Source organism: Crocosphaera sp. XPORK-15E, assembly GCF_034931425.1.
Classification (GTDB): Bacteria; Cyanobacteriota; Cyanobacteriia; order Cyanobacteriales; family Microcystaceae; genus UHCC-0190.
In genome coordinates this window covers 111,260-168,930 of the sequence record NZ_JAYGHQ010000009.1, presented here as the reverse complement: position 1 = coordinate 168,930, position 57,671 = coordinate 111,260, and the positions used below count along the sequence as shown (strand labels likewise).

45 protein-coding genes, 1 tRNA gene and 3 pseudogenes (2 of these 49 running past the window's edge) are annotated in these 57,671 nt (G+C 40.2%); 23 read left to right on the top strand and 26 right to left on the bottom strand.

All coding sequences use genetic code 11. The features are described from left to right. Together VB691_RS11445 and VB691_RS11440 are read left to right on the top strand one after the other, a co-directional pair. A protein-coding gene (locus VB691_RS11445) for an MFS transporter (protein WP_323291619.1) crosses the window boundary here: on the top strand, positions 1 to 990 show its 3' portion. It extends 594 nt beyond the left edge of the window; 990 of the gene's 1,584 nt are visible here — the last part of the coding sequence; the start codon falls outside the window, past its left edge; its stop codon occupies positions 988 to 990. A gap of 40 nt (positions 991 to 1,030) precedes the next feature. After that, a pseudogene (locus tag VB691_RS11440) lies at positions 1,031 to 1,504 on the top strand (Rpn family recombination-promoting nuclease/putative transposase); the annotation flags it as partial. 41 nt (positions 1,505 to 1,545) lie between these two features. Here the strand turns inward: VB691_RS11440 and VB691_RS11435 are convergent. Continuing rightward, positions 1,546 to 3,822 (bottom strand): NACHT domain-containing protein, encoded by a 2,277-nt coding sequence (locus VB691_RS11435; RefSeq protein WP_323291618.1) that lies wholly within the window; start codon positions 3,820 to 3,822, stop codon positions 1,546 to 1,548. Between the two features lie 105 nt (positions 3,823 to 3,927). After that, positions 3,928 to 4,500: a Uma2 family endonuclease gene (locus VB691_RS11430; RefSeq protein ID WP_323291617.1), complete on the bottom strand. Its 573-nt coding sequence runs from the start codon at positions 4,498 to 4,500 to the stop codon at positions 3,928 to 3,930. A 97-nt stretch (positions 4,501 to 4,597) separates the two neighbouring features. Here VB691_RS11430 and VB691_RS11425 point away from each other — a divergent pair, with 97 nt between their 5' ends. Then, complete coding sequence (locus tag VB691_RS11425; protein ID WP_323291616.1) at positions 4,598 to 5,230, top strand: Uma2 family endonuclease; 633 nt, start codon at positions 4,598 to 4,600, stop codon at positions 5,228 to 5,230. Between the two features lie 57 nt (positions 5,231 to 5,287). Here VB691_RS11425 and VB691_RS11420 read toward each other — a convergent pair whose 3' ends face one another. Beyond that, positions 5,288 to 5,821 (bottom strand): adenylate kinase, encoded by a 534-nt coding sequence (locus VB691_RS11420; protein ID WP_323291615.1) that lies wholly within the window; start codon positions 5,819 to 5,821, stop codon positions 5,288 to 5,290. 133 nt (positions 5,822 to 5,954) lie between these two features. Between VB691_RS11420 and VB691_RS11415 the strand changes: the two genes are divergently transcribed. After that, positions 5,955 to 8,189 carry a nitrate reductase gene (locus VB691_RS11415; RefSeq protein ID WP_323291614.1) on the top strand — a complete coding sequence of 745 codons (2,235 nt, stop codon included), beginning with the start codon at positions 5,955 to 5,957 and terminating at the stop codon, positions 8,187 to 8,189. Here the strand turns inward: VB691_RS11415 and VB691_RS11410 are convergent. After that, positions 8,119 to 8,349 carry a hypothetical protein gene (locus VB691_RS11410; RefSeq protein ID WP_323291613.1) on the bottom strand — a complete coding sequence of 77 codons (231 nt, stop codon included), beginning with the start codon at positions 8,347 to 8,349 and terminating at the stop codon, positions 8,119 to 8,121. The two genes, VB691_RS11415 and VB691_RS11410, sit on opposite strands and share 71 nt — an antisense overlap. Before the next feature lie 303 nt (positions 8,350 to 8,652). Between VB691_RS11410 and VB691_RS11405 the strand changes: the two genes are divergently transcribed. The 4 genes from VB691_RS11405 to VB691_RS11390 all read left to right on the top strand — a co-directional run bounded on the left by VB691_RS11405 (position 8,653) and on the right by VB691_RS11390 (position 11,260). Next, positions 8,653 to 10,146, top strand: coding sequence for an ABC transporter permease subunit (locus VB691_RS11405; RefSeq protein WP_323291612.1), 1,494 nt, complete (start codon positions 8,653 to 8,655; stop codon positions 10,144 to 10,146). 200 nt (positions 10,147 to 10,346) lie between these two features. Next, positions 10,347 to 10,748 (top strand): DUF433 domain-containing protein, encoded by a 402-nt coding sequence (locus VB691_RS11400; RefSeq protein WP_323291611.1) that lies wholly within the window; start codon positions 10,347 to 10,349, stop codon positions 10,746 to 10,748. Positions 10,749 to 10,796: 48 nt separating this feature from the next. Beyond that, positions 10,797 to 11,039: a DUF1902 domain-containing protein gene (locus VB691_RS11395; protein WP_323291610.1), complete on the top strand. Its 243-nt coding sequence runs from the start codon at positions 10,797 to 10,799 to the stop codon at positions 11,037 to 11,039. Beyond that, complete coding sequence (locus VB691_RS11390; protein ID WP_323291609.1) at positions 11,039 to 11,260, top strand: type II toxin-antitoxin system HicA family toxin; 222 nt, start codon at positions 11,039 to 11,041, stop codon at positions 11,258 to 11,260. The genes VB691_RS11395 and VB691_RS11390 overlap by 1 nt, the downstream gene beginning before the upstream one ends. A 23-nt stretch (positions 11,261 to 11,283) precedes the next feature. Here the strand turns inward: VB691_RS11390 and VB691_RS11385 are convergent, their stop codons facing one another. Together VB691_RS11385 and VB691_RS11380 are read right to left on the bottom strand one after the other, a co-directional pair. Further along, positions 11,284 to 11,457 (bottom strand): hypothetical protein, encoded by a 174-nt coding sequence (locus VB691_RS11385; RefSeq protein ID WP_323291608.1) that lies wholly within the window; start codon positions 11,455 to 11,457, stop codon positions 11,284 to 11,286. 132 nt (positions 11,458 to 11,589) lie between these two features. Continuing rightward, positions 11,590 to 12,735 carry a hypothetical protein gene (locus VB691_RS11380; RefSeq protein ID WP_323291607.1) on the bottom strand — a complete coding sequence of 382 codons (1,146 nt, stop codon included), beginning with the start codon at positions 12,733 to 12,735 and terminating at the stop codon, positions 11,590 to 11,592. Between the two features lie 205 nt (positions 12,736 to 12,940). On the opposite strand from VB691_RS11380, the pseudogene VB691_RS11375 reads away from it, so the two are divergent. Further along, positions 12,941 to 13,174 (top strand): annotated as a pseudogene (locus VB691_RS11375) (hypothetical protein); the annotation flags it as partial. 118 nt (positions 13,175 to 13,292) lie between these two features. Beyond that, positions 13,293 to 15,908: a leucine--tRNA ligase gene (gene leuS, locus VB691_RS11370; RefSeq protein ID WP_323291606.1), complete on the top strand. Its 2,616-nt coding sequence runs from the start codon at positions 13,293 to 13,295 to the stop codon at positions 15,906 to 15,908. A gap of 430 nt (positions 15,909 to 16,338) precedes the next feature. On the opposite strand, the gene VB691_RS11365 is transcribed toward leuS, so the two are convergent. Next, positions 16,339 to 17,358 carry a Gfo/Idh/MocA family oxidoreductase gene (locus tag VB691_RS11365; protein WP_323291605.1) on the bottom strand — a complete coding sequence of 340 codons (1,020 nt, stop codon included), beginning with the start codon at positions 17,356 to 17,358 and terminating at the stop codon, positions 16,339 to 16,341. Positions 17,359 to 17,663: 305 nt separating this feature from the next. Here VB691_RS11365 and tig point away from each other — a divergent pair, with 305 nt between their 5' ends. The 8 genes from tig to VB691_RS11325 all read left to right on the top strand — a co-directional run bounded on the left by tig (position 17,664) and on the right by VB691_RS11325 (position 32,552). After that, positions 17,664 to 19,064 (top strand): trigger factor, encoded by a 1,401-nt coding sequence (tig, locus tag VB691_RS11360; RefSeq protein ID WP_323291604.1) that lies wholly within the window; start codon positions 17,664 to 17,666, stop codon positions 19,062 to 19,064. A gap of 317 nt (positions 19,065 to 19,381) precedes the next feature. Next, a complete protein-coding gene (gene clpP, locus VB691_RS11355; protein ID WP_323291603.1) occupies positions 19,382 to 20,071 on the top strand; it encodes an ATP-dependent Clp endopeptidase proteolytic subunit ClpP in 690 nt (229 codons plus the stop codon). 10 nt (positions 20,072 to 20,081) lie between these two features. Further along, positions 20,082 to 21,419 (top strand): ATP-dependent protease ATP-binding subunit ClpX, encoded by a 1,338-nt coding sequence (gene clpX, locus VB691_RS11350; RefSeq protein WP_323291602.1) that lies wholly within the window; start codon positions 20,082 to 20,084, stop codon positions 21,417 to 21,419. A gap of 116 nt (positions 21,420 to 21,535) precedes the next feature. Beyond that, positions 21,536 to 22,807 (top strand): mannosyltransferase family protein, encoded by a 1,272-nt coding sequence (locus tag VB691_RS11345; protein ID WP_323291601.1) that lies wholly within the window; start codon positions 21,536 to 21,538, stop codon positions 22,805 to 22,807. A 164-nt stretch (positions 22,808 to 22,971) separates the two neighbouring features. Continuing rightward, complete coding sequence (locus VB691_RS11340) at positions 22,972 to 30,153, top strand: lectin-like protein (protein ID WP_323291600.1); 7,182 nt, start codon at positions 22,972 to 22,974, stop codon at positions 30,151 to 30,153. Between the two features lie 91 nt (positions 30,154 to 30,244). Next, entirely contained in the window at positions 30,245 to 31,522 is a 1,278-nt protein-coding gene (ahcY, locus tag VB691_RS11335) for an adenosylhomocysteinase (RefSeq protein WP_323291599.1), read from the top strand. 88 nt (positions 31,523 to 31,610) lie between these two features. Then, on the top strand, positions 31,611 to 32,234 hold the full coding sequence (locus VB691_RS11330; protein ID WP_323291598.1) for an exopolysaccharide biosynthesis protein: 624 nt from the start codon (positions 31,611 to 31,613) through the stop codon (positions 32,232 to 32,234). Positions 32,235 to 32,345: 111 nt separating this feature from the next. Then, positions 32,346 to 32,552: a hypothetical protein gene (locus VB691_RS11325; protein WP_323291597.1), complete on the top strand. Its 207-nt coding sequence runs from the start codon at positions 32,346 to 32,348 to the stop codon at positions 32,550 to 32,552. 99 nt (positions 32,553 to 32,651) lie between these two features. On the opposite strand, the pseudogene VB691_RS11320 reads toward VB691_RS11325, so the two are convergent. Continuing rightward, positions 32,652 to 32,975: pseudogene (locus tag VB691_RS11320) on the bottom strand (hypothetical protein); the annotation flags it as partial. A gap of 174 nt (positions 32,976 to 33,149) precedes the next feature. On the opposite strand from VB691_RS11320, the gene VB691_RS11315 reads away from it, so the two are divergent. Continuing rightward, a complete protein-coding gene (locus VB691_RS11315) occupies positions 33,150 to 33,566 on the top strand; it encodes a XisH family protein (protein WP_323291595.1) in 417 nt (138 codons plus the stop codon). Beyond that, positions 33,554 to 33,889 carry a XisI protein gene (locus VB691_RS11310; protein ID WP_323291594.1) on the top strand — a complete coding sequence of 112 codons (336 nt, stop codon included), beginning with the start codon at positions 33,554 to 33,556 and terminating at the stop codon, positions 33,887 to 33,889. The genes VB691_RS11315 and VB691_RS11310 overlap by 13 nt, the downstream gene beginning before the upstream one ends. Before the next feature lie 121 nt (positions 33,890 to 34,010). Here VB691_RS11310 and nblR read toward each other — a convergent pair whose 3' ends face one another. From nblR to metG, 4 genes are all read right to left on the bottom strand, one after another. Further along, positions 34,011 to 34,691, bottom strand: a complete 681-nt coding sequence (gene nblR, locus VB691_RS11305) for a response regulator transcription factor NblR (RefSeq protein ID WP_323291593.1) — start codon at positions 34,689 to 34,691, stop codon at positions 34,011 to 34,013. Beyond that, complete coding sequence (lptC, locus tag VB691_RS11300; protein WP_323291592.1) at positions 34,688 to 35,866, bottom strand: LPS export ABC transporter periplasmic protein LptC; 1,179 nt, start codon at positions 35,864 to 35,866, stop codon at positions 34,688 to 34,690. Before lptC ends, nblR begins: the two co-directional genes overlap by 4 nt. A 42-nt stretch (positions 35,867 to 35,908) precedes the next feature. Further along, complete coding sequence (locus VB691_RS11295; RefSeq protein ID WP_323291591.1) at positions 35,909 to 36,517, bottom strand: NYN domain-containing protein; 609 nt, start codon at positions 36,515 to 36,517, stop codon at positions 35,909 to 35,911. 131 nt (positions 36,518 to 36,648) lie between these two features. Then, entirely contained in the window at positions 36,649 to 38,256 is a 1,608-nt protein-coding gene (metG, locus tag VB691_RS11290) for a methionine--tRNA ligase (protein ID WP_323291590.1), read from the bottom strand. A gap of 311 nt (positions 38,257 to 38,567) precedes the next feature. On the opposite strand from metG, the gene VB691_RS11285 reads away from it, so the two are divergent. Then, positions 38,568 to 38,652, top strand: a tRNA-Ser gene (locus tag VB691_RS11285). A gap of 87 nt (positions 38,653 to 38,739) precedes the next feature. Here the strand turns inward: VB691_RS11285 and secA are convergent. The 9 genes from secA to VB691_RS11245 form a co-directional block, all read right to left on the bottom strand. Beyond that, positions 38,740 to 41,538, bottom strand: a complete 2,799-nt coding sequence (gene secA / locus VB691_RS11280) for a preprotein translocase subunit SecA (protein ID WP_323291589.1) — start codon at positions 41,536 to 41,538, stop codon at positions 38,740 to 38,742. Positions 41,539 to 41,659: 121 nt separating this feature from the next. Further along, positions 41,660 to 42,355, bottom strand: coding sequence for a J domain-containing protein (locus tag VB691_RS11275; protein WP_323291588.1), 696 nt, complete (start codon positions 42,353 to 42,355; stop codon positions 41,660 to 41,662). 40 nt (positions 42,356 to 42,395) lie between these two features. Continuing rightward, complete coding sequence (gene cysK, locus VB691_RS11270; RefSeq protein ID WP_323291587.1) at positions 42,396 to 43,358, bottom strand: cysteine synthase A; 963 nt, start codon at positions 43,356 to 43,358, stop codon at positions 42,396 to 42,398. Between the two features lie 189 nt (positions 43,359 to 43,547). Continuing rightward, complete coding sequence (locus VB691_RS11265; protein ID WP_323291586.1) at positions 43,548 to 45,551, bottom strand: iron uptake porin; 2,004 nt, start codon at positions 45,549 to 45,551, stop codon at positions 43,548 to 43,550. Between the two features lie 542 nt (positions 45,552 to 46,093). Continuing rightward, entirely contained in the window at positions 46,094 to 47,503 is a 1,410-nt protein-coding gene (locus tag VB691_RS11260; protein WP_323291585.1) for a cobyrinate a,c-diamide synthase, read from the bottom strand. A gap of 30 nt (positions 47,504 to 47,533) precedes the next feature. Next, positions 47,534 to 47,959, bottom strand: a complete 426-nt coding sequence (gene mutT, locus VB691_RS11255; protein WP_323291584.1) for an 8-oxo-dGTP diphosphatase MutT — start codon at positions 47,957 to 47,959, stop codon at positions 47,534 to 47,536. Between the two features lie 260 nt (positions 47,960 to 48,219). Further along, positions 48,220 to 48,552: a shikimate dehydrogenase gene (locus VB691_RS11250; RefSeq protein ID WP_323291583.1), complete on the bottom strand. Its 333-nt coding sequence runs from the start codon at positions 48,550 to 48,552 to the stop codon at positions 48,220 to 48,222. Between the two features lie 166 nt (positions 48,553 to 48,718). Further along, on the bottom strand, positions 48,719 to 49,120 hold the full coding sequence (locus VB691_RS25840; protein WP_416244999.1) for a tetratricopeptide repeat protein: 402 nt from the start codon (positions 49,118 to 49,120) through the stop codon (positions 48,719 to 48,721). A 103-nt stretch (positions 49,121 to 49,223) separates the two neighbouring features. Further along, positions 49,224 to 51,356, bottom strand: coding sequence for a CHAT domain-containing protein (locus VB691_RS11245; protein ID WP_416244997.1), 2,133 nt, complete (start codon positions 51,354 to 51,356; stop codon positions 49,224 to 49,226). Positions 51,357 to 51,573: 217 nt separating this feature from the next. Here VB691_RS11245 and VB691_RS11240 point away from each other — a divergent pair, with 217 nt between their 5' ends. Continuing rightward, positions 51,574 to 51,987, top strand: coding sequence for a hypothetical protein (locus VB691_RS11240; RefSeq protein ID WP_323291582.1), 414 nt, complete (start codon positions 51,574 to 51,576; stop codon positions 51,985 to 51,987). Between the two features lie 75 nt (positions 51,988 to 52,062). On the opposite strand, the gene VB691_RS11235 is transcribed toward VB691_RS11240, so the two are convergent. The 4 genes from VB691_RS11235 to VB691_RS11220 form a co-directional block, all read right to left on the bottom strand. After that, on the bottom strand, positions 52,063 to 52,407 hold the full coding sequence (locus VB691_RS11235) for a DUF760 domain-containing protein (protein ID WP_323291581.1): 345 nt from the start codon (positions 52,405 to 52,407) through the stop codon (positions 52,063 to 52,065). A gap of 169 nt (positions 52,408 to 52,576) precedes the next feature. Next, on the bottom strand, positions 52,577 to 53,533 hold the full coding sequence (locus VB691_RS11230) for an RNA polymerase sigma factor, RpoD/SigA family (RefSeq protein WP_323291580.1): 957 nt from the start codon (positions 53,531 to 53,533) through the stop codon (positions 52,577 to 52,579). 420 nt (positions 53,534 to 53,953) lie between these two features. Beyond that, positions 53,954 to 54,982, bottom strand: a complete 1,029-nt coding sequence (locus VB691_RS11225; RefSeq protein WP_323291781.1) for a hemolysin family protein — start codon at positions 54,980 to 54,982, stop codon at positions 53,954 to 53,956. Positions 54,983 to 55,083: 101 nt separating this feature from the next. After that, positions 55,084 to 55,224, bottom strand: a complete 141-nt coding sequence (locus tag VB691_RS11220) for a hypothetical protein (protein ID WP_323291579.1) — start codon at positions 55,222 to 55,224, stop codon at positions 55,084 to 55,086. Between the two features lie 345 nt (positions 55,225 to 55,569). Between VB691_RS11220 and VB691_RS11215 the strand changes: the two genes are divergently transcribed. Further along, complete coding sequence (locus VB691_RS11215) at positions 55,570 to 56,652, top strand: GatB/YqeY domain-containing protein (RefSeq protein ID WP_323291578.1); 1,083 nt, start codon at positions 55,570 to 55,572, stop codon at positions 56,650 to 56,652. Between the two features lie 73 nt (positions 56,653 to 56,725). Here the strand turns inward: VB691_RS11215 and VB691_RS11210 are convergent, their stop codons facing one another. Continuing rightward, a protein-coding gene (locus VB691_RS11210) for an ABC transporter ATP-binding protein (protein WP_323291577.1) crosses the window boundary here: on the bottom strand, positions 56,726 to 57,671 show its 3' portion. 857 nt of this gene lie beyond the right edge of the window; the window shows 946 of its 1,803 coding nt (coding positions 858-1,803); its start codon lies off the right edge, out of view; the stop codon is at positions 56,726 to 56,728.

Genomic DNA, 57,671 nt, shown 5'->3' with positions numbered 1-57,671 from the left:
AATGTCAAAGATCATCCCCCTGGAAAAGTCTATCGTAAGCCTAAAAGTGCCAGAGGTATTGAAGTAACTACAAAGCGGGATTTTTGGTTTTTAATGGTGATGAATGCTCCCTTATCTGGCATTCTCATGGTATTAGCTTGGCGGTTGAAGAAAGTCGGGCTTTATGATGTCAATACCATGTCTATTATTTTGGTCTGTTTAGTCGGTTTATATCTGTTCCAAGCTTATAACTGTTGGGTGGTTAATAAAGACTTGATGACGGGCAAAAAACAGTATCCCGCCAAAGATCGTTACAATTTTTCTCAAGTCGCCATCTTAGAGTTAACCTATTTAGTTAATTTTGGCTCAGAATTAGCGGTTGTTTCCATGCTTCCGGCCTTTTTCCAGGGAACCTTTACCCTAACCCCTGCACAAGCGGGAATGATTGCTTCTTGTTATGCTTTCATGAACTTAGCGGCCCGTCCTGGTGGGGGACTAATTTCTGATAAATTAGGTAGCCGTAAGACTACGATGGCTGTCTTAACTTTGGGTATCGGTATTGGTTATCTGATGTTAGGCAGTGTGGGTAGTGGTTGGTGGCTTCCTTTGGCTGTTATCTTAACTATGTGCTGTTCCTTTTTTGTCCAAGCAGGAGAAGGGTCAACCTTTGCCATTGTACCCCTGGTTAAACGTCGTATTACGGGACAAATTGCGGGGAATGTGGGAGCTTATGGAAATGTGGGGGCAGTGGCTTATTTAACCATTTTTAGTCTGTTACCTGAATGGTTAGGGGGAGGAAAAGATCCTAGTCCTGCTATTATTGCTCAAGCAAATACCGCGTTTTTCCAAATAATGGGTATCATGGCAGTAATTGTCGCCTTCTTGTGTTTGTTTGTTCTCAAAGAACCCAACGGCTCATTTGCTGAACACCATGAAGGGGAAGCAGAAGGGGAAGAATTTCATCATGAACCTATTTTAGCTCCTTCTGTTGATTTGATCGCTAGAGGTTAAATTAAGATGTGGGCTTAATAATATTAAGCCCCTACACCGTCAACTAGAAACCGATAACAGACAACGCTATCAAGAGGTATTAACCTCCCCAAGAATTACCCGTCTTTATTTAGATGAATTAGCTAATCTTAATCAAACATCAATTGGTTTAGCAACAGTACAATTAATCACTTTACCCGCAGCAGAAACCATTGATAATACTCGTCAACTAATACAAAGGGTTAGAGAAGAGTTAACCCCCGACCAAAAATCCCAAGAACTCTTACAATTAATAGAAACGATCCTCGTTTATAAATTACCCCGTTTAAGTCGTCAGGAGGTAGAAACTATGTTTAGTCTAGATGAGTTAAAGCAAACTCGATATTTCCAGGATGTGCGTGAAGAAGCAAAACTTGAAAATAAATTAGAGACTGTCCCTCGTCTTTTAGCATTAGGGTTAACTGTTGAACAAATAGCAGAAGCGTTAAAGTTGGATATTGAACAAGTTAGACAAATAGAAAACAGTCAAAAGTAAATGATAAATAGCTTTCATAAAGATACTTCTGACTTCTGACTTCACACTTCTGACTTCAACAAGTGTTCCTGTAACAACCGATGAATAAACCGATAACCCCCACCCACGCGCTGTAATAATAATTGTTCCGTACAATAATCTAAAAAACGGGCATAATTCCAAGGGGTATAACTATTCATGGTTAAAACTAAGCGTAAACTAAAATGTTGTAACACAGCTTGGCTACTGGGAGAAACAATAAAAGAGGCTGATACCATAGCAATTAATGAAGCCCTTAAAAGAACAAATAAGCTTTCATCAATTTGATTTAACCATCCCGACATCATCCATAAACCCAAATATAACCCCCCCCCCAGAATTATTACTAATCCTGTGGTTAAAATAGTGTTACAAATTGAAGCTCGAATACCTTGATTGGGTTGAGTTTTAATCTCTAATTCTCCCCCTTTCAGCCCTAAAATCGGCCCGTAAATCAGCCCAAAAAACAGCCATCCAATCAGCCCGTAAATCAGCCCGTAAATCAGCCCGTAAATCAGCCCGTAAATCAGCCATCCTATCAGCCCTAAAATCAGCCCTACAATCCGCCCTCCTATCAGCCCCGAAATCAGCCCGTATCGCATATTTTTTAAGGTGAATTGTAAGGTTTCTACAGTGTCAATACTATCATTTCCTAGCCCTCCTATCAGTCCGTAAATCAGCCCTCCAATCAGCCCTCCTATCAGTCCGTAAATCAGCCCTCCTATCAGCCATCCAATCAGCCCGTAAATCAGTCCGTAAATCAGCCCTCCTATCAGCCCGTAAATACGTCTTTGCCGCCGACATTCTAAGTCTTTCGGTTGCAATTTCTCAATCAGAAAAATAGTTTGATTATTGCTGTCTAACTGTCTAGCTAACCATTGTAAATAATGGCGAGTTTGCTGCGGTTTCCTCACATATTGTAGATAACTTTTTAAGCTTTGCTGTCGCCGTTTCGGAGAATTTTTAATTTTATTTTGATACATACTTTGCCAATATCCTACATCTTCTAATCTTTCTTGTAGATAAACTTCCATCAAATAAGATATTTTTTTCTGTTGCGTGTTTAAGTTTGAATTGATCCCCCCTTCGCCCCCCTTACCAAGGGGGGTTTTTGATGCTTGTTCGCCCATCTTATCCCCTTTATTAATGGGGGTTTTTAACACTTCATCGCCCATGTTATCCCCCTTACCAATGGGGGTTTTTGATGCTTCATAGCCCCTCTTTTTAAGGGGGGTTGGGGGGATCTTATCATTTGCCAAAACCATAATATCTAAAAATAAAGGAGTTTGTGCCAACTCTCGCCAATCTTCATCACTTTGTATCAATTGCTGAATAGTTAACGCCTTTGTTTCCCGTAAATATTCATTAATTTGCTCATCATTTAAGGGTTGTAAAATGACTGATCCCTTTAAACCAATACGAGTATTTAATAACTCAAATTCTTCAAGGCGACTAGACACAACTAAAGGATTTTTCCAAGTACGAGGTTGCAAAAAATCATTGATTGCATCCACACAAGCTGCTTGTCTATCACTTCTTAATTCATCTAACCCATCCAACAAAGGAATAATTAACTCTTTGTCTAAATATTCTTTTGCTAGTTTCTTGCTTAACCCATGTTGAACATTTAACTCATCAATTAACCAATCTTTTATAGTTGTATAATTACTCGTCCAGGAAGACAAATTAAACAACAAAGGAATGGGATGATTAATATTCTTTTCTGCTCGTTTAGCTAAAGTTTCTGCTAACTTATATAAAACCGTTGATTTGCCTGATCCTGGATTCCCTAAAATCAGTAAACGACCTTGAATATCTTCCTCTCTATCATAGACATTAATAATAGATGTTCCTGATGGTAATAACTCCACTTTTTGATTAACCCGTTTTAACTGCATTGCCGGAATAACTTTTGTTTCGTCTACCTGTTTATTGAGGGTAATATAAACTTGATTGCGTAGAGATTGAGATAATAACCGTGTAGCAGTTTCCTTACTATATTTAATTAACTTATGTTGATTTTCATCTCGTTGGGTTTGGGGTTTATTATCATCAACAGGCTTAGTATTGTGATTAATATTATTAACATACTGAGTAATCTGAGAATCATTAATATTACCTGCACTTACCCCTTTTAAGTCTCTTTCAATGTGAGTATTGTGATTAATATTATTAACATCCCCATTATAATCTCTCTCTGCATGGCCCCCTCCAAAGTTAGCCTCAGAAAAATCATTCGTTGTTTGTTCATTTTTATCTCTACCGATATTATCGCCAGTTCCCGAATGATTCTGCGGCATGACCTCAATTAAGGGTATATTGTGCCTACATGATAGAACATTTTGGGAGATGGGGAGAACTTTATACTTTGCGATCGCCTTAAAGTCAGGGATGAAAACTTAATTTTACTCAAAAGGAGACAAAGCTAAACTAAACCCATGCAAGACTTCTTCTCCCCTTAATTCTGTTGGTAATTGTTTAATTTCTACAGGTTGATCAGGTCGATAAATTTCTACCTGTTGTTGTTGAGGATTAATTAACCAACCTAACAGTAAACCACTATTGAGATATTCCTGCATTTTAGCTTGAAGATTTTCCAGAGAATCAGTACGAGAACGAAGTTCAATGACAAAATCAGGACAAATAGGGGGAAACTTTTCTTGTTTTTCTCGACTCAAAGACTGCCAACGAGTTAAACTGATCCAAGCAGCATCAGGGGATCTATCTCCCCCATTGGGTAAACGGAAAATAGTCGAAGAACTAAACACCTTTCCTAATCCAGTTTGACGATTCCATAACCATAGTAAACTAATTAAATCAGCTTCTCGGCCTCCACTAATTCCCCCAACGGGTGGCATAACAATTAATTCTCCTTTTGCGGTTCTTTCTATTTGCCAATCTTGGTTAACTTGACAAAGACGGTAAAATTGTTCATCGCTGAGGTTAACCGTATCTAAATTTAAGATTATTGCTGTCATTGCTTAATTCCGCCTCAGAAATCACCCTAGTGTTAATTATACTAAAGCACATTCGTTAAACTAAGAATAGCATCCCAACCAACCATCAAATCACATTATGGTTACTCAACTCAAAAACGAAACCACCTCAAACATTATTTATCCAGACAGCGACGGGAAACCCATGGCCGATAATACCCTTCAGTTTCGTTGGATTACTATGATAAAAGCTAATTTAGATTGGTTATTTGCTAACGATAATAATGTATTTGTTGCGGGGGACTTACTTTGGTATCCCGTAGAAGGTGACAATAAAAAAAGACTTGCACCGGATGTTATGGTAGTATTTGGTCGTCCTAAAGGGGAAAGGGGTTCTTATCAACAATGGAAAGAGTATAATATTGCGCCTCAAGTGGTATTTGAAATTCTTTCACCAGGGAATACTCAAACCGAAATGAGTCGGAAATTGCTATTTTATGAGCGTTATGGAGTGGAAGAATATTATATTTATGATCCTCATAAAAACGAACTTAGTGGACTGTTACGAGGAGAAGAAGGCTTAGAAATTATTGAAACTATGGATGGTTGGATAAGTCCCCGTTTAGGTATTCGTTTTGAAGTCACAGAACCCGAATTAAAGCTATATTATCCTGATGGTAATAGTTTTACAACTTACACGCAAGAAAAACAACGGGCTGACAAATTAGCAGCTAAATTAAAAGAATTAGGAATTAATCCAGATGAACTTTGACAGAATTTTGGTTAATTTTCTGGGCTTAACAATATTAAGCCCAGAAAATTTTTGCTATCAGTTTAAAGCCTTGTTTTCAGTTTGCATCAAATCCCAAAATTCTGAGATCTGTCTCATTGATTGAAGATGATAAACTGTCTTAGTGTGTTTCATTTTCATGACATAATCACGGTATTTCGGAGTTAAACGTCTATGACATAACCAAAGGGTACGATAACTGGTAATTGAACTTTTCACAAGAGGACTATTTTCCGGCCAACCTTGAGGAGGAGAGAAAAACCCCGTAACAAATCGTTTACTAACAAACCAAAAATGTAAAGATAAGGGTAGATCAATGTAAACTAAAGTATCTGCTTCTGCCAATCTTAACCAAACCGTTTCTAAACAACCAAATCCGTCAATAATCCATTGATCCGTTGCTATAATTTGCTCATGAATACCCTTATATTCTTCATAAGAAACTTTAGTACCCCCTGGTTGATATTGAATTTTATCCAAGACATAAAGGGGCAAATTGGTGATTTTTGATAATCTCTTGCTTAAGGTTGATTTGCCACCGCCAGTATTACCAAACACTGCTATTTTTTTCATCGGTTTAAATCGTTATCTTACTATCTCAACCTACTCATACAAAGCTTCTAATCTTCATTCCTGAAAACATCTGTGAATATCTGAGGTAGTATTGCTAACATCAATTATATCCAACCCTTACGATTCCCTCATTATGACGAACTCTGCAAAAACTCTCTGTCCTTACTGTGGTGTCGGTTGTGGTTTAGAAGTTTTACCCCCGGCCCAACCTGGTAAAACGATCAACCGAGATAATCAAGGCAACCCTATCTGGCAAGTTAGAGGCGATCGCAGTCACCCTTCTAGTCAAGGGAAAGTCTGTGTTAAGGGGGCAACGGTGAGCGAGTCTTTAGACAAAGATCGTCTTAAATATCCTATGATGCGGGAATCTTTGGATGATGAGTTTCGTCGTGTTAGTTGGGATGAAGCGTTAGAAGCAATCACCAATAGAATTAAAACAATTCGTCTCACCCAAGGGCCAGACGCTTTATGTATGTACGGTTCAGGCCAATTTCAAACAGAAGATTATTATATTGCTCAAAAACTATTTAAAGGGTTCCTGGGAACGAATAATTTTGATGCTAACTCCCGTCTTTGTATGTCTTCTGCTGTTGCAGGTTATACTCAAAGTTTCGGTAGTGACGGGCCCCCTTGTTGTTATGAAGATTTAGAGTTAACAGACTGCGCTTTTTTGGTGGGAACTAATACAGCAGAATGTCACCCCATTGTTTTTAACCGTCTCCGTGTGCATCATAAAAAGAATCGTAAGGTTAAAATGATTGTGGTTGACCCACGATGTACCCAAACCGCAGAAGCAGCAGACTTACATTTAGCAATTAAACCAGGAACAGATATTGATTTATTTAACGGTATTGCCTATTTATTAATGCGTTGGGGTCGTATTAATACCTTTTTTATTGATGAATGTACCCAAAATTTTTCGGCTTATGCTGAGGTCATTTCTCATTATCCCCCTGAATTAGTAGCCGGTAAATGTGGTATCCCTATTAATGACTTAGAACAAGCGGCTAAATATTGGGCCGAGTCTGACAGAGTGTTATCTTTATGGTCAATGGGGATCAATCAATCTTCGGAAGGAACGGCCAAAGTCCGCACCCTCATTAACCTTCACCTCATGACAGGAGATATTGGTAAACCTGGGGCCGGGCCTTTTTCCCTGACGGGACAACCAAATGCTATGGGAGGCAGAGAAGCAGGGGGACTTTGTAATATTTTACCTGGCTATCGTGTTGTTAATAACCCCCAACATCGGGCCGAAGTAGAACAGTTTTGGGGACTTCCTGCGGGTACTATTCAACCCCAACGAGGTCGCACAGTTTGGGAAATGATTGAAGGTTTGGAAAATGAAGAAGTTGGCCTATTATGGGTTGCAGCTACTAATCCGGCTGTTAGTATGCCTGATCTTAAACGCACTCAGAAAGCTTTGAAGCGATCGCCGTTTACAGTGTACCAAGATGCTTACTATCCCATAGAAACCTCGGCCTACGCCCATATTTTACTCCCTGCTGCCCAATGGAGTGAAAAAACAGGAACAATGACCAATTCTGAACGAGTTGTTACTCTTTGTCCCCAATTTCGTGACCCCCCAGGAGAAGCGCGGCCAGACTGGGAAATATTGGCAGAAGTGGGACGACGCTTAGGGTTTGAGAAGCAGTTTAGCTTTAAAAATTCAGCAGCCGTTTATGCTGAGTTTGTACAGATAACGGAAGGCCGTCCCTGTGATAGTTCTGGGTTAAGTCATGAAAGGTTACGCAGCTTTGGCCCCCTACAATGGCCTTATCCTGATGCTTGGCCTTGTTTAGAAGGGGATGAGTTAGCCGCACAAAACCACACCAATAAGCGACTTTATACAGATTTTCGTTTTAATACCCCAGACGGACGGGCCAGGTTCGCTGCCTATCATTCTAAGGGACTGGCAGAACCCCCTGATGATGCTTTCCCTTTCGTCTTAACCACAGGAAGATTATACGGTCATTGGCACACTCAAACCCGCACGGGACGCATTCCTAAAATTCAAAAGATGCACCCTGACCCCTTTATAGAAATTCATCCCCATGATGCTGCAAAATTAAACATCCAGGAAAATACTCTGGTGGAAGTGCGATCGCGTCGTGGTGTCGCTCGTTTTCCCGCTAAGATAACAAAGGCGATCGCCCCTGGAACTGTATTTGTGCCTATGCACTGGGGCGCACTTTGGGCCGATGATGCGGAAGCCAACGCTTTGACCCATTCTGAAGCTTGTCCTACATCTTTGCAACCGGAGTTAAAAGCTTGTGCAGTGCAGTTAACGGTTGCATCTATTTGCCCGCAGGACTCCATAATGTCCCTTCATGGGGAACCGTTGGGGTTTGAGTTGAAGATGAAGTGAGGTTAAACCCATAAATAATGGGCAGAGAACCGAGAACAAATGAACCTAAAACTACTAGAAGAACCATCATGACTGGGTTCTCTTTCTGCTTGCCTATGGTTCCGTTGGTGGGAACAATTTGATTTTGATAGCGGCTAAGGTCATGAATATTCATGTGCATCTGTTTTTTCCTTTCTGTCAAGTTTCCATAACCCTATTCTACAAATAGTAGCGATACTTACATTTTATTTTTACAAACTGTAACTATTTATACAGAAGTTTCCCCAAGCCCCCCTGTAGGGGCTTAATAGTATTAAGCCCCTACAGGGAGGTTAAGGTTGAATTTTGTAGGGGCATGGCATCAGCAAATTATGTCAATCATACCCAAAATTATCTCCATGCCATGCCCGCCTGAATGAATGGTTAACCACTTTTTATCTGATCTTATATAATCAAGAAAATAATAGCTAATCAATCACCAAACATGGGTAAATATAAAAGGTTATTTCTAGTTTATCTTGTCCTGACTTTTGTTGGCATTTTTATCATAATTACTCTGAACTTTAAGCCAAATTATGCCCAGGATAAAAGTCCAGTTTTAAAAATAGCAACAGAACCGACTTTTCCTCCTTTTGAAATGCTGTCAATCTACAATAGTTTGGAAGGCTTTGATATTGATTTGATGAAGGCGATCGCCAAAGAAACAGATTTAACTATTGAGTTTGAAAGTTTACCTTTTGATGGTATTATTCCCGCCTTACAATCAGGCACTATTGATGGTGCAATTAGTGCTATAACTATTACAGCAGAACGAGCAAAAACTATCTCTTTTTCCCGCCCTTATTTTAAATCTGGACTAGCGATCGCTGTTAATAAAGACAATAAAAATATCAATAATTTTGATGATTTAATTAACAAAAAAGTTGCCGTACAAATTGGCACAACAGGGGCCAATGAAGTAGTCAAGATTCCAGGGGTTAAAATTAGTACCTTTGATAATGCTTCTTTGGCACTTCAAGAACTACTAAATGGGAATGTAGATGCTGTAGTTAATGATGCACCAGCCACCTTATATGCGCTTAAAATAGGTGATTTAACGAAATTAAAAATAGTAGATAAATTATTAACAGAAGAATATTATGGCATTGCTTTACCAAAAAATTCTCCCAATATAAATATCATTAATAATGGATTACTTACCATCATTGAAAATGGAACATATCAAGCAATTTATCAAAAATGGTTTGGGGGGAAACCTCCTGAACTTCCTGTCACTGCCCCTGTTTTAAAATCAGCAACCTCAGAATCTATAAAAATAAATCAAATTCTTGCTAACTTATGGCAAGGCACTTTAATCACCTTACAACTAACCATAATTTCTGCTTGTTTGGGCATAATAATTGGTTCTTTAATTGCCTTAGCTTTAATGATATCTTATCGCCCTTTACGTTGGTTAGCGAGACTGTATATAGATTTTTTGCGGGGAACTCCTTTACTGGTACAAATTTTTATGATTTATTTTGGTTTACCTGCATTATTTCAAGACTTTGGTGTTATCTTTAATTGGGATCGTCAAATTGCAGCAATTACCGCTTTAAGTCTCAATGCTTCTGCTTATTTAGCTGAGATTCTTCGGGGGGGTATTCAATCAATTGATAAGGGACAATGGGAAGCATCTCAGGTGTTAGGATTGAATTATCTACAAACCATGAGATTGATTATTTTTCCCCAAGCTTTCCGCCGAATGTTAGCACCTTTAGGAAATGAATTTATTACCCTTCTTAAAGATACTAGCTTAGTGGCAGTTATTGGATTTGAAGAACTATTTCGTCAAGGTCAATTAATGGTTGCTACAACCTATCGCGCTTTTGAAATTTATGCAATGATCGCTATTATTTATCTATTGTTAACGTTAATGTCTGCCAGATTATTTCGTTGGTTAGAAAATTATATGAATCCAGTTAATATTCGCAGATAATTTGTTATCAATGAATAATTAATAATTGATAATTGATAATTAATTATTCAGGTATTTTCTGTTTTCAACAATTCTCTCATCTTTAGGGAGAGGTAATTATTCATTATTCATTACTCATTATTAATTAGTGAAAATGAACTAGAGCAATAAAAAAGTTTTGCGTTATACTCAAGATATCAACTTTGAGGAATTTATGAATTATGATCCCATATCCCATTAAATTACCCCCTCAATTACAACAAGAAGCAGAAAAATATGCTACTGATCAAGGCATAACATTAGATAATCTAATTATTTGGGCAATTGCGGAAAAAATTGGCAGTTTAAAGCAAAAATTAGATGATCCTAATTTTCCAGATATTGTCTATTGTCGTAATATAGAAGGTGAAATGATTCCTAAATTACGAGGAAAAAATATACAAGTTAAAACATTAGTTATTGCTGTACAAAATTGGAGATTAACACCTAAACAAGTTGCTGATGAATATGGAATAAGCGAAGAACAAGTTAATAACGTTATGGGATTTTATGAAAGTCATCGTCAAGAAATTGATGCTGCGATCGCTACTGATAAAATTCTTGAATCTATGTATAATGACTAAATTAAGGTTACATTTAGATGCTGATACTTCAATTAAAGCTTTACACTTATGAAAACTCTCATAAAATTGAAAATAGAGAAATTTGAAGAAAAAGGACAGGAGTATTTTGTCGCAACCAGCGATCAAATACAAGGATTAGTTGCTGAAGGTAACACCATTGAGGAAGTCGTAGAAATTGCTTCAGATTTAGCTAAAATTTTAATTGAAATGGATCAAGAAAAGCAATTAAAAGATCATCAAATAACTGCTATACCTGATAGTTTTGAATATCCTTTAATTGTAGAAGTATAATGGGAAGACTATCAGGATTTTCTTATCAAGTCGTGACTAAAAAATTAAGAAAACTTGGCTTTGAATTTTATCGTCAAGCTAAAGGCGATCACGAAATTTGGATTAATCCTAATTCTAATTTAAGAACAACTATTCCCCACCATAGAGACATAAAAGAAGGAACTTTAAGAAATATTTTAAAACAAGCTAATATAAGTGTGGATGATTTTTTGAATGCTTAATAATAGTTTATTTTAGGTTATATTTATAACTGGTCATGATTAATTGATATATCGGTTTTGCCACTTGCTTTCTCAGCAGGTGTAATATGTAAACCTGTTTTAAGTTCTTTATTACAACCCTTCGCTTTAAGAAATACTAAAATTTGATCTGTTTGTTCTTCCGTGTTTGATGTTTTGCTGTCTGGAATGGATACCATTGTTAAATTATTGATTTCTACACTCTAAGTTTAACATCTAAATTGAAATCGGATTTAACAGTGTTAAATCCCTACGAATTATTATAATTACTGTAGGGGCATAATACCATTATGCCCTAATCATAACATCAGTTAAAATTTGTATTGACTCAATTTTGCACTTTGTACTTTGCGGAATGGATAATTGTGTTGTAAATTATTTTCTAGTTCAGGATCATGCTGCCAAGGAAAATCTAAATAACACCAATCTATTAAATACCAACCATCTTCTTCCGCAACAAAAGAAACACCTATACATTTTGATAGTTTCTGATCATATTTGTGTGCATGAGTAAAGTTTTGTAGAGCGTTCAGTCGAGTCTCTTTCAAGTCATGTGTTACAGGAACAAAAACAAAACCGCAGCCTGTACGTGGAATAGCTATTCTGTATGGTAATATAATTTTATTAGCCTTTGCATCTTCCATTGACAGTTTATATCGAGTTTTGAATTCTCTTAACTCATGTCTCATTAACTTACCAATTTCTCGAATGATGTAATAATAATCAGTTGGAGGATTTTTTGTTGTTATTCTCTCTAAAAAAATGCTTATTATTCCAGACATATCCCACTCCTCAAAATTATGTTCAAGTTGTTGAAGATACGAGATAAAGGATAAATTAGGTTTGTTTTCTGATTCTCCAGACAAATACTGGCCTACTAATGCTTGTTCAGGAAGATTAAAAGTATCTTCATCTTCCCATTTATTAATAAGCTGTTCTCTAAACATAAGATAATCTGCAAATTCAGCAGGTGTTATCAAGGTTTTAACAATTCCCCTATAATCCTCAGACGATATTATATGTATAAATCCTGCTGTTTTACTTGGATAATATTTATGTTTTCTACAAGATTCTGGAAGAAATTCATGAGGTTTATATAAAATCAATTTATGAACAAAATCTGGTGATGGAACCTTAATATTAAAAGTATCTAGTCTATGATTCTGAATTTGGATATTACTAAAATCTTGTAAATATACAACAGTATCACGTATTTGTTCTTTAGCTTTACCAATAACCTTTTTTTTGAACCATTTTTCCTCGCTATTGGCAGTTAGATCTTGAGTAAATTCTCGCTCTTTTAACTGATAAATTATAAAAATGTCGTCCAACCAAACAATATTATCAGCAAGTTCAACCTCCTTATCGGGGGATTTGTAAAATTTGTTTGTCGAAAATGTAAACTCACGAAAGAAATAAAATTCATTTAAGCTTGAAATATGTTCTTGAAAACTCATTGATCTAAAAAGTATTATATCCAAGTGTCATCTGCTTGTAGCATAGCATATTTTCAAAAACTACCAAAAAATTGATCTTAACGTCAAAACAACGATCGCATCCCAACCCCCCACAGATTCAACCAAGGATCAGGGATAATTGATCATGGAGTCCCAATATAACGGAGATTAAACCATGTCTGATGATGATTTAAAAAAATTAATTGAATCAAACGCCCGTGCAATTGAAGCATTAACTGACAATTTTGCCTCATTCCAAAAAGAATGGCAAAAAGACAGAAGGGGTATTTATCAGCTATTAGGACAACTAACCCGTTCTATGTCTGATTTTTATGAAGTACAATCAGATTTTTACCGACGCTTTGATCAGATAGATGAAAGACAAGCTAGGATGACAGAAATATTAGATCGCTTATCCCCTCCCGAAAACAAACAATAAATCAGTTCTCCTCACCCCATCACCCCCTGTTGATGAGCGTAGTCGAATCACACCTCCCCACACATTACCCAACAATCAGGGATAATTAATCAAGAAAATAGCAGTGGAGTAAACATTCGTGGAGTCCCAATATAACGCAGCAGCGATCGAACAAAAATGGCAACAAGACTGGGTTAAACAGGGGTTAGACAAGACCCCAGAAAACAGCGATAAACCCAAATTTTACGCCTTATCCATGTTTCCCTACCCTTCAGGAAACCTACACATGGGCCATGTTCGCAACTATGTCATTACTGATGTTATCGCCCGTCTCAAGCGTCTGCAAGGGTATCGCGTCTTACATCCGATGGGTTGGGATGCGTTTGGACTTCCTGCCGAAAATGCAGCCATCGATCGCAATATTCCCCCCGCAGAATGGACGTATAAAAATATTGCCCAAATGAAGCAACAACTACAAACATTGGGACTGTCCATTGACTGGGATCGAGAAGTTGCCACCTGTTCCCCAGACTATTACAAATGGACACAATGGCTATTTTTACAATTTTATCAGGCAGGGTTAGCTTATCAAAAAGAAGCGGCCGTTAACTGGGACCCCATTGATCAAACCGTCTTAGCGAATGAACAAGTAGACAGTGATGGTTATTCCTGGCGATCGGGTGCTAAAGTTGAACGGAAACTATTGCGTCAGTGGTTCTTCAAAATTACCGACTATGCAGAACAATTATTAAACGACCTCGATAAATTGCCAGGATGGCCCGACCGCGTTAAATTAATGCAGGAAAACTGGATCGGTAAGTCTGTCGGTGCATATTTAGAATTTCCCATTAAAGGGAGTGAGGAGAAGATCGCTGTCTTTACCACCCGTCCTGATACGGTTTATGGGGTAAATTACGTCGTTTTAGCCCCAGAACATCCTTTGACCCCCAAAGTTACTATAGCGCAACAGAAAGAAGCAGTAGAAGCTTTCATTAAAGAAGTTGCGAACGAAAGCGAAATCGAACGAACCGCAGAGGATAAACCTAAACGGGGTATCTTAACCGGAGGAACTGCCATAAATCCCTTTAATGGTCAAGAAATACCCATTTTAATAGCTGATTATGTCCTCTATGAATATGGTACAGGTGCAGTCATGGGAGTACCGGCCCATGATACCCGTGATTTTAAGTTTGCAACTGAGAACAAGCTTACTATTAAGGTGGTTATTGTTCCTGAAGACACCGATGTAGGGACAATTCATGAATTACCCGAAGACACCGATGTAGAGACGTTTCATGAAACGTCTCTACGGGAAGCATACACAGAACCAGGAATAATAGTAAATTCCGGTGAATTTGACGGAATGAAGTCTACAGAGGGCAAAACCGCGATTATTGAGTATGCAGAAAAAGAGGGCTATGGTAAAGCTAGAATACAGTACCGTTTGCGAGATTGGTTGATTTCTCGTCAGCGTTATTGGGGTTGTCCCATTCCTGTGGTGCATTGTCCTAGTTGCGGTAGCATTGCGGTTCCTGATGCAGATTTACCAGTGAAATTGCCCGAAAATGTCGAATTTACGGGACGGGGGGCTTCTCCTTTGGCAAAATTAGAAGATTGGATCAATGTACCTTGTCCGAGTTGTGGGGAACCTGCAAAGCGTGAAACCGATACAATGGACACTTTTATTGATTCATCTTGGTACTATTTAAGATATACCGATGCAGTCAATGATCAAGAAGCATTTAAGTTAGAAAAAGCCAATGATTGGATGGGTGTAGATCAATATGTGGGAGGTATTGAACACGCAATTTTACACCTGTTATATTCGCGCTTTTTTACTAAAGTATTGCGAGACAGAGGTTTAATTAATGTAGATGAACCTTTTAAACGTCTTTTGACACAGGGAATGGTACAAGCTTTAACTTACAAAAATCCCCAAACAGGTAAATATATCCCCCCGGAAAATGTTGTCTATAAAGATGATAATTACCGCGATCGTGAAACAGGAGAAATTTTATCTTTCTTCTTTGAGAAGATGTCTAAATCTAAATATAATGGGGTCGATCCGCAACAAGTATTAGGCAAATATGGGGCAGATACGGCGCGAATGTTTATCTTATTTACTGCACCTCCAGAAAAAGATTTAGAATGGAATGATGCGGGAGTAGAAGGACAATTTCGCTTTTTAAATCGGGTATGGCGGTTAGTAGTTGAATATGGAGAAAATAAACCCAAACAAGTCAAGAAAACAACTGATTTAACTAAGTTTGAAAAAGACTTAAAACGGGCGATACATACTGCCATTAAAGAGATATCTGAAGACTTAGAAGGAGACTATCAATTTAATACTGCAGTGTCGGAATTAATGAAGTTAAGTAATGCGTTAAATGATGCCAAATGTTTAGATTCTGCGGTGTATCAAGAGGGAATAGAAACCTTATTGATTTTACTTGCACCTTTTGCGCCTCATATTGCTGAGGAATTATGGCATGATTTGGGACATAAAAAGTCAATTCATTTAGCAAGTTGGCCGAAGGTTGATCCTGATGCTTTAGTAGTAGATGAAATTACCCTAGTGATTCAAGTTATGGGTAAGACAAGGGGAACGATTCAAGTATCAGCAAGTGCGACAAAAGACGAGTTAGAAAAGTTAGCCCGTGAGTCTGATATCGGTAAGCGTTATTTAGAGGATACAGAGGTTAAAAAAGTGATTGTTGTGCCTGGAAAATTAGTCAATTTTGTTGTTGCCAAATAACCCCGTAGGGTGGGCATTGCCCACCTTATAAACTAATTCATTAAACTACTTTAAGGCTCTCCCGTATGTGTGGTGATAAGTAAAGCTTATGATTCGTAGGGTGGGTTAGACGCGGCTATGATTTTGATGAAAAACTAATAAGTTTTAATCCGCGTCGTAACCCACCATCTTAAGTATTGTAACTTATTATACATTTTGCACCAAGATATCGGGAGAGCCACATTTATAGTATTCCCAAAACCTTATGTAAAATTACCATCGCATTTGTCAAATTATTATTATACAAGTTGAGATATTATCAAGAGTGTGTAGGGGCATGGCGATAGAAATATTATGAATTAATCCAGAATGTTACTAATGTCATGCCCTTACGCTTTATTATATTTTAATTAAAAGTAAGCTGGTAAATGCCCATCTTACAAACTAAAGCTTAAAAAGCTTGTGGAGGAATGTCAATAACTTCCCCTTGTCGTTCCATAGAAATACTTAAACAAGTCAAAATTTGGACTAATTTAGTAGCGACAAAACCCGAAGAAAATTCACAGGTATTATTTGTTTCAATACTTCTTAAGAAGTGATCACAAACTTCTTTTAGAGGTTCTGCTTTGGCAATTTTTATTACTTCCTTTGCTTGTCCTTGGGGTAAAAATTTCTCCCCTTGAGTTTCTAAATAACCCTTTTGTAACGTTAATGTTTCATCAGTGGACATTTCATCAAAAATTAACGTCCCTTGACTCCCAACAATACAGAGTTTTCTTTGTTTATCAGGGTTACACCAACAGAGATGAATTTTTGCTTGAAACCCATTAGGATAAAATAGCGTCACCCAAACAACATCTGCTAAATTTTTTTGTAACCAAACCTGTCCTTCTGCTTGTACTTTTTCGGGATATTGACCCAACCAATGGTTAAAAATAGCAATATCATGAATAGCTAAATCCCACAGTGCATCAACATCTTGACGTACCGGCCCCAAATGAGTACGACTAGCATAACCGTAGCGCAGTTCCCCTAATTTTCCTGCTTTAATGATAGACTGTCCCTGATTAACCGCAGAATGGAATAAATAGGTATGATCTATCATTAACTGTCGCTGTTGCTGTTGTGCAAGACGGGTTAATTCTAAACATTCCACAGGGTCAAGAGTTAAGGGTTTTTCTGCCAAAACATGATATCCTGACTGCAAAGCTTCTTTAATTAGCGGATAATGGGTAGAAGCCGGGGTGACGACTACAATAGCATCTAGGTTAACTTGTTTTTTTATAGTTTGCCAATCTGTGGTTAATAAAATTGACTGTTCATCAAGAGAAAATTTAGTTTTAATGGCCGTTAAATTAGCGGGAAGGGAGTCAGCGATCGCCACAATTTCAGCATCAGGATGTGCTAAAAAATTCCGAACTAAATGAGTTCCCCAACGTCCTACCCCTAAAATAGCTAAGCGAGTTTTCATGTTATTCAGATCTTAATAATGTAGAAACGTTTTATGCAACGTCTCTACAAAGTTTAACAGGGTTTTGATCGTCTTTTCAATCTTCCCAAATTAACCCATTAAAGTTACGTCTAAATATATATTGATTAACTCATTAAAATAAACTATAAATTCTAGGTAAATATCAAACAGTCAGGTTAAACTGGAACAGTTGTTGATCTTAGCCAGTCGGCTAAAACAAACCCCCAACCACCTCAAAAATATTTTAGATTGCCTTTTGCTGACATCAATGGTAAGATCATAAACTGTCCGAAATCCTAACACCTATGAAAGTAACCCAGGAAAAACTCCCCGATAGTCAAATTGGCTTAGAAATCGAAATTCCAGCAGAAATCGGCAAAAAAGCCTATGAAAAAATGGTCAATAACTTGGCCCGTACCGCCAACATTCCTGGGTTTCGCAAAGGAAAAGTCCCCCGCCCCATCTTGCTGCAACGCTTAGGAACCCGTTATATTAAAGCCGCTACCCTAGAAGAACTGTTACAAAGTAGCGCAAAAGAAGCCATTGAACAAGAATCTATCAAATTCATCGGCAATTATATTTTACGCTCGAATTTTGAAGAATTAGTCGGAAAATTCAACCCAGGAGAACCCCTCACCTTTTCTGCTACGGTGGATGTTCCCCCCACTATTGAACTCGGAGACTATAAAAGTCTAACTGTCAAAGCAGAAGAAACCCTCTATGATCCCCAACAGGTAGAAGACTGGTTAAAAGAACGGCAAGAAAAACAATCAACCCTTGTTCCGGTGGAAGATCGTCCGGCTCAGATGGGGGATGTGGCTATAATTGATTATAAAGGAAGCACCGTTCCCGCAGAGGGAGAAGAAAGTGAACCCATTACAGGGGTTGAAGGGACAGATTTTCAAGTTGATCTTGAAGAAGGACGCTTCATTCCGGGAATGGTAGAAGGAATGGTGGGAATGAAACCCGAAGAAACCAAAGAGATCACCCTAACCTTCCCTGAAAACTATCCAAGAGAAGATTTAGCCGGAAAACTCGTTATTTTTACCATTACCTTCAAAGAACTCAAAACGAAGGAACTCCCCGAACTTAATGACGACTTGGCCGAAGAAATCAGTGAATATGAAACTATGGCTGAATTACGGGAGTCTTTAGAAAAAGAGTTTACCGAATCAGCAGCAGAAGCTACTAAAAGAAGTATTCACGATGCCCTGATCAAAGAATTAAGTAACATTTCTACTGCTGATCTTCCTGATACCATAGTGCAAGAAGAAGTCACCAGAGTTCTGACGCAAACCGCTATGCAAATGGAAAAAATGGGACTCGATGTCCGCCAACTATTTACCCAGGAAAACCTGCCCAAATTAAGGGAAAATGCCCGTCCTGAAGCAGTAGAAAGGCTGAAACAAACCTTAATTCTGCAAGAATTGGCTAAAGTTGAAGATATTACCGTCGATGAGGCCGCCCTCGAAGAAAGAATCAAGATCGTTCAAGAGCAATTATCCGGGCAAGACGTTGATAACGACAAATTAAAACAATTCGTTGTAGAAGAATTGCTGACGGAAAAAACCCTAGATTGGCTACAAGAACAAGCCACCGTAGAATTAGTTCCCGAAGGCAGCTTAAAAGCAGAAACAGAAGACTCAGAAGACGGTGAAACAGACATCACGATCGAAGCTGAGGTATCTGAAGATACAGACTCCTAAAAACTTCATGATTTAAGTCGAAATTTGGCGCAGACGGCTAACCCATGAGCCGTCTATTTGTGCTAGGATGAACGAGATCCAGAATAAACTTATTATTTAAGTCACCCTGGAACATCTCCCTATGTAAAATACATTAGGCATATAGTATTTACATAAGATATGTAAAAAGTAACACAGCCGTATAGGCTGTCACAGACAGAATAGTTGTGTTACATTATTGACAATTCTTATGTAAACGCCATATCAGTTTAAAGACGTTTAAGCAAAAACGCCTAACCAATTATCTAAATATTTGATTCCCATTACTGTTGAAGGCTATGATTCAATCGAGATCCCTAGATTATTCCATCTCCAGCCAACGTCCATCAGACATTAACGCCACTAGCCAAAATGTGGTACCAATGGTCGTCGAGCAATCTGGAGTCGGAGAAAGAGCCTTTGATATTTATTCAAGACTACTAAGAGAGCGAATTGTGTTCCTGGGAACCCCCGTTGATGATCAAGTCGCTGACTCAATTGTGGCCCAACTCCTATTTTTAGACGCTGAAGACCCCGAAAAAGATATTCAACTCTACATTAACTCTCCAGGGGGTTCCGTCTACGCGGGATTAGCCATTTATGATACGATGCAGCAAATTCGCCCTGATGTCGTCACCATCTGCTTTGGACTGGCCGCCAGCATGGGAGCCTTTTTATTATCCGGCGGAACCCAAGGTAAACGCATGGCCTTACCCAGTTCTCGGATCATGATTCACCAACCCCTGGGAGGCGCACAAGGACAGGCAGTAGAAATTGCCATTCAAGCGAAAGAAATTCTCTATATCAAACGGCGACTAAATGAAATGTTGTCCCAACATACCAAGCAACCCTACGACACCATCGCCGCTGATACCGAGCGAGACTTTTTTATGTCAGCACAAGAGGCCAAAGACTACGGTCTAATCGACAAAGTGATTTCTCGGCAAGATTTGTCTGATCCAACCGTCCCTGTAACCTCACTTAACTAACCCATAGCTTATGTCTAAATACGACTCCCACCTAAAATGTTCATTTTGCGGCAAATCCCAGGAGCAGGTACGAAAGCTTATCGCTGGCCCGGGAGTCTACATCTGCGATGAATGTGTCGAGCTTTGTAACGAGATTTTAGATGAGGAACTGATAGAGGCCCCTAGTCCAATGTCAGAGACTTCATCTCGTTCGGAAGAAGGCAGGACAAAACGTCGCCCCAGCAAAGAACGTCTTTCCTTTAACCAAATTCCCAAGCCCAGAGAAATCAAAGATTATTTAGACGAGTACGTTATCGGGCAAGATGAGGCGAAAAAAGTCCTCTCAGTGGCGGTTTACAATCACTATAAGCGTCTTAGTGTGATTCAAGGGAAAAAAAGCAGTAACCCTGATGATGCCGTAGAACTGCAAAAATCTAACATTCTGTTAATGGGGCCCACCGGATCAGGTAAAACCCTCCTGGCTCAAACCCTAGCCCAAATTTTAGAAGTTCCCTTTGCTGTGGCTGATGCTACCACCTTAACAGAAGCGGGCTATGTGGGGGAAGATGTAGAAAACATCCTGCTGAGATTGCTACAAGTGGCAGATTTAGATGTGGAAGAAGCGCAACGGGGGATTATTTATATTGATGAAATTGATAAGATTGCCCGCAAGAGTGAAAACCCTTCTATTACCCGTGATGTGTCTGGGGAAGGGGTACAACAAGCACTGTTAAAGATGTTGGAAGGAACGATCGCCAATGTTCCCCCCCAAGGTGGCCGCAAACATCCCTATCAAGATTGTATTCAAATTGATACCAGTAATATTCTCTTTATTTGTGGTGGGGCCTTTGTTGGGTTGGAAAAGGTGATTGAACAACGGATCGGTAAAAAATCCATGGGGTTTATTCGTCCAGGAGAAGGGACTTCCAAAGAAAAACGGACAGCAGATTTGTTGCAACGGGTTCAACCAGATGATTTGGTTAAATTTGGCATGATTCCTGAATTTGTGGGTAGAATCCCCGTTATGGCTGCGCTGAACCCCCTTGATGAAGAAACTCTGATGGAAATTTTGACCAAACCGCGTAATGCTTTGGTGAAGCAATATCAGAAGTTGCTCAATATGGATAATGTGCAGTTGGATTTTAATAAGGAAGCGGTAAGGGCGATCGCACAAGAAGCTTACCGACGCAAAACAGGGGCGAGAGCATTACGGGGTATTGTGGAAGAATTGATGTTAGATGTGATGTATGAGTTGCCTTCTCGCAAAGATGTACAGAAGTGCATGATTACAAAAGAAATGGTCGAAAAGCGATCTACCTCTGAGTTATTGTTACATCCCTCCTCTATTCCAACTCCTGAGTCTGCTTAATCGCTGTTTAATGTCAGTAATACACCCAACATTGATCGGTAGATTATGTTGGGTTTTTTCTGCCTTATATAATAAGATGGTGAGTAACTTTTTAGAAACCTCCGATAACTCAAACAATGCGGAATTTTTTGCCAAAGATTTGCCAAAATGAGGCTTGTTTTATTTTAGCCATGGGGTTACTCAGTCGAGGCTTAATTGCGATCGCCATGTTAGGAATTGCACCCTTACTTGCTGCGCCCTCTGGCGGGATACAAGCAGAATTAGGATGGGAAGTTTTTTCGGCTTGGGATAGTAGTTTTTATCAACAAATTGCAGCCAATAATTATGATGGGTTAGGAGAAAATCCTGGGGCGAATGTGGCATTTTTCCCCTTGTTTCCCTTACTAATTCGCGGGGGAATGTTGTTAGGATTTTCCTCAAATGTAGTGGGAACTTTAATTAATAATGCTGCATTTTTAGGGACTTTATTTGTTCTCTATTATTGGGTCAAAAGAACCAATGGAATGTTAGCCGCACGATGGGCAACAGCCATTTTAGCTTGGTGTCCCCTCTCAATTTTTGGAACCGTAGTCTATAGTGAAGGACTCTTTTTATTCTTCAGTACCTCAGCTTTATTTGCTTTTGAGCGTCAGAATTATAGACAAACTGCCCTCTGGGGAATCTTAGCAACCGCTACCCGCATCACAGGTTTAGCTTTAATGCCAGCTTTGATCATCACTGCTTGGCGTAGACGTTTGCCCCCTACTGCCTATATTGCTAGTTTAGCTAGTGCCGGGGGTACGTTATTTTACAGTCTCTATTGTTGGGTTCAATTTAAAGATCCTATAGCATTTATTACCACACAACACAGCCAATGGCAACGGAAACAAGGCATTGACTGGGAAGGTTGGGGCAAAATGTTAGGAGAGATTACTATTGGCAGCAAAAACTGGGCCGCAGGTTCGATCAATGATCCCTGGCATCCTTTATTATTTGGCTTAATAATGGCGATCGCTTATGGATTATGGCATTATCGTGCTTATCTCCCCAAAGCCTACTTTGATTATAGTTTAGGGAGCTTAGGGCTATTACTCTGGCTATTAACAGGCGATCCCTTATTAAACACTCTTTCTGTTCTCGGTGGCATTACTTTACTGTGGTGTTTACGTCATCAATTGAGTTTTCTGGTGGTTATTTACGGTTTTTGTGCCTTGGGACTGTTAATCTCCTCTGGGGGGACAATTTCTTTAAATCGTTTAGCCTATGGAATTATTTCTTTAACCATTGCCCTAGGACTATTATTATCGCGCTCACCCCGCTTAGGTTACGCTACTTTGGGATTTTTTTGCGTGTTATTAATCAGTTTTTCCGTTCGTTTTGCTCAACATCAATGGGTTGCTATGATTTAAATATAGAGTGTTGACACTCCCTAAATATTTGGTAAAATGGCGACTAGGAATTTCTAGCGGCCCATCAGCAATGTCTGTTCGTTCTGAGAGGCGATCGCCATTTTAAATTACCCAGTTTTAACGGCATTTGCCAACAATAAAAACCAATTTTTTAGGATTTATTTATGACTGTCACTAATCTTTCTCAAGTTGTCCCTACTGTTCTCGGTATTTTAGATGATTTTGCTTTAGCTCCCGACTTTTTAACAAAAATAAGCTTAGTATTTGGAGAGGAAAAAGCAGCAAACATTACCACGAATGGGCTGCTATCGGCTTTAAATACCTTACCAGCGATTGATGTACGGGCTTCAGAGGAATTAAATGGGGGCTTGGGGGCATTTTCGTCACAAACAGGCAAAATCTATCTGTCAGAGGGCATATTGAATGATCAAGATTTGGTCATTCGGGTTTTATTAGAAGAAATTGGGCATTATTTAGACAATTATTTTGGTGGTGATGATGCAGATGGAGATGAAGGGGCGATTTTTGCTTCTCTGGTATTGGGGGAAACTTTAGACGCTACACAGTTAACCCAGTTACAGCAAGAAAATGATCACAGCAAAATTATTGTTGATGATGTGGTTATTGATGTAGAAATGGCCGATATTACGGGAGATGAGGGGAACAACGAGATTACAGGAACAAATGGCAATGATTTGCTGAAGGGTTTAGGGGGTAATGATACCCTCTATGGTTTGGATAACAGTGTGGGTGGAAAAGACACATTAGATGGTGGAGAGGGGGTAAATACTCTCTATGGAGGAAATGGTGATGATATCCTGATCAATAATTTTGGTGTTGCTGATGGAGACAATGGAACTGATATTTTAGTTGCTGATTATACGAAGGAAACCAGTTTCACTTCAGGCATTTTTAATAGTAGTAATAATGATGATATTCGTAACGGTAGCGGTGGGGCAGTTATTTTAGACAATCGTGAGCTTGAACAATTTGATATTACCGGGACTCAATATAACGATATACTCTACGGTTTTGCTAATAGTGACACCCTGGTTGGTGGTGCAGGGGATGATAGTCTCATTAAACAACTTTATACCCTGGGAGACAGTATTTATCTGTTATCCAATTCAGGGACGTGGGATGTAGCCCAAGCAGAAGCCCAAAGTTTTGGCGGCAACTTAGTCACCATTAATGATGCTAAAGAACAAACCTTTTTAGCAGGATTATTTGCCAATCAGAACGCCTGGATTGGTTTGAATGATGCAGCTACAGAAGGAACTTTCAAATGGATCAGTGGAGAAAGTGTCAGTTACACCAATTGGCAACCTGGCCAACCAGATAACGCTTACAGTGCGGACTTTGCCCTCCTAGGCAGCAATAGTGAGTGGTACGACACCTATCAAACTGACAACCGCCAAGGCATCATTGAAATCAAAAATCCTACGACTCCCATCCTCATTATTGAAGACTTGGGCATTCTTGAACCCTACAGTGGAACCAAACAAGCCTTCTTCAAAGTTAAACTCTTTGGCAGCAGCAGCCAACAGATTAAAGTCAACTACGCCACCGCCAACAATACAGCCCTCGCGGGAAGTAATTACACGACCACCAGTGGAACTTTAACCTTCAATCCAGGGGAAAAAGAAAAACTCATCAGCGTCACCATCCTCAACGATGGGGAAGTTCTATCAGGCAAACAATTCTCTGTCAATCTCACCTCACCCGTTAATGCCATCATAGGAGACAAGCAATCCACCGCCACTATCCACGAATCTAGCGATGCTGTCACGTTTGGGGGTAGTACCTACCTCTTATCAGAACCTGGCACTTGGGGAGCAGCACAGTTGGAAGCAACCACCTTCGGGGGCAACCTTGTCACCATTAACAACGCGGCTGAATCAGCCTTCCTGGCTGGAGTTTATGCTAATCAAGGAGCCTGGATTGCTTTAAATGATGCTGGCGGTGAAGCCGGAAATGACCCAACCAAATTTCAATGGTTTAATGGAACAACAGCCTATACTAATTGGACAGGAGGCCAGCCTGATAACGCTTACAGTGGCGACTTTGCCCTCCTAGGTGGCAATAGTGAGTGGTACGACACCTATCAAACTGACATCCGACCAGGCATCATTGAAATCCCTACCCCCTTATCGGTTCCCATTCCCGATATGACGGGACGGCAACTGTATACCTTTGGAGATAGTATTTATCTGTTATCCAATTCAGGGACTTGGGGTCAAGCACAAGTAGAAGCTCAAAGTTTTCAAGGCAACTTAGTCACCATTAATGATGCTAAAGAACAAACCTTTTTAGCAGGATTATTTGCCAATCAGAACGCCTGGATTGGTTTGAATGATGCAGCTACAGAAGGAACTTTCAAATGGATCAGTGGAGAAAGTGTCAGTTACACCAATTGGCAACCTGGCCAACCAGATAACGCTTACAGTGCGGACTTTGCCCTCCTAGGCAGCAATAGTGAGTGGTACGACACCTATCAAACTGACAACCGCCAAGGCATCATTGAAATCAAAAATCCTACGACTCCCATCCTCATTATTGAAGACTTGGGCATTCTTGAACCCTACAGTGGAACCAAACAAGCCTTCTTCAAAGTTAAACTCTTTGGCAGCAGCAGCCAACAGATTAAAGTCAACTACGCCACCGCCAACAATACAGCCCTCGCGGGAAGTAATTACACGACCACCAGTGGAACTTTAACCTTCAATCCAGGGGAAAAAGAAAAACTCATCAGCGTCACCATCCTCAACGATGGGGAAGTTCTATCAGGCAAACAATTCTCTGTCAATCTCACCTCACCCGTTAATGCCATCATAGGAGACAAGCAATCCACCGCCACTATCCACGAATCTAGCGATGCTGTCACGTTTGGGGGTAGTACCTACCTCTTATCAGAACCTGGCACTTGGGGAGCAGCACAGTTGGAAGCAACCACCTTCGGGGGCAACCTTGTCACCATTAACAACGCGGCTGAATCAGCCTTCCTGGCTGGAGTTTATGCTAATCAAGGAGCCTGGATTGCTTTAAATGATGCTGGCGGTGAAGCCGGAAATGACCCAACCAAATTTCAATGGTTTAATGGAACAACAGCCTATACTAATTGGACAGGAGGCCAGCCTGATAACGCTTACAGTGGCGACTTTGCCCTCCTAGGTGGCAATAGTGAGTGGTACGACACCTATCAAACTGACATCCGACCAGGCATCATTGAAATCCCTACCCCCTTATCGGTTCCCATTCCCGATATGACGGGACGGCAACTGTATACCTTTAATGGAAATGGTGGAGATGGTGGAGGTGGTGGAAGCGATATTGATGATCAATTTGAAGAAAACGATAGCCGAGAAACAGCAGCCCAGTTAACGGAGTTAACCAATGGACTCAACAGTTTTGATAATCTAGTGATCTTAAGCAATGACGATGACTATTATCGTTTCAGCTTGTTAGAAACCGGGCAACTCGGTAACAAAATTAGCATTGAATTTGAACACATAGAGGGGGATCTCGACTTAAAGCTTTACCGTGTATCGGAAGACGGTACATTCGTAAGCGTTGGTGAATCCTATGGCGTTAGTAACTTAGAAAGCATTAGCTTAGCAGGGCAGCAAGTTGGAGATTATGTCGCCTTAGTTTATGGTTTCGCGGGTACTAGTAACGAATATTCCTTGAGTCTCGACTTACCGGCCGGAAACGTCCCCTTAGAGGATGATATCTATGAAGACAACAACAATAGTGAAACGGCCACGATCTTAGAAGAATCCCAATTAATCAAAAACCTGAACATTACCGAAGGTGACGAAGACTGGTTTCGCTTAGATCTCGTAGAAGATGGAGACAAGAGCGATCGCATCAGAGTGGACTTCACTCATGCTTTAGGGGATCTAGACATTCAACTCTGGTCAAAAAGAGAAAACTTTGCCATCCGTACATCCCTTGGACTAGGTAATAGTGAAAGCATTAGCTTAGACGGTTTAGCAGAAGGAACCTACTTTTTGCGGGTTTTCGGGTTTGAGGGAGCAACTAACCCCAACTACAGCTTAGAGATTCAAGCTCCCCTTGACAACTCCGGTGGAGGGTTGCTAACAGCAGATAACTATGAACCTAATGACGATGCCAACAGTGCATCAGAACTCGGTGTGCTGAATGGTTTCAATGAATATGCAGGATTGAGTATTCACCAGGAAAATAATGAAGATTGGTTCAGCTTTACCACCGCAGGTGCGGGCAATGTGGATGTGATGCTCAACTTTGCTCATGATTTAGGGGACATTGACCTAGAAATATTCAGTGGCAATGATAATACATCCTTAGCCCGTTCCACCACAATTAGTGATGATGAATTTGTCAGAGTCACCAATGCAGTGGCCGGTGAGACGTTTTTGGTGAAGGTTTCAGGTTATGAGGGGGCAACCAACTCTTATGAAATGGTCATCACCACCCCAGTCGGTGCTTTCGTTGCCCCAGATAAGTATGACGAAAATGGGGACAATAATAGTTTAGAGAATGCTCAACTGCTCGGAGACTTCAGAACAAGAGATACAGGAGTAGTCAGTGAAGATGAGACAGGCAAATCAGTAGTCATTGAGGATTTAACCATTGATAATGTTACTGATGAAGATTGGTTTGAGTTCCGAATCCAACAGACAGGAAAAGCAGACAGTCAAATCAGCGTCTTATCAGATCAAGGAGATTTGACCCTAGCCTTGTTTGACGCTGAGGGCAACTTATTGAGTGAGTCAGCAACCGAGGGTAGTGGTTATGAAACCATCAGTCTTTTGGAGCGCGAAGCTGGAACTTATTACGCCCAAGTCACGGGTGCTAATGGGTCAACCAATGGCAACTACGCCATCAGCCTTAATTCGCCGCAGCCCACCATTGTAGGGGAAGCAAGGGACTCCTGGACGATCATAGTCTATATGGCTGCGGATAATGATCTAGAGATGAATGCGATCCGAGATCTCAATGAATTGGAGTCCATTAATCTCCCAGACAATGTAAATATTGTAGTCCAGTTAGATCGCAGTGAAGGTTATGACAGCAGTAATGGAGATTGGACAGATACTCGTCGTGGTTTAGTCCAATACGACCCTAACAGCAGTACCAATAATGGACAAATTGTTAGCTTAGGGGAAGCCACAGCCATTGGTGAAGCCAACATGGGTGATGGTGCCACCCTAACGGAGTTTATTGATTGGAGTAAAGAAAACTACGCCGCCCAAAACTATGCCTTAGTGGTGTGGAATCATGGTGGTGGTTTATCTGGTGTGGCCTGGGATGATCAATCAGTCATTGATGGGGTGGTGGACAATTTAGGCATTGCAGAAATCAGCCAAGCCGTTGACAATAGCCAAGTGGACAAATTTGGGGTGATTGGTTTTGATGCCTCCTCCCAAGGTTTGATTGAGCATGGATATGACCTCAGAAACCTAACGGAAGTTTTTGTCGCCTCTCAGGATCTCGAACCAGGAGACGGCTGGAACTATGAGGGATTACTACAAAGCATCGTGGCGGAGCCGACTCTCGACTCGGAAGACTTGGGGGCGGCGATCGTTAACTCCTATGAAGAATACTATAACGGTCTGGAAACCCTCTCAGCCATTCGCAGCAGCAGTTATCAAGCTATTGGTGAGCAGATTGACATCTTTGTGGATGCAGTCCTGACTAACGCCACTGAGGATGACTGGAATGAGATTATTCAAGCCCGTTATGAAACCCCCTCCTTCTACAATGAGAATTACCGAGATCTCGGTCTGTTTATGGACAATGTGGCGGCCAATGTAGCCACTGGTGCCATCGCTACCGCTGCGACTGAAGTAGCGAACGCGGTAGAAGGCTCTCTCATCAAGCAAGTTGATGGGTTGGAAACATCAGGGATCAATATTTACTTGTCCCCAGCTAATAGCAACCTGCTCAACGAGTACGAGAATAATAGTTACGAGTTCAGCTTCTTAGAAGACAGCAATTGGGAAAACTTTTTGCTAGGTCTTGGAGAGCGTACAGGGGAGACGAGGGTTAAAGAAGATGCCTCAGAGAAGCAAAACGGAATTGACGGGGTTGTACAACGGGACAACAATGATAGTTTTCCTAATGCGACGGATTTGGGTTTACTCTCAGGGCCAGAAAGCTTCGGCGACTTAAGTATTGACCGGGGCGATGTTGATTACTATCGGTTTGACTTCGAGACTCCAGCCACCACAGAAACTAATGTATCCATTGAGTCAGAAGGTGTATTAGATCTCAAGCTCAAAGTGTTTAATGCCGACCAAGGATTACTAGCTGAGGTCGATTTGGTGGATGGGACAGAAAGCATCAATCTTGGCGAATTAACCATCCCTGATGGGGTTAATAATTTACGCTATTACGTTCAGGTTGAAGGGGATAGTGGCAAAACTGTGGTGGATGATTACACTCTAGTCATTAATGCTCCTGATGCTGATGCCAATGTCGTTAAAGTAGATCGGGCTGAGACCAAGGATGGGGTTCGTAATGATAGTTGGGAGAAAGCCACAGATATCGGTCAACTCGGTGCTGAGCAAAAAGTGTCCTTTGAGAATTTGACCATCGATCCACTCGATCTTCGAGATCCCAATAGCCCGATGGTTGATCCAGCAGAGGCACCACCCGATGCGGGGGATTGGTTTCTGATTAAGGAGTCTCGTGGCTCGGATTTCGGTGCCAACAACGCCAAGATTAAATTCAATCCAGAAGAGGCTAATCTTAACGCCTATCTTTATCGTAAAGATGCCGAGACAGGGGAGTTAAGGCTGGTGGATTCATCCACATCCATCGATAGTGATGAGGAGTCTGTCAGCTTCAATTCTGAAGGTGATGACAGCCTGACGGGGGATTACTATCTTGGTATCTTTTCCGATCCCCTAACTGCCGGAGGAACTCAGGGAGCTACCATTAGTGAGTACCAGTTAACGTTTTCTCAGGTTAAATTGGATTTTGATGGCAATGGCCGGTTCGAGGTTCAAGATACGCAACTATTCTTTGCCAGTCGGACTTTTACCTCAGAGCAGTTTGATCCTCTCAATAATACCTACGGATTTATCCAAGACGGTGCGCAAAGAACCTTTGGCGATGATTTGTTCAGCTACTTGGAAAATGCCGATGCCATGGCCGATCTCGATGGTGATGGCCAGATTAGCATCCAGGATACACAGCTACTTTTCATCTATTCCACTTTTGGCCAGGGTAATCTTGAGACGGCGGCGGCGGCGATTGATCAATTAAATGACACCTATGGGTTAATTCAAGACGGTGCAACCCGCACTACCGGGGCGCAAATTAGCGCTCATATCGGGAACTTTCTTGGGGAATTTTAGGGGCATCTTGATCTCGAAAATCTGAAAAAAATGTTAACTTAAGTTAAACTGGCCAATTAACACATAAATATTGCCGAGGAAACACTCTCTTATGGTTGCAACTCCGATTAAACCCAAATATGAGATCAAAGATATTAACCTAGCCTCTAAGGGAAAACAGCGTATTGACTGGGCAGGTCGTGAAATGCCAGTTTTACGCCAAATTCAAGAACGTTTTGCCAAAGAAAAGCCTTTTGCTGGTATTCGGATCGCGGCTTGTTGTCATGTCACCACTGAAACCGCTCACCTAGCGATCGCCCTCAAAGCGGGTGGTGCTGATGCTGTTCTGATTGCCAGTAACCCTCTCTCTACTCAAGACGATGTGGCTGCTTGTTTAGTGGCTGATTATGGCATTCCCGTTTATGCCATCAAAGGGGAAGATAACGCTACTTATAGCCGTCACGTTCAAACTGCCCTCGATCACAAACCTAACATTATTATCGATGATGGTAGCGATGTCGTAGCTACCTTAATTAAAGAACGTCAACATCAAATCAGTGACCTCATCGGCACTACGGAAGAAACCACCACAGGGATCGTTCGTCTTTTAGCCATGCTTAAAGATGGGGTTCTCACCTTTCCCGCGATGAATGTCAATGATGCTGATACCAAGCATTTCTTTGATAACCGCTATGGTACTGGCCAATCTACCCTAGATGGTGTTATCCGCGCCACTAATGTTCTGTTGGCGGGTAAAGTGGCTGTTGTCGCTGGTTATGGTTGGTGTGGTAAAGGGGTTGCTATGCGGGCCCGTGGCCTCGGTGCTAATGTAATCGTAACGGAAATTGACCCCGTAAGAGCGATTGAAGCGGCGATGGATGGTTTCCGTGTTATGCCCATGGCTGAAGCTGCTACTCACGGAGATCTCTTTATCACCGTAACAGGTAATAAGCACGTCATTCGTCCCGAACATTTTGAGGTGATGAAAGATGGGGCCATGGTTTGTAATTCTGGTCACTTTGATATTGAAATTGACCTCAAATCTTTAGGCGCGAAAGCTACTGATGTTAAGGAAGTTCGCAACTTTACCCAAAAATATACTTTACCTAGTGGTAAGTCTATTGTTGTCTTAGGAGAAGGCCGCTTAATTAATTTAGCTGCGGCTGAAGGTCATCCTAGCGCAGTTATGGATATGAGTTTTGCTAACCAAGCCTTAGCTTGTGAATATTTAGTCACAAATAAAGGCAAGTTAGCCCCTGGAATTTACAACATTCCTAAAGAACTCGATCAAAACATTGCCAGCTTAAAACTCAAAGCAATGGGTATTAGCATTGATACTTTAACCTCTGAGCAAGAAGAATATATCAACTCTTGGACAGTGGGAACATAAGCCCTGGTTAATACTTCTCATGGGGTGGGCATTGCCCACCTTTCTCTTTATTTATTTTTGGGTAAAGTCGTTTTAAAATTTTTGAATTATGGCTAAATTGTCAACGGAACTAGAAAAATATTTTTGGTCAGAAGACCGTTCTTCTGATGTTAAGTTAGGGGATATTCTCGAATTAACAGGAGAACGAATTTTTGGCTTTTTATTAGTCATTCTCTCCTTACCCTCTGCTTTGCCTGTTCCTGCTCCTGGTTATTCCACTCCTTTTGGCATTTTAATCTTTTTATTGGCGGTTCAAATGATTGCCGGATCTAAAATTCCTTGGCTGCCTGAAAAGATGAAAAAAGGGTCAATGAAACTGGAAACTGTGCAGAAGTTTATTAAAGCAGGTAATCCTTGGTTAAAACGCATTGAAGCAATCACTCGCCCCAGAATGACTTATATTTGTACCAGTGTTCCTGGTCGCGTTATCATCGGGGTTGCTATTTGTTTAATGGCTATTTCTATGATGATTCCTATTCCTGGAACCAATACTTTACCCGCTATAGGAATTTTTATAACTGCTTTTGGACTTCAAGAAGATGATGGCTTTATTAGTCTTGCTGGACTCGTTGTTTGTGTGATTGCGGGTATTCTTTCTACTTCAATTATTATGGCAGTAATTTGGGGAGGAAGTAGTCTTTTAGACATGATTAAAGAGTCTTTAGGTCGTTAAGTTTTAGATAGGGGATAGAGATTAATTTTTCATTAAATGTCTCTATCCTTTTTTTTAGTTATTTTTGACCTTTGATAAAATATTAGGTAACTACCTATTGCCCGACTACTTATGAATGTTAACGAAATTTTGAACACTATTTCTTCCCTTACTGAAGATGAGCAATATTTCATTGCTGATACTCTTAATAAAAGAATGCGTGATCTCAAGCGATCGCAGATTGCTGCTAGAGGTAAACAAGCTGAAGAAAATTATGAGCAAGGACAAGTTACATCTGGTACTGTGGCTGACTTAATGAGTGCTTTAGATGATGATTAAGATTGTCTGGGATGAGCCATTTTTAAAACTTCTCAAGAAATGGAAAAAGCTGAAACTTCTCGATTATCAGGAATATTAAAATTATATCAATCAGGTTTCAATATCTAACCACAACCCAGGGAATATTTGAGAGAAAATTGTACCATCGGCATTAGGCTCAAGTTGAATATATTCCCCATTATTTAATCTAAACCAATCGAATTGACGGTCATGAACTCGCCACACTAAATATTCTTGCAGAGGCTCGGCATGACTTTCAAATCTTAATGGAGATGCCATATAAACTATTCCTTCAATTAGTTCGGCTTTTTGATGCTGGGGCATTGCCTGATAACGACGCTCAAACTCAATACGGGTTAGTTTATCGCCGTTTTCTAATCTCGGAATTAGTTCGGTGGTCGAAGCTATATTAGCAGCTATCATAAGCTTTTTTGGCTCTGGGTAGTCTGGTGGCATTATCCTCTCATTTTAGCGTTAATTTCAGACAGAATCTCACAGGGAATCTAGGGTTAACAATTTATTCAATTCATCAATCCTTGCCCACAAGGTAACTAGATGCTAAAATTATGGATAAATAAGACTGATTTTTTGAAGTCGATGCCAGCTAAAGATATTTTTCATGACGCAGTTACAAAAGGATTGGAAAAAGAAGGTTGGATAATTACAGATGACCCTTTGAGGATTGAAGTTGGTGATGTGGAAATGTATATTGATCTCGGTGCAGAGCAAGTTTTAGCCGCTGAAAAAGCCGGAGAAAAAATAGCGGTGGAAATTAAGAGTTTTATTGGTACATCCAATATTTCTCAATTTCATCAAGCTATTGGACAATTTTTTAATTATCGTGTGGCACTAGAAGAACAACAGCCAGAACGAGTTTTATATTTAGCTGTTCCTTCAGGCATTTATTACTCTTTCTTTCAATTGCAATTTATCAAAACAGTTGTTGAGCGTTCCCAACTCAAAATCATAATTTATGATCCGATTAAGGAGGTAATTGTGCAATGGAAAAACTAGAGCAATATCGCAATTATGTACAACAAGTTATCACAGAATATGCTCAGTTAAGTTCAGCTAAGGATGAAATTGAACAACAATTGATTTTTGATATCTCTGGCGATCATTATCAGTTGATGTATGTTGGTTGGAAAAACAGACGACGGCAGCATGGTTGTGTTTTGCATTTGGATATTAAAAATGGCAAGATTTGGATACAACATGATGGAACTGAGATTGGTATAGCAGATGAATTAGTTAAATTAGGAGTACCAAAGGAAGATATTGTTTTGGCATTTCATGAACCTTTGCTCAGACAATATACAGGTTTTGCTGTTGGTTAGGTTAATCTCAGACAAGATCTTACCGACAATATTAGGTTGATAATTGTTAGAAAAATCTTCACAAATAGCTTAAGATCCTACTAACTTAACCCAGAATCAACTCCAACTTATCAACCCTTCATCACCCTTCTCGTAAAACATAACCAACTCCTCGAACCGTATGAATAAGACGTTTATGACCTTCACTTTCTATTTTTAAACGCAAATAACGAATATAAACCTCAATCACATTAGACTCTCCCTGAAAATCTTCTCCCCAAACATTTTCTAAAATTTTATCCCTCCCTAAAACTTCTTGAGGATGAGACATAAAATACTTCAAAAGTTCAAATTCTTTCATGGTTAAATCAATCACTTTCTGATTAATAAAAAGTTGCCTAGTTGTCAAATCAACAATCACATCCCCAAATTGCAATTGTTCTTTAATCACTTTCGGAGGAGTCAAATAAAAGCGAACTAATTTTAATAGAGTTTGGGTATAATCCGTTTTTAATAAAAAATCATCGGCCCCAGACTCCAAACAAGTCACCCTTTCTTCGACGGTTTCTCGGTCAACCAACATGATCACAATCACCGAGTTTCCCATCTCTCTCAACTGACGACATAACCCTAAACCAGCTTGTCCCGTCCCCTGACGATTAATCACCACCATCCCAGGTTGATAATTCTTAATCGCTTCTAAAGACTGAGACACATCTGCGATCGCAATAGGAGTATAACCCCCTTCCCTTAAATCAAGACAGACTCGTTGACTCAAAGGTTCATCTAATTGTACAAGCAGAATACAAGGATTTAAGCTCATTGATTTTGATCTGGGAAAATTTCTGTTACGACACGCTCTTGACGATTACTATTAGTAACGATAATGTTCTTATTATTCAATGTACCGACGGCTTTTTCTCCCGTCAGATTAAATTGCGGATTGTGTTGTTCATAAATCACATTCCCAACCGCTTCAATAGTTTGAGATGCCATATTCCAGGTTAAATTATTGGCGTACAATTTAGCTTCATTGCTTTGACTAGACCCTTGCACCCCACCTTTAAGATAGGCAATATTTTGGGCAAATTCAACCTGTGCTTGATTCCCTGTAATCGTAACATTATCTTGATAGTGAATCAGTTTAACGGGTTTTTCTGACCGAACTTGACGGGTTTTATAGTTCCAAATAATTTCATTGCTGGCCACTTGTACCGGAGGTTTAACTGACTTAAATTCAATATTCTCTTTGATGACAACTTGTTTTTTATCCAAATGTACGGTAGCACGGTTAGCAGTTAAATTATCCGTAATAATTTTATTTTGAAACCTGGCCAATTTTAACAAGCGATCGGCGATAATAGTTTGTTTCGGAATTTCCCAGATTAAATGTTCCGTTTTTAACAGTAAGCTTTTCTTTTCAGAAGTTCCGACAATTTGCCCCGTTAATTCTAATTTTTGTTCACGGGTATTATATTTCCCTTCTTTGGCAGAAACTTCAAGTTGTGGATGAGAACCCTTTAAGTCTTTCCTAACGATCAATAAAGAGTCTTTTGGCCGCCATTCTACTTCCTGACTGCGAATTACCGCTTTATTGCGGGGATCAACTGCGAGAATATTCTTCTTGAGGAAAATTTCTGTGCCGTCGCGGTAAATTTCACCCTGATCAGCCTTAATTTGCAAAACAATCTTCCCGTCTTGGAAAATATTGCCTTTGACTGCGGTTAAATTCGCTTTTTTGCGATCGGGACTGTATTTCGCTTCGTCCACCTGAATTTTCCAAATAAGTTTTCCTTCCTCATTAGATTGTTCTAAGGTGGCATCATTGAGCATTAAACTGGTTTCGTTTCGGGTTTCCTCGGCCTGACTGTCTGGTTTTTTTTCAGCTTGTTTACCGGATTGACAAGCGATCAAACTGAGTAATAGCAGCAGCACTCCCCCTTTTAGTAGTCCATAGTGCAGGGAATGCTGTTGTTTGAATGTATTGTATTGGTTCATCACCTTCTTTGATCAATCAGATGTGTCCCTATTACTCTAACGCTATCGTTGCTTATTTTGATCGAGAAGACCAACTCCCGAATAACTGTTATAAGATGACAAATTAGGTTTTGGGTTTTTTTGGATATCCTCTTTGATTTGATCAAGATCAATGTAACGATCTGCCACATTAATTAGACTATCACTGGTCATGGAACGAAGGCTAACCACTTCAATGCGGGCCCCGCGATAACTAACGGCATCAGCAGCATAGGCTAAATCTCCATCTCCACTGACGATCACGGCCGTATCATAGGCCCCCACTAAGGCCATTAAATCAACGGCAATTTCCACGTCTAAATTAGCTTTTTTGGAACCATCAGGCAGTTGAACTAAGTCTTTAGCAATAACACGATAGCCGTTGCGTCGCATCCACAGCAAGAACCCTTGTTGTTTTTCGTTGCTGCGATCTACCCCCGTATAGAAAAAGGCTCTTAATAAGCGAGATCCCCCCGTGAGGCGATAAAGTAGCTTAGTATAATCAATCTCGATGCCCAATTGTAGCGCAGCGTAAAATAAGTTAGAGCCATCGATAAAAATGGCGACTCGTCCCCGATTTTCTAATACTTGTTCTGCTGTAAAAATAGAATTGTCTTCAAAATCGTCAAACATTGTTGTTATACCTCGTTGATCATCAAAAAAGGATGGGTTGTGAAAGTTATTTGTCAGTTCAGGTTTGTATTTCATGAGATTTGAGATGGTTTTAACACAAAAATCGGAAAAAAACTTTAATTTTTAGTTTTTTAAGAGCTTTCCTCCGACGGAAGCTCAAGTTTTGCAAAAATGGGCTGAGGTTTAGGTAGGTTTTGATTGGCGGTAATTTTTCCCCATTGACTATGTTGGTTAAAGGGTGCAATCTGAGGGAGGTTATCCCCCTGATTAAAGTCTATAGAAAAACCTAATTGTTGGTAGATTTTGCCACTCAGATTGGGAATAATGGGAGCGAGTAAATAAGCAGCAAGGCGCACTGATTCTAACACAGCGTATAGAATCCTTTCCACTTCGGGCTGTTGTCCCTCTTTAAATAAACGCCAAGGGGCCTGTTCATCAATGAATTTATTACCGGCCCGAATTAACGTCAAAATTTCCTCACATCCCTCGTTAAATTTTAAGGTTTCATAGGCATTAACCACCCGTTCCCCTAGGTCTAACCCAATGGTTTTTAGGGGATGACCTTGAGGTAAATCCGCTGCTGTCAAAGCAGGTATTGACCCTTGACAGTATTTTTGCATCATTCCTAATGTGCGATTAAGAAGATTTCCTAAGTCATTGGCCAAATCAGCGTTAAGAATGTTAACAAAACGGGTTTCGTTAAAATCACCATCCTTCCCACATTCTATCTCTTTTAAGAAATAGTAGCGCAGGCCATCCGCACCATAATTATCTACTAACTTAAATGGATCTAGGGTATTTCCTAAGCTTTTCCCCATTTTTTGCCCATCTTTTGTTAGAAACCCATGACCAAAAATTCTTTGGGGTAAGGGCAGTTTTGCTGACATCAACATGGCTGGCCAATAAACAGCATGAAATCGTAAAATATCTTTACCAATTAAATGCAAATTAATGGGCCACCACTGAGAAAGCGCATTATCTAAGGTGGGGTCTTGTTCTGGTTCGAGTAAGGCGGTAACATAGGCTAAAAGCGCGTCAAACCACACATAAATGGTATGTTTGGGGTTTCCAGGAACAGGAAAGCCCCATTCTAAATTGACGCGAGAAATAGAAAAATCTTGTAATCCCTGACTAACAAAGTTTATGACTTCATTGCGACGGCTTTCTGGTTCAATAAATTGGGGATTTTTCTGATAGAGTTCTTCTAGTTTTTCTTGATATTTAGATAATCTAAAAAAATAGTTTTCTTCATCGCGCCATTCGGCTTTTTTATTGGGATGAAGGGGACAACACCCATTTTCTAATAATTCCCGTTTTTCTTTAAATTCTTCGCAAGGGACACAATACCATCCCTGTTGCTGGGCTAAATAGATGTCACCATTCTTCTCAACCCGTTCCCAAAATTCATTGACAATAGCTTGATGACGGGGGGCGGTTGTGCGACTAAAGCGATCATATTGAATATCCAATTTTTGCCAGAGGGACTCGAAACTGGACACTATCTGATCACAATGTTCTTGGGGAGGTACTCCTTTTTCTTGGGCTGTTCGTTGGATTTTCTGCCCATGTTCGTCGGTTCCGGTGATTAATAGGACTTTTTCTCCCTTTTGTCGCTTATGACGAGCGATGACATCGGCGATCATCGTTGTATAGGCACTGCCGATGTGAGGGACACCATTTACATAATACAACGGGGTCGTTAGGGAAAATTTTAAAGGGTTTGTTTTTTCTAGGGTCATCTAAATTTATCAGATTTCAATAAAAAGTGTCTCTTGATATGGTTGGGTATGGCGAAAGAGATTGCTAATAATTTATTTTAGCTGTTTTTTTCTCTATCATTCCTTTAGTATTAACTGATTTTTCTATCTTCCATCAATAAAAATATTCTTAAGGTGTCTTTATTAAGAGAATTTAAGGAAGTATAAAGATAATTCAAGTAAACCGTTTAAAAAAATTTTTTTGTGATATGAACGGAGAAATAAACAAAAGAAAATGGGAAAGGGGATAATCCTTGTCCCAACTTCTGTTAGAATGGTTAATGGCTTGTCGAGGAGAGGTGGCAGAGTGGTCGAACGCGCCCGACTTGAAATCGGGTTTGGTGAAAGCCAACGTGGGTTCGAATCCCACCCTCTCCGTTTTTATCCCCTGACTACCGTGGGGTCAATTCATGAATTGACCCTACCAACACACTCAATATCTACAGGCGTTACGTCAGTCCTGTGTTAAACCGCTTGAGGTTGTCCTTGAGGTTGAAACTGGAACAGAGAATAGACAACATTGCGACGAATATCGATCATCATCTCTAAGAACATTTCATAACCCTCCTGTTTGTATTCAATCAGGGGATCTTTTTGTCCGTACCCTCGTAACCCAATGGACTCCCTTAAAGCATCCATTGATTGTAAATGTTCTCGCCATAATGTATCAATTTGCTGCAAAATAAAGAAGCGTTCGGCCTCTCGCATTAAACCAGGACGTACCTTATCCACTTCATCTTCTTTAATATCGTAGGCTTTGCGAACCTCCTCATGAAAGAAAATTTTCATTTCACCCACTGTCATATCTTCCATGTCTTTCGTGGTGATATCTTGCAGCAGATAGACGAATTCCTTAACCTTATTGACTAGGTTTTCCATGTCCCATTCTTCGGGAGGTAATTCAGGGTTAACGTAAGCCTCAACAATTTCATCCATTGTTTTTTCTGCATATTGCAACACCTGTTCTTTGAGATCTAACCCTTCCAATACCCGACGACGTTCCGCATAAATGGCCCGACGTTGGTTATTCATTACCTCATCATATTCAAACACCTGTTTACGGGTGTCATAGTAGAAAGTTTCTACTTTTTTCTGGGCCCCTTCTAGGGAACGGGTCAACATTTTTGATTCAATAGGCATATCTTCTTCCACTCGGAAGGCATTCATTAACCCGGCCACGCGATCGCCGCCAAAGATTCTTAACAAATTATCTTCTAAACTTAAGAAGAATTTGGTAGATCCTGGGTCGCCTTGTCGTCCGGCCCGTCCCCGTAACTGATTATCGATCCGACGGGACTCATGGCGTTCAGTTCCCATCACATGAAGGCCGCCTAATTCCACCACTTCATCATGTTCTTTATCCGTCAAAGCATCATATTCTTTGCGAATGGCCTTATAGACTTCCCGTAATTTTTGAATCACTGGATCATCCGTGGGGGCCTTTTCTGAAGCAATAGCAATTTTTTCTTCCGCTTCTAATTCAGACAAGCTTTGTTGTCCATATTCTGTCACGGCCAATTTAACCGTTTCTTTCAGCAAATTTTCTGTGTCTTGTGAGAGTTTGGTGGGAAAAATATCTGCTGAGGGTTGCCATTTTTTCTTTTTCTTATCCTTGCCAAACCCTTGAGGACGACGACTATTTCCCCCCATTCCAGCCATTAGGTTATCATCTTCTGGTATGACAATTTGTGGCATGAGGTATTCCCGAATTTTCAGACGGGCCATGTAGTCAGAGTTCCCCCCTAAAATGATATCTGTTCCCCGTCCTGCCATGTTGGTAGCAATAGTAACAGCCCCTTTTCGTCCTGCTTGGGCGACAATTTCTGATTCCCGTTCTACGTTTTCTGGTCGGGCATTAAGGATATTATGGGGAATATTTTTTTGTCGTAGTAAAGCAGCAATGACCTCTGATTTTTCAACGCTGGTGGTTCCTACAAGAATAGGACGGCCCATAGTATAGAGTTCATCAACTTCGTTGGCCACTGCTTGCCATTTGGCGGGTTCCGTTTTATAGACCACATCAGGCAGATCATACCGTTGAGAGGGCCGGTTAGTGGGAATAATGGTTACTTGCAGGTTATAGACTTTTTCCAGTTCCGTTTCTTCAGTTTTGGCGGTTCCGGTCATGCCTGAGAGTTTAGAATATAACAAGAAAAAGTTTTGATAGGTAATGGTGGCTAGGGTTTGAGTTTCGCGTTGAATGGGAACCCCTTCTTTAGCTTCGATCGCTTGGTGAAGTCCATCACTCCAACGCCTTCCTGCTAATACCCGTCCGGTAAATTCATCAACGATGACCACCTCTTTATTTTTAACGATATAATTCACATCTTTGGTGAATAATTCTTTAGCTTTGATGGCATTAAAAATATAGTGGGCCCAAGGATTTTCTTGATCATATAAATCTTGAACACCAAGTAATTGTTCAGCCTTTTCAAAGCCTTGATCTGTCATTAAAACGTTGCGGGCTTTTTCGTCTACTTCGTACTCTTTAGGGTCGTCTTCTGATTCTTGGCTTTCGAGTTGTTTGGCAATTTCAGAGGCTTTAAGATACTTTTCTGTAGGTCTTTCTACTTGCCCAGAAATAATTAAGGGGGTACGGGCTTCATCAATTAAAATTGAGTCAACTTCGTCAATAATGCAGTAATTCGGGGGACGTTGTACGACTTCGGCCATGGAGGTAGCCATGTTATCCCGTAAATAATCAAAGCCTAATTCACTGTTGGTTGTATAGGTAATATCACAAGCATAGTTTTTCTTGCGTTCTTCGGGGTTCATTCCTGACTGAATGAGTCCCACAGTTAACCCTAAAAAACGGTGTACTTGTCCCATCCATTCTGCGTCACGACGGGCTAAATAGTCGTTGACGGTAACAACATGAACGCCCCTTCCTGTGAGTCCATTCAGATAGGCGGGAAGGGTGGCTACCAGGGTTTTTCCTTCCCCTGTCTTCATCTCGGCAATTTGCCCTTTATGGAGAACCATACCACCGAGTAATTGTACATCAAAATGACGCATCCCTAGGACACGGATACCCGCTTCTCGTACCACAGCAAAGGCTTCCGGTAGGATTTCGTCTAAAATATCCTCTAATTCCTCATCATTGTTGGCTTTATCGAGGGCTTCCCTAAATTCGACGGTTTTTTGCCTCATTTGCTCATCAGACAAGGCTTGAATATCTTCTTCGAGCAGATTAATATCTGTAACAAGGGGTTGAAATTTCTTAACTTTTCGGGTGTTAGGATCACCAAATAGGGCTTTAAGCATAGGTGTTTTTTTATGATTTATTTTACCGCAATCTTGGGCGATGGCTCTTATAATTGTATCATTTTGGGTTTTGACCTCAGTATTTTCCTGGGTTTTTGGGATATTTTAAGACCTTTTCTCCTCACCGCCTCATCCCTTGAACCGTCATCTGGGCTTCATTAAGTAACTGATAACCAATGCGAAACAATTCTTGACCTGTATGTAGATGAGAGTCATCATAATTACAGGAAAACCAGTCTAATTCGTCAATGCCGTCCCCTACCTGATTTAAACAATAATAAAGCGCAGCAGCCACTTTAGCTAATTTGGGGGGATTTGCTTGGGAGGAAAAAATATGTTTTGCTTGTTGTAATTGGCTGCGACATGAGCGTAAATAATCTTGAAACACTGCTATTAATTGATCGTCAAAGGGATCGGCTGCTAAAGCATCAATTTGATCATTTAAACGATAAATGATCCGAGAAACTAAGCGTTCAACAGGCTGGTAAACATTTTTTAACCATTCATCAAGCAACCCTACTGATGCTTGTTCGGCTGCTCGATGACGTTGATAATAATATTGGGCCTCGGCTGTGCGCTGTTGTCGTTGGGACGAGGGATAGTTAGGGATAATTCGCTGATCATAACTACGCCGCTGATGAGGATCACCTAACACCTCATAAGCGGCATTGATCCGAATAATCTGATCGTGGTTAGCGGTTTTACTCTGGCTATCAGGATGGAATTGTTTGGCTAGCCGCCGATAAGCCTGTTTAATTTCTGTTTGGCTGGCACTTTGACTGATTTCGAGGATTTGGTAATGGTTAGTAGATGTCATGACAGTCTGGACAAGAGGACAACAGCGGCTAACCCTTTCCTCAATTCATCATCGCTAACTGAGGCGGTTCTAAGTCTTGGAAAAGGGGTGTACTTAAGTAACGTTCGCCGAAACTGGGTTGAATCATTACAATTAGTTTACCGATATTTTCGGGGCGTTGTCCAACTTTTATCGCCGCGCATAAGGCGGCCCCTGTGGAAATACCGGAGAGTAACCCTTCTTCCCTGGCCAGTCGTCTACCATAATTTATGGCTTCTTCATCTGTAACTGTCACTACTTCGTCAATTAATTCGACTTTGAGGACTTCGGGAATAAAACCAGCCCCAATACCTTGAATTTTATGGCCTCCTGGTTTACCTCCTGATAAAACGGGACTATTTTCCGGTTCAACAGCGATCGCCTGAAAGGTGGCTTTTCGTTGTTTAATGACTTCTGCTATTCCGGTAATGGTTCCCCCTGTCCCTACTCCAGCAATTAAAATATCTACCCGTCCATTAGTATCTTCCCAAATTTCCTCGGCGGTGGTTAAACGATGAATTTCAGGGTTAGCTGGATTATTAAATTGTTGCAACATATAAGCATTGGGCAAGGTGTCTACTAATTCTTGGGCCCGACGAATACAACCACTCATTCCCTCACTGCCTGGGGTTAATTCTAATTGGGCCCCATAAGCTTTTAACATGGCCCGACGCTCTTTACTCATGGTTTCGGGCATGGTTAAGATTAATTTGTAACCTTTGGCGGCGGCGGCCATAGCTAAGGCGATACCTGTATTGCCTGATGTGGGTTCTACTAACAGGGTTTTGCCAGGAATAATTAATCCTTCCCGTTCGGCTGCATTGATCATATTAACCCCAATCCGGTCTTTAACCGAGGCGGCAGGGTTCATTCCTTCTAATTTCACCACAATTTGAGCTACACAGCCCTCTGCTTGGGGAATGCGATTTAATCGCACAAGGGGAGTCCGACCAATTAATTCTGTAATATCGTGGGCAATTTTCATTCTTCTTTTAGTGGGTATTATTTAGCACTTGTTCTTTGGTTGTAGTCCCTGATGCTGAGGTTGACAGGATTTTTTATCCTTTCTTTATCTCATCTCACTTTATCTTTGATACTCCGAAACCAAAAAACCCTACCTAATGGCAGGGCTTATGATTATTTGAGCTTAGATCAAACCAGGGTCATCAGATTCCTAGAAGGAGAAGGTTCCGCGAAGGGTTCCAATCACTTCATCATCAGCACCTTGCAGGTTGACAAACTGGTCGGGGTTGCCGATCCAGATCACACCAGGGGTGATAGAAATATTATCCGTGACTTGGTAACGGTAGAACACTTCAGCCGTGACTGGGTTACGACTGGTAAAGTTGGAGAACTGAGCAGTGGTAGGACGACGACCATCTCCTAAATAGGGTTGAACCCCAGCGAAGATACCTAAGAGGTTTCCTTCTTTAAAGAGGTCAGGGAAGGCAAAACCGCCACCACCTGTCCAAACCTCGGCACTCAAACCACGACCGATAAAGCGAACGTTGGTATAAGAACCAAAGGCACTAAAGTTTAACCATTCAGCAAGCCGCCAGGTTAAGGCACCACCATAACTGTTGGTGACTTTACCGCCGATGTCGAAGGGGTTAACTTGGTTGGGAGTAACGCTATTGTCACCATTGCCATTAAAAGTGGTGGTCGGAGTTCCAGGAGAACCAACAGACCCATTCGCAAAAGCGTTATTCAACTCAGAACGAGAGAAGTTAGCAAAGGAAGTACCCACTTCCCCTGGCCCAGTGGGAACACCTTGACCGAAGATAGGACTATCCGGTTTGTGGTAAGCGTTAATAAAGGTAAAGGCAACATTAACTGTGTTAAATAGGTTGGTGTTGATTTGCGCTAACACCCCATAGTTACCGTTGAATAAACCGTTACCGCCCGCGCTTTCCGCATACTCTTCACCAGTAGCAGGGTTGATGCCGTTGTTGTTAACACAGCTATCTTGGCTCTGATCTCCACCACCGTTGATGCAAGGACTATTCGCGGTTCCAGCTAAATAACCAAAGCTCAGAGAGGTAGGCCCTAACAGACTTTGTAACCAACCCACATCAAAGCTCATACCAGCACCAGCACCACCCCCAATTCGGTAGATAGGGTTACGTTGTGCGAAGGTACTTAAGGAACCTTTACCACCGTCAAAGTCTTCAAAATAGGGGTTTAAGGTGGGAACGAAGTCATACCATTTACCACCCCAGGCAGTAACGTAGGTATTGATTTTAAGGTTCCCATAGGGTTGAATAGGAGCGTAGTAACCAACCCAGTCAATCACCACGTTGTTATCTTCTTCGTTACGACGAGGCCCAATATTAAAGGTTTGGGTCGCCGTGGGGTTGATCAGTTGGTTTTCTTCAAAGGCGATCCCAATGGGTTGACCTGTGTTGGGGTTGATAACCTGTAAGTTAGGTTCGGTCAATGTAAAACGATCGGTTCCTGTCCCCGTACTGGCAGATAAACGGGTTACTAATAAGTCTTCCCCACTGAAACTGGTGTTGAAGCTTAAACGAACCCGGTCTTGTAAAACAGCTTGGTTATCTTCAGAAGAACGGCTACCACCCGCAGCGGTTGCGGCCATGATTACTTCCCCAACTAACTTGGTGGTAGTGGAGAATTGGTGATCTTCTAAGAAGGAAACCCGACCTTCGAGGTTGTCAACTCTTGCTCCTAATGCGGCGAGTTCTGCCTCAAATTCCTGCATTAACCGCTTGAGTTTTTCGATGTCTTCCCGTAAAACCGCAACGTTTTCTTGGATCAAACGTTCCATCGTGTTTAAACAAGCGTTTAAACCTGCGGCAAATTCCCAACGGGATGTGGCGCGATTGCCTCGAAACGTCCGGTCAGGATAACCAACAATACAACCGTAGCGTTCAACTAGGCTTCGTAAGGCTTCATAAGCCCAATCTGTAGGAGATACGTCACGAAGTTCACTAACGCTAGTTACCTGATCGTTAGTGTTAGTTTGACCTTCTTGGCTGTAATTTTCAAGCTTGTCAAGTAATTCGTCTTGGGCCTGGGCGATTTCCATTCCCGCAGTTGCACTTTGGGAGAACTCAGACTGAGACGGGCCTTCAACTGCCATTGCAGCAGATGAAACGGCTAAAGCAGTACCCACAATTGCTGGACTGACCAGCAGCGTTTTCCACAATAATTTTAGCATTTTCAGCTTTTCCTCACACCATTAGGTTGACTACAGAGTTTATAGCCTCACTTATCATAATATTATACATGACTTTTTAGAATCGGCCGATAGATAACCTTAATTTTTCTGTAGGAAAATGCTTGATTAGTTTTTCTAACAGTTTTACCCTGGGTTGGGAGTTGTTTGGGTCATCTTTAGATTCTTCATTAGCCAGTGCATGAAGTACGACTACTATTTAGTGTAGCGTTAACTTTAAAAGTTGACCAACTGACTTTAAAAAAATTTAGAAGCCTCCAAAAACTTGACCCCCCGATCGCATTACTTCTCAAGGGGTAACACTGAACGGGGGGTTATTAAGTTTGGGGTCTTCTGATTGAAACCTAACTGCCGGAAGGAACTCCAGCTAAGATCGCGTCCAAGGGGATTTGACTTCTAGAGAACGGCTCCGGCGCACAGCCGGCTAACTTCAACCAGGAGACCCATGATTTTACTACTACTATCGGTCATGGGCATCACCTCCTTTACTACCTAAATGGTTTTTGTTTCAAGAACAACTGTAATTAGTCTAGCGCAAGTCTTTGAGAAAAATCAAGGCAGCGACGCAAAAATTTTTCGGCTACCCTAGAACAACCTCCAAAATGTAGATGAAGGTAGGATGCGTGTAGGTTATAGGGTTTCCATCCTTCGCCATAACCTAAATTGGGAGAATGCCAGCTATATAACTTGAATAAGGGGTCAGGAGAGGTTTTCGTTAACTCAGAGCGATGAAATTCATGGCCCCAAAGGGTTTCCCCTGCTCTCAACAACAGACTGTCTTGAGAGGCGATCGCTTGTCGATACCCAAGGGTCAGGGTTTTGACCATTTTCGCGCTGGTGGGCAAAATTCCCACCATGGCCCAAGCTTCATCTTCAAAGGTGATGATTTCTTGACATAAATACATCAAGCCGCCACATTCGGCATAGGTGGGCATTCCTTTGATCATGGCTTGTTTAACCGCTTTGAGGGCTTTTTGATTACGAGATAATGCTTCGGCAAAGACTTCGGGGAAACCACCCCCAAAATATAACCCTGTTATTCCTTCTGGTAAGGTTTCATCGTTGATCGGACTCCAAAATATAAGTTCTGCCCCTAATTTTTCGAGAATGTCTAGGTTATCGGCGTAATAGAAGTTAAAAGCTCGATCACGGGCGATCGCTATTTTTGTGGGAGTGTGGGAGGTGTGGGGAGTGTGGGAGGTGTGGGAGGTGTGGGAGGTGTGGGAGGTGAGATGAGGGAGGAGAAGATCCCAGTTGAAAGCGGTTTGGGCCAGGTGGGCTAATTTTTCAACGAAAATATTGAGATCTTTTAATTCATCGGTGGGAACTAACCCTAAATGGCGATCGGGAATTGTTAAGGTATCTTGACGGCGGAGACTGCCGAGAATGGGAAGATTAAGGGGCAGTAGGGCGGTTTCCAGTAGGGTGAGATGGCGATCGCTGCCTACACGATTTAAAATTACTCCTAAGATCTCAAGGTTGGGGTCAAGGGAACGATACCCATGAGCGATCGCAGCTACTGAACCGGATAAGCGACTACAATCAATGACGAGAACTACTGGTATCTTTAAAAGTCTGGCAATGTGCGCGGTACTCCCATAATTTAGGGATGTTTTAGGAAATGTATCTATAAGCTCTAATTTATCAATCGGAACCCCATCAAATAGCCCCATCACGCCTTCTATTAGGCCATAGTCTACCCCTTGGCTATGATGTTGAAAACAGGCTTTAAGGTAGGTTTCTGAGGTGAGAATGGGGTCTAAATTACGACAGGGACGACCTGTTATATAAGTATGAAACATGGGGTCAATATAGTCTGGCCCCACTTTAAAGGATTGTACTTGATGGCCTTTTTTGACTAAAAATGCAAGGAGGGCCAGGGTTATGGTTGTTTTTCCGACTCCACTGCGATCGCCGGCAATAATTAAGGTCATTTTTTATCTCCGCTAGTCTGTAGAGATAATTCATGAATTATCTCTATTTATTTCTTTTAACCTCTCAATAATCTTTGTATTAGCTTCGGGAAAAGGAAAGTTATCAATTTCGTCTAATGTTACCCAACGAATTTCTTCACATTCTATCGGGGTTGGTTCACCGCTTAAATAGCGACAAATATGCACAAATAAGGTGACTTTAAAATGACTATAATCATGTTCTAAACTGATTAAATGCTCACCGACTTCTATATCAATGCCAATTTCTTCTAAAATCTCTCGTTTAATACAATCTTCTACGGTTTCGTTTGTTTCTATTTTTCCCCCAGGAAACTCCCATAAACCCCCTAATAATCCTTCTTTAAGTCGTCGATCAATTAAGATTAAACCAGATTCATTATAGATGACAGCAACGCCAATTTTTTTATGGGGAATAGGAGCAGAAGTTTCACTCATAGGAAGTATATTTTTGGGATTTTGATTATATGTTTCTTGTAGGTACATAATATCATTATAGACGATTTTTAATCAAAAAATGCTTGTCAAACTTGACTTGACATGATATTATATAGATAATGGAAAAGGTGTGCGCCTGTAACCTATTCTTTAGGGTAGCCATTGTAGGTTTTTGAAACAAGGTTGTAGAGTCAGCAAATATTGAAAACTTAGAGTCAATTGAGTTAACTGAAATTTTGCCAACCCTACCCTTTATTGAATTAATGAGGAACATTAGGAATAAGACGGAATAGTAAAGTCAACAAAGCAGTTGCTACAGCTACAATAATAGGAATAATTAGGGATTTTACTCCTTTTAAGTCTGCTACTTCTTGAACTAAAGTGTTTTGGACTGTTTTTATGTCCTTGACATCTTCTTTGAGGTTGCGAACTTCTGTTTTTAGTTCAATCTGTCCAACTTCTAGGTTAGTTAGTCGGGTATCAATCCTATCTAATTTAGCCTCGAATTTCTCGTCAATCTTATCTAATTTACCATTAATCTCCTTTAAGATTTCCTCTAATGAGTAAGTAACTGTGATGGGTGTTTGACTCATGGGGTAAATTCCTATTTAATCTTTAATTGATTGTAGGGACATAATACGATTATACCCGCGATCGCTAGATATTTGTAGGGGCATAATACCATTATGCCCTTTATCTTTTGGGGAGAGGGTTTAACTTCAGGGGAGAGGGTTTAACAGTGTTAAACCCCTACAATTATTAATCATTGAACATTGTTCTAATCTCCTCCACCCCTACCCCAAACATGGACGCAACTGCCTCTAAAATGCTCTCATCGGCGGTTTCTTGATAAAAACGCTGCAAATTTTCTACAGAATTTTCTACCCAGTATTGATCGTTAAATTCAACCCATATTTGTAACGCTTGTAAGTAATAATTTTTGGCATCTTCGGGGTTTCCTATTCCTTCTGCTACCTTTCCTAAACCATAGTAGGTTCTTGCTTGAGAGTAGCGATCGCTGTATCCAATGTAGATAGACAAAGCTTGTTGGTAATAGTTTCTCGCTTCTTCCCATTCTCGTAACTGTTTCGCTAGTATTCCCAAGTGGTGGTAGGTACTTGCTTGAGAGTAGCGATCGCTGTATTCAATTTTGATAGACAAAGCTTGTTGATAATAAGTTTGTGCTTGTTCCCATTGACTGTTCTCCCGCGCTACTATTCCTAAGTTGTTGTAGGTATTTGCTTGATAGTAGTGATCGCCGTATTCAGTGAAGATAGACGTTACACTTAAGGATACTTTCTGTCTTATTTTCGCTTCCCGTATCTAAATTTACATCCGCTAACTGTAACCCGTTGAGTATTTCTTGAGGGGTTTGCGTCTTCAAATTTCCTAAGACAACTTCCATCGCTAAAGGATACCCCGCTAAAAGCTTCATTAACCGCTTAAAATTATCATCCGCTTTTACCTTTTCCAGTTTTTTCGGGGTACTAATAGTTGCTTCTAGGATTTTTTCTGCAAGTTCGGTTCTTGACTCACTATCTAACCCCTGTAACGGATACAGATAAGTAATATTGTTGTTAGTGAAAACATCTTTTAACCAACTTTCATCACTACGAGAACCCAAAACTATTTTTGTCTTCCCTTCCTTCAAACGTTGTAACAAGCGTTTCAGTTTCTCCTGTTCCCCTGCATCTAACTTATTCTGAATAGCTAAAGGTTGTCCCGTGACTGATTCTAAATTGTCTAAAATTAAAACATGATTAGCAGATCGTAAGTCTTGGGTTAACTTTCCTAATTTTGCCGCGTCTCCCATCGCTTGAAAAGTGGCAAAATCAAACTTCTTATAAATACCCTTACCCACCTCAAACAAAATTTGTTCAACTGTCCAAGCTTTCGCATCGTATCCGAAATAAAAGATCTTGTCTGCATAATGGGTTCTGTGCCACCATTCCCGTAGATAGTTCAATAAAGTAGTCTTTCCTGTTCCTCCCATACCTTGCAATAACAAGACATTGTGTTTTAAGAGAGACTTTTCTATTTTCAGGATCTCTAAATCTCGTCCCACAAAACCATAAATAGGCAAAGGGAAGCGATATTTTTGTTCTAAATTTGTGTAATATTCCTCTGCTTCTTCTGGGTTCATTTCCCGTAAATTAAAGTTTACAGGTTTATTGTTATACACCACCGGAAGTAACCAGTCTTCGAGATCAATAATTTCATTAAAATAAGCTTGTCGTCCCTTATTGTTGTATAACTCCAAACGACTTAAGCGTATCGCCTCAGTAATTGGTTTACTATTAAAAAACTCCTTATACAACTCTTGCATCATAAGCTTTGCAGCAGAAACAGTCACAGAATAACTCATCCCGATAACCATCTGCATTCCTGCTTGCATCAACCGACTACTTAAACTGGTTTTATTACTATAATTTAGGCGCACATCTTCTCCCATCATAATTTTATTATCACCCATTTCTTCAGTTTTTTCAAGCCTTATTTGTTTACCAGATTGACAAGCATTAAGGATACAAACAGGAATATTTTTACCAGTTAATAAACCCGTCAACTCTGCTGCTTCTACCGGAACCGCTTTACCTTTATTTTCACCTTTAAAAAAGAGGAACGCTTTCACCCCTTGATATGCGTCTAAGTGTTCTAAACCGTAACCCCGTTGATATAAATAGCGATTTTTTTCTACTCCTTTTTGAAACTCCTGATAACTCATCAAACCGCCATGTAGATCAAAATGGATAATATGATAATAATTACTCCCTTTAGCTTCCAAATGTTTACATAAGCTTTCATAAGTCCCAGGGCGTAAAATCTCAATATTAACCCTCAGATTCCCCTTATCAATTAATTCTACTAAAGGCCGGGCAATAGTCCGATAACCAACATCGCTATCTTCATCAGGTCTAGCGACAACAGCTAATAAATTAATAACCGGATAAACAGGCAAATTAATATCAATATTAATGGGTTTAATCAAGCGACGACTCATCAAACAATCTACCGCAAAGGGACGGGATAACTCAGGATCTTTCATTGCTTCCCAATGCAAAGATTGAAACTCAGGGGTTTTACTTTGAATTTCAAACTGAACATCTTTTAAATTACTTTTTAACTGACAATAATTACTATAAGCGTTACGATCTACAAAAACATCTTTAAATAAAGACAGTCCATAACTATCAACACTATCAGCCGCATTTTTAGCAGTTTCAGTATTCAACATTGGAGTTACTAACCACCCCTCAAAATACCATTCTAGGATTTTTTCATCTTCCGGCTTAAAAGGGTCAGAAATAATGATAGAATACTCTTGGTTATTAATAATTAAACGGGCAGTAAATCCCGTTTCGGTTTGCGCTTCTTCCCGAATAATAATCAATGACATAAAAAAAATCAATAATGTTATCTATGTAGAGGTTAATGGCCGTTGACACCTACTTTATAGTATAATAAAAAAGCGTTAATGTGGGCAATACCTACCCTACACATGAACAATGAATTGTAGGGGCATAATACCATTATGCTCATTATTTGGGGACTAACAATGATCTGGGTTTAACGGTGTTAAACCCCTACAAAAGAAACGTTAACCTAATTAAATTATGATAGTAAAACTTACTACTTCAGAATTAGAATATTGGCAAAAACAATGGCTAAAAGATGAAGCAACAGACACAGCATTTAACCTAATTTTGGAAGAAGATGGGGACTTAGAAACCGCTTTTAACGAGTTATTTCAAGAAAAAAATGGGACAATTCCTAGCTTTAATAATCAATCATTATGGGAAGTTATTTTACAAGTAATGCGTCAAGAAATATGTGGAGAAAATGATAGTTTAAAAAGCCAAATTCAAGCAGTTCGTAACAACCCAGGAAAAACCAGTATATTAACAGGAATAATTATTTATATAATAGAAAAATGTCCCTTACCCCTTGATACAGCATTAGCAACCATGATTTTGCTTTATCTTCTTAAAGTAGGAATAGATATTTTTTGTGATTATACAGCCAATTAAACAATTAAATTAAAAACTGGTAACTTCTCTATTAGCTACCAGTTTTTAATTATTTTTCAATGATTTAAAACTCAATTACTCTTGATTATGAACGTTACTATCGATCGCCTGTAGAGATTTTTCAAAATTCAAGCGTTGTTCTGCATTCCGTAAGAAATAACCACTCATCATGGCAGATGCCAATAATTTACCTAAATGATCCCGACTGGTACTAACAGTTACGCCAAAATGTTCAGAAGGAAGATTACCCAACAAACCAATAATATTCCGTTCCATCACTTGAAACACTTCAGAAGAATCAGGTTTAGACAACTGTGCGATGGTATCTGGGCTAAGAGACTGAACATATTTCCACAAGTGTTCCCCTGTTTCATTGTCATTGCCGAAAAGATGCTGAGAACGGTTTAATTCGTTATTCATTGTTGGCCTCCTGGGGATTTGCGTTTATCTTAATGAACTGAATGAATTAGATGGCTTATTTTTGATGAGTTACCTTTCTTCTCCAGTTTAACAAGTTTCTTAATAAAATTGAGGTCGTTAGAACCGAACCGTAAATTCCGAATCTGCCGACCTCACCAATTTTTTAGAATTAACTAGCAAGATATTCGCGGATATTTGCCTTGCGTTTGCGTAATTTTGACAGTGCCTCCCGTTCAATTTGTCTAACCCTTTCTCGACTGATATTGAGACGACTGCCAATTTTAGCGAGGGTTAAAGGTTGTCCGTCGGCTAGTCCAAATCTTAGGGCTAAGACTTCTTTTTGTTGGGGGGTTAAATCTTCCATCAGTTTTTCTAAGTCAAACTGTAAGGAAGAATGGGTGGCAAAATCTTCGGGAGAGGGGCCACTATCTTCAAGTAAATCCCCTAATTCCGTGTCTTGGTTGTCCCCAACCCGTAAATCTAAGGATAAAGGTTGACGGGCCCGTTCTAAATATTCTCGCACTTGTCTGGGGGTTAATTCCAGTTCTTCTGCCAATTCGGCAACGGTGGCGGCCCGTCCTTTTTCTTGGGCCAATTGTCGTTGGGCTTTTTTAATTTTATTGAGTTTTTCGGTGATGTGAATAGGTAAACGAATGGTGCGACTTTTTTCGGCGATCGCACGGGTGATGGCTTGACGAATCCACCAATAAGCATAAGTTGAGAAACGATAGCCTTTAGTGGGGTCAAATTTTTCAACTCCTCGCTGCATACCAATGGTTCCCTCTTGAATGAGATCCAATAAATCAAGGTTGCGTTTAAGGTATTTTTTGGCCACAGACACCACTAAACGCAAGTTAGCTTCTACCATTTTGCGCTTAGCGGCTTCTCCCGTGATAATCGCAGAACGGAGTTCTTTCATACTGAGTTTAGCGGCTTTAGCCCATTGCCTGTCTGTGGGTTCTTGGCCCATTTCTTCTGTGAGGGCTTTTCTCAGTGTTTCTAAGGTCACAAATCGCTGAACGCTTTTTGAATAAAGGATTTCTTCTTCATGGGTGAGGAGGGGGACGCGTCCAATTTCTCTTAAATAGGCACGAACAGGATCAGGAGAATTCTTAGTAATGTTCATAACAGAGTTTTCAGTAATAGTTTGGTCAGTGTGGTGAAGAATAAGTCGTAGTGATATCTTTAAGGGAATGCTTATGGTAACAAAAAATTGATTATGAACGGGCTTTATGGGGCTTTTTTTATGGGTTCACCGCTCTGAATCGGTAATATGAGCATTGGGGTCAGGGATCTTTACAGTTATATCACAACCAGGAAACAAACTATTTGCTGTGATTACCTGTTTTGTTGATTTGTTCCTTAACAATAATACATGATCGTGTTAACTTTTGTAAAGTTTCTGAGAAATTTAGATTTCACTGGCAAAATCTGGTTGTCGGTCAATCTTACCGACAATCGTGTATAATTAGTGCATCCTAGGCCACAAAATACTGATTTTTTTAAGATTCAGCTAAGATCAGCATGGCTAATGCCTTTGCTCTTGTTAGGGGTTTTGTGATCGCTCGCTGGTCCATAAGGCTTTATGGACATGGGGAGAATCACTCTCATCATAGATTTCCCCGACTAATTCTTCTAAAATATCTTCTAAGGTGACTAATCCGACTGTTCCTCCATATTCATCAACCACGATGGCAATGTGAAACCGTTTTTGTAGCATTTCTCGTAATAAATTGGCAACCCGTTTGGTTTCAGGGACATAAATAGGGGCATCCATAGCCTCAGTCACATTAACTTGAGAACGCCTTTCTTTGGGAACGGATTGCAGTTTCTGGAGAGCTTTTTTAAGATGAACAATACCAACAATATGATCTTTCGATTCTCCTTGTACGGGAATGCGGGAATAGCCAGTTTCTAAGGATAAATTGAGTAAAGTCTGTAAACTTAATTCATGGGAAATAGTCGTCATTTCTAAGCGAGATTTCACCACATCTTTAGCCATTAATTGATCCAACATTAAGGCTTTATGAAGCAACTGATGTTTATAAATATCAAGTTGACCTTTTCCTCCTAAAATTTCGATCATTAATTGCAAATCTGTTAAAGATTCTCCTGATTGAGTTGTTTTGTCTGATTTCCCTTGAAAGATTTGAATTGTTTTTTGAGTAATGGTTTCAAACATCGGAACAATTCCAATTACTGATAGTAATTGAGACAACCTGGAAATCGGGCGAACCGAAAAACGAAAAAAGGCACGAGTATTAAGGATGGCTAAAGATTTAGGAGTAATTTCCCCAAAAATTAAGACTAAAATTGTGACCACTGCTGTCGCAATTCCTAGTCCCGCACTCCCTAACCAAATCGCAAAAAGATTACTGGTTAAAATTGCTGAAAAATTATTAACAAGATTATTACCAATTAATAAGCTAGTAATAAAACGCCGACGATTTTCTAACACCAAACGATAAACCCCAGAGGGATCGCCTTGATGTTCAATCAGTCCCCGTAACTTAAAATTATCAAAAGCTGTGATAGCGGTTTCAGAACCGGAAAAGAAGGCTGATAGCAGCAACATCAAGGCGATTGCTGCTATATCCAGCCAAACCTGTCCCAACAGGGGGCCAGGCTCAGCTAAGGCAATAAAATCACTGTCTAATGCTAACAAAATAGGGCTGATTAACTAACTGTATAAGCTGCTTTGAGGGCCCAGACGATCAGGGCAGTAATAGCACCTAAAACCAAAAAGGCTGAAATTGCTACTAAAGCGGGTTTATCAGCCCCTTCAAATTTCATGATGCCGCGATTTAGGTCTGACATAGAATTTTATTCCTTTGTACGAGTTAAACCGGCCAGATTAAGGCACGCTTGATATCTAGGTTAGCGAAAATTGGGGCAGAATGGGCTAAGAAATTATGACAAAAATCTATCAAAAAGGTTGTTTGTTTATGTCCCACTATTTACACTATTTAAGACGCGATCGCCTAATAACCCCTCGTACAAAGGGCGATCACCCTTACTCTGTCCAAAATATCCTGATTTTAAGCGTCAAGACAAGCTGAAATTGTTAACGGTTCTTAATCTCAATTTTATCCATTGGTTTTAAGATACAAGTTGTTTGAACAGATAACCCATATTTAGTCCTGTAAATTTGAGAGAAACATAATGACTCAACCTACTCAGTTTGACACCACTAGCACCAAGTTAGTGAAGTTGTTGAAAAAAACGATTAAAACTGTTATGACCAAAAAGGGGGTTAACCCATCAACTCGTAAGGGAAATAAAGAGTTGGATATTTTGGTTAAGCAATTGGCTAAACAATCTTTTAGCTCTGAAGAACAAGCAAAAACTGCGGCTGAAAAACTTGGAGATAGTTTAGTTGAGTTGTCCCAAAAACACGGCAAAACTTATTTAGATCAAGGGGTTGTTAAACAATTTTCTTTACTTGGTATTGCTTCTATTTCTGATATTGCTTCTCCAACAAAAGAAACACAAACTGTCTCTAAACTCTCTGTTACTACAGTTCAAGCAGTAACAGAAATTATCCCTGAAGCAAAGACGGTTATTCCTCTTGAAGCAGTAGAGGAAACTATTGATGAAGTTGCTGAAACTGAAGCAGAAACTACAACGGTTGAATCTTCTGTTGAAGCAGTAGAGGAAACTATTGATGAAGTTGTTGAAACTGAAGCAGAAACTACACCGACAATGGTTGAATCTTCTGTTGAAGCAGTAGAGAAAACCATTGATAAAGTTGTTGAAACTGAATCTGAAATCGTTGAAAATTCGGCAATATTAGGACTCAAAGAAAGACTCACAGAAGATATTAAATTGGCCATGAAAGCGAGGGATAAAATTCGCTTAGAAACTGTGAGAAGTATCAAAAAAGTTGTCCTAGAAAAAGAAGTCGAATTTCGCCCTAAAGGACAAGACAAATTAACCCCGGAACAAGAATTAGAAGTGTTATCACAACAAGCAAAACAGCGTCGGGAGTCGATTGAACAATATCGTCAAGGGGGTAGAGATGATTTAGCTGATAAAGAAGCGCAGGAATTAGTAATTATTGAAACCTACTTACCTGCTCAACTTTCTGATGAAGAAATAGGGGAAATTATTGATAACATTATTGCTTCATCTGGGGCAAATTCTCCTAAAGATATGGGGAAAGTTATGGGGACTATAATGAAAGAATTGAAGGGTAAAGCTGATGGGAAAAAAGTTCAAGAAATGGTCAAATTAAAACTAACTTAATTTTCTTTCGCTATGAGGGCGGGTTGATTTAACATATTTGTTACAATTAGGTAGTTTTATCAAGAACCCGCCCCTACATTTTTCCTGTTACCTTTCCTCCTGTTTGAACTTGCCATAAACCCGCATAAATTCCATCTTTTTCTAATAGTTGTTCATGGGTTCCTTGCTCAACAATTTGACCATATTCCATCACATAAATACAATCAGAATGACGAATTGTTGATAAACGATGCGCGATCGCAATGGTTGTTCTATCTTGGGTAATATGTTCTAAAGAAAGGGCGATCGCCGCTTCTGTTTCATTGTCAACGGCTGAGGTTGCTTCATCTAAAATGAGGATGGGAGGGTCTTTTAAAATTGCTCTAGCAATAGCAATTCTTTGTCGTTGTCCCCCCGATAATTTTTGACCTCTTTCTCCGACAATTGTATCATAACCTTCGGGTAATTTTCCAATAAATTCATGAGCTTCTGCGCTTTTTGCCGCTTTGATAATTGTCTCAAAATTGGCTTCAGGATTTCCATAGGCAATGTTTTCTTTAACGGTTCCATGAAACAAAAATACATCTTGACTAACTAACCCTATGGCTTCCCGTAAATCCCATAAAAAGATATCTTTGATATTGATACCATCGAGGGTAATTGTTCCTTCTTGAATCTCATATAATCGTAAGAGTAACTTAACTAAAGTGCTTTTTCCTGAACCTGTAGATCCTACAATACCAATAGTATGACCTGCGGGAATTTCTAAGGATAAATTTTTGATAATTGGATAATTCTCTTGATAGAAGAATGTAACATTTTTTAGAATAATTTCCCCTTGAATTTTATTACTAGGTAAGGATAAATTGCCGGAATGAATGGTAATAGGTGTATCTAACAAATTCATCACCCTGCTAGTGGAAGCCATTGCTCGTTGATAGAGGTCTAAAGTTTGTCCTAATCTTGTTAAAGGCCATAATAACCGTTGAGTTAAAAAGACTAAAACACTATAGGTTCCTACTGCTAATTTACCCTCAACT

Bases quoted from the DNA above. Each gene is read 5' to 3' on its own strand.
- VB691_RS11225 (WP_323291781.1), bottom strand. From the start codon at position 54,982: ATGTTGCTGCTATCAGCCTTCTTTTCCGGTTCTGAAACCGCTATCACA.
- ahcY (WP_323291599.1), top strand. From the start codon at position 30,245: ATGGTTGCAACTCCGATTAAACCCAAATATGAGATCAAAGATATTAAC.
- mutT (WP_323291584.1), bottom strand. From the start codon at position 47,959: ATGAGTGAAACTTCTGCTCCTATTCCCCATAAAAAAATTGGCGTTGCT.
- VB691_RS11240 (WP_323291582.1), top strand. From the start codon at position 51,574: ATGATAGTAAAACTTACTACTTCAGAATTAGAATATTGGCAAAAACAA.
- VB691_RS11410 (WP_323291613.1), bottom strand. From the start codon at position 8,349: ATGCACATGAATATTCATGACCTTAGCCGCTATCAAAATCAAATTGTT.
- VB691_RS11430 (WP_323291617.1), bottom strand. From the start codon at position 4,500: ATGACAGCAATAATCTTAAATTTAGATACGGTTAACCTCAGCGATGAA.
- VB691_RS11215 (WP_323291578.1), top strand. From the start codon at position 55,570: ATGACTCAACCTACTCAGTTTGACACCACTAGCACCAAGTTAGTGAAG.
- VB691_RS11405 (WP_323291612.1), top strand. From the start codon at position 8,653: ATGGGTAAATATAAAAGGTTATTTCTAGTTTATCTTGTCCTGACTTTT.
- VB691_RS11420 (WP_323291615.1), bottom strand. From the start codon at position 5,821: ATGAAAAAAATAGCAGTGTTTGGTAATACTGGCGGTGGCAAATCAACC.
- VB691_RS11340 (WP_323291600.1), top strand. From the start codon at position 22,972: ATGACTGTCACTAATCTTTCTCAAGTTGTCCCTACTGTTCTCGGTATT.
- VB691_RS11250 (WP_323291583.1), bottom strand. From the start codon at position 48,552: ATGAGTCAAACACCCATCACAGTTACTTACTCATTAGAGGAAATCTTA.
- VB691_RS11345 (WP_323291601.1), top strand. From the start codon at position 21,536: ATGCGGAATTTTTTGCCAAAGATTTGCCAAAATGAGGCTTGTTTTATT.
- VB691_RS11295 (WP_323291591.1), bottom strand. From the start codon at position 36,517: ATGTTTGACGATTTTGAAGACAATTCTATTTTTACAGCAGAACAAGTA.
- VB691_RS11365 (WP_323291605.1), bottom strand. From the start codon at position 17,358: ATGAAAACTCGCTTAGCTATTTTAGGGGTAGGACGTTGGGGAACTCAT.
- VB691_RS11380 (WP_323291607.1), bottom strand. From the start codon at position 12,735: ATGAGTTTTCAAGAACATATTTCAAGCTTAAATGAATTTTATTTCTTT.
- VB691_RS11385 (WP_323291608.1), bottom strand. From the start codon at position 11,457: ATGGTATCCATTCCAGACAGCAAAACATCAAACACGGAAGAACAAACA.
- VB691_RS11435 (WP_323291618.1), bottom strand. From the start codon at position 3,822: ATGCCGCAGAATCATTCGGGAACTGGCGATAATATCGGTAGAGATAAA.
- VB691_RS11400 (WP_323291611.1), top strand. From the start codon at position 10,347: ATGATCCCATATCCCATTAAATTACCCCCTCAATTACAACAAGAAGCA.
- VB691_RS11330 (WP_323291598.1), top strand. From the start codon at position 31,611: ATGGCTAAATTGTCAACGGAACTAGAAAAATATTTTTGGTCAGAAGAC.
- lptC (WP_323291592.1), bottom strand. From the start codon at position 35,866: ATGAACCAATACAATACATTCAAACAACAGCATTCCCTGCACTATGGA.
- VB691_RS11315 (WP_323291595.1), top strand. From the start codon at position 33,150: ATGCCAGCTAAAGATATTTTTCATGACGCAGTTACAAAAGGATTGGAA.
- secA (WP_323291589.1), bottom strand. From the start codon at position 41,538: ATGCTTAAAGCCCTATTTGGTGATCCTAACACCCGAAAAGTTAAGAAA.
- tig (WP_323291604.1), top strand. From the start codon at position 17,664: ATGAAAGTAACCCAGGAAAAACTCCCCGATAGTCAAATTGGCTTAGAA.
- clpX (WP_323291602.1), top strand. From the start codon at position 20,082: ATGTCTAAATACGACTCCCACCTAAAATGTTCATTTTGCGGCAAATCC.
- clpP (WP_323291603.1), top strand. From the start codon at position 19,382: ATGATTCAATCGAGATCCCTAGATTATTCCATCTCCAGCCAACGTCCA.
- VB691_RS11245 (WP_416244997.1), bottom strand. From the start codon at position 51,356: ATGTCATTGATTATTATTCGGGAAGAAGCGCAAACCGAAACGGGATTT.
- VB691_RS11220 (WP_323291579.1), bottom strand. From the start codon at position 55,224: ATGTCAGACCTAAATCGCGGCATCATGAAATTTGAAGGGGCTGATAAA.
- nblR (WP_323291593.1), bottom strand. From the start codon at position 34,691: ATGAGCTTAAATCCTTGTATTCTGCTTGTACAATTAGATGAACCTTTG.
- VB691_RS11235 (WP_323291581.1), bottom strand. From the start codon at position 52,407: ATGAATAACGAATTAAACCGTTCTCAGCATCTTTTCGGCAATGACAAT.
- VB691_RS11265 (WP_323291586.1), bottom strand. From the start codon at position 45,551: ATGCTAAAATTATTGTGGAAAACGCTGCTGGTCAGTCCAGCAATTGTG.
- metG (WP_323291590.1), bottom strand. From the start codon at position 38,256: ATGACCCTAGAAAAAACAAACCCTTTAAAATTTTCCCTAACGACCCCG.
- VB691_RS11325 (WP_323291597.1), top strand. From the start codon at position 32,346: ATGAATGTTAACGAAATTTTGAACACTATTTCTTCCCTTACTGAAGAT.
- VB691_RS11395 (WP_323291610.1), top strand. From the start codon at position 10,797: ATGAAAACTCTCATAAAATTGAAAATAGAGAAATTTGAAGAAAAAGGA.
- VB691_RS11230 (WP_323291580.1), bottom strand. From the start codon at position 53,533: ATGAACATTACTAAGAATTCTCCTGATCCTGTTCGTGCCTATTTAAGA.
- VB691_RS11425 (WP_323291616.1), top strand. From the start codon at position 4,598: ATGGTTACTCAACTCAAAAACGAAACCACCTCAAACATTATTTATCCA.
- VB691_RS11415 (WP_323291614.1), top strand. From the start codon at position 5,955: ATGACGAACTCTGCAAAAACTCTCTGTCCTTACTGTGGTGTCGGTTGT.
- VB691_RS11275 (WP_323291588.1), bottom strand. From the start codon at position 42,355: ATGACATCTACTAACCATTACCAAATCCTCGAAATCAGTCAAAGTGCC.
- VB691_RS11310 (WP_323291594.1), top strand. From the start codon at position 33,554: ATGGAAAAACTAGAGCAATATCGCAATTATGTACAACAAGTTATCACA.
- VB691_RS11390 (WP_323291609.1), top strand. From the start codon at position 11,039: ATGGGAAGACTATCAGGATTTTCTTATCAAGTCGTGACTAAAAAATTA.
- VB691_RS11260 (WP_323291585.1), bottom strand. From the start codon at position 47,503: ATGACCTTAATTATTGCCGGCGATCGCAGTGGAGTCGGAAAAACAACC.
- cysK (WP_323291587.1), bottom strand. From the start codon at position 43,358: ATGAAAATTGCCCACGATATTACAGAATTAATTGGTCGGACTCCCCTT.